Below are 55,564 nucleotides of genomic sequence, written 5' to 3'. Positions count from 1 at the left end.
TTCGGCGGTGGCGGGCCAGTAGGTGGAGCCGCCCTCGTCGACCAGGTCCTGGTTCAGCCGCACGAATTCCCGCGTGTCGCGTTCGTAGGCGTCGAACGCACTGGTGTGGTCGGGGTTGGTGGCGAGCGCGCCGGCCAGCATGTAGGCGCCGACGAGGGCAATGCTCGTGCCCTGCCCGGAGATGAACGACGGGGCGTAGGCCGCGTCGCCGACGAGGGCGACCCGGCCGACCGACCACCGGGGCAGGTGGATCTGGCTGACCACGTCGAAGAACAGGTCGTCGGCCGTGCGCATGGCGGCGACCAGGCGCGGGACTTCCCACTGGTCGTCGGGGAACATCGAGGCGACCAGGTCGCGCTGCGCGGCGGGATCGCGGAAGGCGTCAAACGGCGGCTCCGGGCGGGTGAAGTTCAGGAAGCCGTGCACCCGATCGTTGTCCCCGACGCCGTAGAGGACGGCGGCCCGGCCCGGGGCGTTCCAGATGAGCCCCTCGTGGGAGATGCCGAGGTCGTTGGGCACGCTGAAGCCGGCGAAGCAGTAGCCGAGGTAGCGGTGAAACTGCTCTTCTGGGCCGAGGACGAGGTGACGGACCCCGGAGTGCAGGCCGTCGGCGCCGAGGACGAGGTCGAAGGTGCGGCGAGTCCCGCTGTGGAAGGTGACGTCGACACGGTCCTCGTGCTGGTCAAGGGCGGCGATGGAGTCGTTGAAGACGAACTCGACGTCGTCGCGGACGGTGTCGTAGATGGCCGCGGTGAGGTCGCCGCGGCGAATCTCCAGGTCGCGGCCGTTCACGCCGTGCACAACGGCCTCGGGCCGCAGCGAGGCGATCCGGCTGCCGTCGGTGTCGAGGAAGGTGAACGCGCGGGTGTCGACGTGGGCGGCCTGGAGCTCGGGCAGGATGCCCATGCGCTCGACCACGCCGAGCGCCGTGCCCCGGATGTCGATGGGGTAGCCGCCGCTACGGACCGCGTCGGCCTTCTCCACCACCGTGACCTCGAAGCCGTGGCGGTGCAGCCAGTAGGCCAGCGCCGGGCCGGCGACGCTGGCCCCGGAGATCAGGATCTTGCCCCTCATGACCACTCCTAGATAGCTAAGTTAGGTACACTTTTCGCACGTAGCGGCGACCTCTCGCCGCGGCGTGCCCTACCGCAACTATATACCTAACTTAGGTATCTAACGAGGGTGTGATGGACGACACTGCCGATGGCTGCCCGCTCGACCTGGCGGCGCTGCTGCCCCGCCTGACCCAGCTCGGCGCCCTCGCCAACCGCAGCCACATGATGGAACGCATCATGGAGCAGGCCGGGATCGCCCTCGACCGGCCGGCCATGACCGTCCTGATCACCGTCGAGACCGCCGGTCATCCCCTGCGCGTCGGCGAGATCGCCAAACGCATGCAGGTCGTCGGCCCCCACGTCACCCGCGTCCTGCACGACCTCGAACGCCGCGACCTCGCCCGCCGCGTCCCCGACCCCGACGACCGCCGGGCCCAGCTCATCGAGCTCACCCCCACCGGCTCCGCCACCGCCCGCCGCTACCTGCACACCGTCCTCGGCTGGATCACCGAGGCCATGGCCGACTGGCCCGCCCCGGACCGCCAGACCTTCAGCCGCCTCCTCACCCGCTTCCTCGACGACCTCGCGGCCCGCCTGTCCGCCATCGAGTGACCCCATGCCGAAGGGGCGCCGGCGGAATCCCGCCGACGCCCCTTCACACGAATCCTCAGCTGCCGCCTTCGATCCAATAGCTCTGCAGCCTGGCTACGGCCTCGGTCTTGCTCATCGCGGCCACTTCAGACTCGCCGAGCCCGACCTTTGAGATCAGCAAGTACACAAGGTCCGCCGGCAAGGCCACCTTCGACGGCGCGGGGGCACCACGATCGGGTTTGATGCCGTCGTGGACGCACGACCAGAACGTGGGCTCGTCGACGTCCAACTGATCCCGGAGAACGTGCTTCCAGATGCTTGGCCCGTAGTCGGTGCGGTCCACCGGATGTGAGATGCGGGTACGAAGAATTCTGCCGTCGAGCAGGTCGAGCTCATAGGTGGCGTGGTGCGTTCCAGTTCGCCCTCGGGCGTCCCGCACTCGTCGCCACTCCTCCACCACACAGAACGTCTCGTGATCCTTGCGGGTCGCCGGCGGCCAGGACGTCACCGGGCGGCGCCGACGAGCCAGTCGCGCAACTGCTGGTCATCGCTGAAGCTGATCAACTGCACCAGTCCCCAGTTGTCACGGTGGTTCGGCGCGTCGAGCAGGCGCTCCTGCCAGTCCTCGGCGTACTCCCTCAGCGCGTCGACCATCTCCATGATCGCCTCGTCGAACGACGATCCGTCGACGGCGACCGGCAATCCCGGGATGAACACCGACCACCCTCCGGCCTCGGACACAACCTCGGCCCTCGACGGAATGATCGACGCAAGGAAGTGGCGCATCCGGTCGACGTCGACAAGAGCCGCCGTCGCCGAGTCCCTCCGGATCGTGGCGACCCGTCCCCGCTCCGCGGCGTCCAGCAGGTCCTTCAGATGCGCACGCGCCTCGGTATAGCTGTCGTAGTGAGCAGCGGACATGTCAGCCTCCCCGGTCCCCACCAGCATCTCTCGCCAGCAGGAAGTACGTCAAGTACGTCACGTACTTAGGGATGCCGCCAGCGGCTCCCTCGGCCCGCGACGGACCGAGGGAGCCGTGCCGATCGATCAGCTGCAGCCGGAGGTGCTGCCGCAGCCCTCGCAGACGTAGCAGGAGCCGGCAGGACGCATCTTGGTGCCGCAGGTCATGCAGAGCGGGGCGTCGGCGGCCTTGCCGAGGGTGAGCTCGATCAGCTCGGTGGAGCTGTGGGCCTCACCGGCGGGCTTGGCCGACTTCTCCACGGACTTCTCGGCCGAGGGGGCCTCGACGCCGACCTGCAGGGCCTCCAGGTCGACCTGGCCGTAGTCGGCGGCGACCTGGGCGGTGCGCTCGTCGGCGGTGAAGATGCCCAGCTCGGACCGCTTCTCGTACGGGAGGTAGTCCAGGGCGAGGCGGCGGAACAGGTAGTCGACGACGCTGGTGGCGATGCGCACGTCGGGGTCGTCGGTCATGCCGTTGGGCTCGAAGCGCTGGTTCTGGAACTTGGAGACGTAGAACTCCAGCGGGATGCCGTACTGCAGGCCCACCGAGATGGACATGGAGAAGGCGTCCATCACGCCGGCCAGGGTGGAGCCCTGCTTGCCGAGCTTGATGAAGATCTCGCCCAGGCCGTCGTCGGGGTAGGAGCCGGCGTGCAGGTAGCCCTCGGCCCCGCCGACGGTGAACGACACGGTCTGCGACGGGCGCTTCTTGGGCAGGCGCTTGCGCACCGGCCGGTACTCGACGATGGTCTCCGCGGTCTTGGCCTCGGCCGTCGAGGTGTTGCCCTTGCCGGCGGACAGCGGCTGGCCGACCTTGCAGTTGTCGCGGTAGATGGCCAGCGCCTTGAGACCCAGCTTCCAGCCCTGGAAGTAGATCTCCTGCACGTCCTCGACGGTCGCCGACTCCGGCATGTTGACGGTCTTGGAGATGGCGCCGGAGATGAACGGCTGCACGGCGGCCATCATCCGGACGTGGCCCATGGGCGCGATGGAACGCTCGCCCATGGCGCAGTCGAACACCTCGTAGTGCTCGGGCCGCAGGCCGGGAGCGTCGATGACGTGGCCGTGCTCGGAGATGAACTCGACGGTGGCCTCGATCTGCTCCTGCTGGTAGCCCAGGGCCTTCAAGGCACGCGGCACAGTCTGGTTGACGATCTGCATGGAGCCGCCGCCGACCAGCTTCTTGAACTTGACCAGGGCCAGGTCGGGCTCGATACCGGTGGTGTCGCAGTCCATCATCAGGCCGATGGTGCCGGTGGGCGCGAGCACGCTGGCCTGCGCGTTGCGCCAGCCGTTGCGGGCGCCGACCTCAAGGCCCTTCTGCCACTCGGTGGTGGCCAGCTTCTGCACGGCCGCGTCGTTCGAGTGGTACGTGCGGATGAGGTCGTTGGCGGCGGCGTGCTTGCGCATGACCCGCTGGTGGGCCTCGGCGTTCTGCTTGTAGCCCTCGTACGCGCCGACGACGCCGGCCAGCTCGGCGGAGCGCCGGTAGGCGGTGCCGGTCATCAGCGAGGTGATGGCCGCGGCCAGCGCCCGACCGCCGTCGGAGTCGTAGGCGTGGCCGGTGGCCATCAGCAGCGCGCCCAGGTTGGCGTAGCCGATGCCCAGCTGGCGGAACTTGCGCGTGGTGTCGGCGATCGGCTCGGTCGGGAAGTCCGCGAAGCAGATGGAGATGTCCATCGCGGTGATGACCAGCTCGACGGCCTGGGCGAAGCGCGGCGCGTCGAAGGTGCCGTCCTCGCGCAGGAACTTCATCAGGTTCAGCGACGCCAGGTTGCAGCTGGAGTTGTCCAGGTGCATGTACTCGCTGCACGGGTTGGACGCGGTGATGCGGCCCGACTCGGGGCAGGTGTGCCAGTCGTTGATGGTGCCGTCGTACTGGATGCCCGGGTCGGCGCAGGCCCACGCGGCCTGGGAGAGCTTGCCCCACAACGACTTCGCGTCGATGGTCTCGATGACCTCGCCGGTCTGCCGGGCTCGCAGCCCGAACTGGCCGCCGGCCTCGACGGCGTGCATGAACTCGTCGGAGACGCGCACCGAGTTGTTGGCGTTCTGGTACTGCACGGACACGATGTCCTTGCCGCCCAGGTCCATGTCGAACCCGGCGTCACGCAGCGCGCGGACCTTGTCCTCCTCGCGCATCTTGGTCTCGATGAACTCCTCGACGTCCGGGTGGTCGACGTCGAGCACGACCATCTTGGCCGCCCGGCGGGTGGCGCCGCCGGACTTGATGGTGCCGGCCGACGCGTCGGCGCCGCGCATGAACGAGACCGGGCCGGAGGCGGTGCCGCCGGAGGACAGCAGCTCCTTGGAGGACCGGATGCGGGACAGGTTCAGGCCGGCGCCGGAGCCGCCCTTGAAGATCAGGCCCTCTTCCCGGTACCAGTTGAGGATCGACTCCATGGTGTCGTCCACGGCCAGGATGAAGCAGGCGCTGACCTGCTGCGGCGAGGCGGTGCCGACGTTGAACCACACCGGCGAGTTGAAGCTGAACACCTGGTGCAGCAGCATCCAGGTCAGCTCGTGCTCGAAGATCTCGGCGGCCTTGTCGTCGGCGAAGTAGCGGTGCTCGACGCCGGCCTTGACGTAGGTCTGCACGACCCGGTCGATCAGCGTGCGCAGGCTGCGCTCCCGGACGTCGGTGCCGACCGCGCCGCGGAAGTACTTGCTGGTCACGATGTTGGTCGCGTTGACCGACCAGAAGTCGGGGAACTCAACGCCGCGCTGCTCGAAGTTGACCGAGCCGTCGCGCCAGTTCGTCATGACGACGTCGCGGTGCTCCCAGGTCACCTCGTCGTAGGGATGGACGCCCTCGGTCGTGTAGACCCGCTGCACGTTCAACCCTGTCCTGCCGACGGCCTTCGTCATGACCGTGCCCTCTCGTTCCGTTTTCTTGCGCGTCAACATGGCCGCCCCGAGCACGGGACGGCGAAACCTGCGTCTGGTCATCTATTCGGCGGCTGGCTCCTGACCAGCTGGCATCTGCCCAGTTGGTATCTGCTCCGCGCGTTTCAGCTCAGCGATCTCCTTCTCGAAGTCCTCGACCGAGGAGAACGAGCGGTAGACGCTGGCGAAGCGCAGGTAGGCGACTCCGTCCAGGTCACGCAGCGGGCCCAGGATGGCCAGCCCGACCTCGTGACTGGGGATCTCGGCGCAGCCGGTGGAGCGGATCGACTCCTCGACCCGCTGCGCGAGTTGCTGCAGGGCGTCCTCGTCGACGGGTCGCCCCTGGCAGGCGCGTCGGACGCCGGTGACGACCTTGTCCCGGCTGAACGGCTCGGTGACCCCGGACCGCTTGACCACGGCCAGCACCGCCTCCTCGACGGTGGTGAACCGACGGCTGCACTGGGAGCACGAGCGGCGCCGGCGGATCGCCTGGCCCTCCTCGACCTCCCGCGAGTCCACCACCCGGGAGTCCGGATGCCGACAGAACGGGCATCGCACGGCGCCAACCCCCTCCCCGACGTGCAGCGGTCGCAGTAGTCCACAGGTTGAGGGCGGTTACCCACAACTTGTGGACGGCTACGGCGCTGCTACCCACTAGATGTAGGGGTAGAAGGTATGCCTCGCGAGGCTAGGAAGCAAACCGCGACACGCCGTCCGACCGGGTCATGAGAGAGATAGTGCGCCGAATGTCACTCAGGCACTCGGGTGAAACAACGATCGGGTGATGTGCTAGGCGGGGACCTGGAGCGGCTGGCCCGCGTGCAGGGTGCGGTCGGCCAGGCGGTTGAGCGTGACGATGCGGTCCACGACGTCGTCGACCGGGCTGTTCGGGGCGATCCGGTGGGCCAACTCGGGCAGCGTCTCGCCGGTCTGGGCCTGCACGGTCGCCACCCCCGAGGGCACCGGCTGGGAGCCGACCGAGGACAGGCCGTTCACCGCGGCCAGGCCGAGGCAGGCCACGAAGGTGAGCACGCCGACCAGGGCGAGCTGGAGGCCGCCGGACAGACGCTCGGGAGCACAGGCGGCGGAGGCCGCGACACCGGGAGCGGTGACCGGACGGGGGCGGCCGGGAGGGCGGCGAAAGTCGCCCGCGCCGGTGCGCAGCACCCGGGTGCGGCGGGTGCCGGGCCTGATCAGGAGCTCCTGGGTCGCCATTTCGCCTCCCATGATCGAACAGGCGTTCTATCGAACGTCCGTGCGAAGATGTACCACACCGAGCCCACCGGGTCGAGACTTGGACGGCGTGTCCTTCGAACAGGTGTTTGATCGAATCGGCCCGGCGGGCTACCGTTGGAAACTGAAGATCACTGGGCATGGGGCGCCGCCAGGGAGGTCGGCGTCGAGGAGGAGGGCAGCGTGATGGCACGCAAGGGCGCCGAGAGCGACGTAGGAGGTCCCGTGGCCGAGGTCGAGGTGATCGACGAGGCGGAGGACTCGCCGTCACAGGACCCGCGGCTGACCCCGCGTCAGCGCAAGGTGTTGCGCGTCATCCAGGAGTCGGTGGAGCGGCGCGGCTACCCGCCGAGCATCCGCGAGATCGGCGACGCCGTCGGCCTGACCTCGACCTCGTCGGTGTCGCACCAGCTGAAGATGCTCCAGCGCAAGGGCTACCTGCACCGCGACGCCAACCGGCCGCGTGCGGTCGGCATGCTCACCGGCGAGGGGGCCGCCGTCACCGGCGCCGCCGCCGCGCCCGGGGTGCAGCCGGTCTACGTGCCGCTGGTCGGCCGGATCGCCGCCGGTGGGCCGATCCTGGCCGAGCAGTCGTTCGAGGACGTGTTCCCGCTGCCGAAGGAGATCGTCGGCGAGGGCTCGCTGTTCCTGCTCAAGGTGGTCGGCGACTCGATGGTCGACGCCGCCATCACCGACGGCGACTTCGTGGCGGTGCGCCAGCAGCCGACCGCGGAGAACGGCGACGTGGTGGCCGCGATGATCGACGGCGAGGCCACCGTGAAGACGTTCAAGCGGCGCGAGGACCACGTCTGGCTGATGCCGCACAACGAGGCGTACCAGCCGATCCTCGGTGACGAGGCCGAGATCCTGGGCAAGGTGGTCGCGGTGCTCCGGCGCCTCTGATCTCCGCCGACATGTGGAAGGGGCCCTTCCTGACGTTCAACGTCAGGAAGGGCCCCTTCATGTCACACGCGCCTCAGCTCGTGGTCGGCTGCTGCGCGGGAGTCGTGACGGCGGGCTGCGCCACCGGGGCGGCCGGGAGCGGCTCGGCGAACTGCGCCGTCGACGCCGGCTGCGCGGGCGCGGGGGTCTCGGCCGGCTTCGGCTCGCCGTCGATGCCCGCCTTCATCTCGGCCTTGAAGATGCGCAGCGACTGTCCGATGCCGCGAGCCGCGTCAGGCAGCTTCCGCGCGCCGAACAGCAGCACGAACACCAGCGCCACGATCGCAATATGCCAGGGGCCGAACTCGCCCAAGCCCATAGCCTTTCCTCCTCACCGCATGAACCTCGTCCCCCTACAGTAACCGCCACGGAACCCCGGTGGAACTCAGGCGGGCGAGCCGTTCACGGCGAACGCCTCGAGAGCGCCCGCCAGGTCGGCGCGGACCCGGGCCTTGAGCACCGTGCCCTCCGGGGTGTGGTCCTCGGCGAGCACCTCGCCCTGCGCGTGCACCCGGGCCACCAGCTCGCCCCGCGTGTACGGCACGAGCACCTCCACCACCATGTTCGGGGCCGGGATCCGGCCGGCGATCTCGTCCCGCAGCGCGTCCACCCCGTCGCCGGTGTGGGCCGAGGCGAAGACCGCCCCCGGCAGCAGGTTGCGCAGCCGGGCCAGGGCCACCTCGTCGGCGGCGTCGGTCTTGTTCACCACGACCAGCTCGGCCGGCATCGACCGGTTGAGCTTGCCGCCGATCTCGCCGAGCACCTCGCGCACGGCGTTGACCTGCCACTCCGGCCGCGGGTCGGAGCCGTCGACCACGTGCAGCAGCAGGTCGGCGTCGGCGGCCTCCTCCAGGGTGGAGCGGAACGCCTCGACGATCTGGTGCGGCAGGTGCCGGACGAAGCCGACGGTGTCGGTCAGCGTGTAGGACAGGCCGTCCGGGGTCTGCGAGCGCCGGGTGGTCGGGTCCAGGGTGGCGAACAGGGCGTCCTCCACCAGCACGCCGGCCTGGGTGATGGCGTTGAGCAGGCTGGACTTGCCGGCGTTGGTGTAGCCGACGATCGCCACGTTGGGCACGTCGTTGGCCACCCGCCGGCCACGCTTGGTCTCCCGCACCACGCTCATCGCGGCGATCTCCTTGCGGAGCTTGGAGATCCGCTTGTGGATGCGGCGGCGGTCGGTCTCCAGCTTGGTCTCACCGGGACCGCGCAGACCCACACCGCCGGTCGCGCCACCGGCGCGGCCGCCGGCCTGCCGGGACATGGCCGAGCCCCAGCCGCGCAGCCGCGGCAGCAGGTACTGCAGCTGGGCCAGCTCGACCTGGGCCTTGCCCTCCTTGGACTGGGCGTGCTGGGCGAAGATGTCCAGGATCAGGGCGGTCCGGTCGACCACCTTGACCTTGAGCTTCTCCTCCAGGTTGCGCAGCTGGCCCGAGGACAGCTCACCGTCGCAGATGACCGTGTCGGCGCCGGTGGCGACGACCACGTCCCGCACCTCGCGCACCTTGCCCGAGCCGACGTAGGTGGCCGGGTCCGGGCGGTCGCGCCGCTGGATCAGGCCCTCCAGCACCTGGGAGCCCGCTGTCTCGGCGAGCCGGGCCAGTTCGGCCAGCGAGGCCTCGGAGTCTGCGGCGCTGCCCTCGGTCCACACCCCGACGAGCACCACCCGCTCCAGCCGGAGCCGTCGGTACTCGACCTCGGTGATGTCCTCGAGTTCGGTGGACAGCCCCACGATGCGGCGCAGCGCCGCGCGGTCGGCAAGTTCAAGGTCGCCTGTCGACAGCAGCTCGTCGTCGGCCGCGTCGTCAGGATCGAATGCGTAGGTATCCGTCATCTTGACATCTATTGTCCCACGTGCTGTCCACTCCGTTACCGATCAGGCGCTGCGGTAGCTGGCCAGGAAGATCGCGGTGCGCTCGGCGGCCGGGTCGTACGGCAGGTCCACGTAGTCGACGAGCACCGCGTGCAGCCGGGACAGCAGCTCCCTGGTCTGCTCGGCCGGCAGCTGGACCACGACGCGGGTCAGGTCGGCGGCGCCCACCCCGAGGTCGGCGATCTCCCCCAGGAACGCGCCCAGCGCCGCTTCGCTGACCGCCGCCCGCTCCTCGGTCTCCTCGAAGTTCAGGCCGAAGGACAGCTGCGTGCCCAGGTACGGCTTCTCCCGCGAACCGCGGGTGCCGCGCCGGGGCGGCTGCTCGACCAGGAAGCCCGTGTCCACGAGTTTGCGCACGTGGTGCAGCGTCGTGGCCGGATCCTTGCCCAGCGCCGCGGCGAGTTCCTTGTTGGTCATCGCGCGGCCCTGGGTGAGCCGGATGATGCGCAGGCGCACGTCCGAGGCCAGCGCGGCGGCCTCGGCCCTGGTCGCGGGGCGTTTCTTGACGGCGAGCGGCACCCGTCCAGAATAACTGATTGACAGTTTCCAATCAGTGCGGCCAGGCTGTGCGCATGTCCCTGCTGCGGCACCGCGACTTCGTTCGGTTGTGGACGGGCGACACCCTGAGCCAGTTCGGCGCGGCCATCGGCCAGTTCGCCATTCCCGCGCTGGCCGTCACCCAGCTCGCCGCCACCCCGTTCGAGGTCGGCGCCCTGTCCGCCGCCGAGACCGCCCCGTTCCTGCTGGTCGGGCTGCCCGCCGGCGTCCTGGTCGACCGGCTGCGCCGGCGGCCCCTGATGCTGCGGGCCGACCTCTGCCGGTTCGTGCTGCTGCTGACCATTCCCGTCGCGTGGTGGCTGCACGTGCTGACCATCGGCCAGCTGATCGTCGTCGCCCTGCTGGTCGGGCTGCTCACCGTGTTCTTCGACGTGGCCTACCAGTCCTACCTGCCGTCGCTGGTCGGGCGGGAGCACATCGTCGAGGGCAACGCCAAGCTCCAGGTCAGCCAGTCCGCCGCCCAGGTCTCCGGGCCCGCCCTGTCCGGCCTGCTCGTGCAGGTCGTCGGCGCCGCCACCGCCGTGCTCGCCACCGCCTTCGGCTTCCTCGCCTCCGCCCTGTTTCTGCTGCGGATCCGCACCGTCGAGCCCGCGCCGATGCGGGGTGAACGCCGGGGCATGCGCGCCGAGATCGCCGAGGGGCTGCGGTTCGTGCTGCACCAGCCGACGCTGCGGGCCATCACCTTCTGCACCGGGACGTCCAACCTCTTCTTCAGCATCTCCGCCGCCGCCATGCTGCTGTTTCTCATCCGCCAGCTCGGACTCTCCACCGGCGTCGCCGGCCTGCTGATGAGCGCCTCCGGCATCGGCGCCGTGCTCGGCGGCCTCACCGCCACCCGGTTGGCCCGGGTCTTCGGGCAGGCCCGCATCGTCTGGCTGTCCCAGCTCGTCGCCGGGCCGTTCGCCGTCCTGATGCCGCTCGCCCAGCCCGGCTGGTCCCTCTCCCTGTTCGCCGTCTCCGGCCTCGCCTGGGGCTTCGGCGCCATCGTCTACAACGTCGCCCAGGTCAGCTACCGGCAGGCCATCTGCCCCGATCACCTGCTCGGCCGGATGAACGCCTCCGTGCGCTTCCTGGTCTGGGGCACCCTGCCCATCGGCGGCCTGCTCGGCGGCGCACTCGCCACCTGGCTCACCCCTCGCGGCGCCCTCTGGGTCGGCGCCGTCGGCGGCATCCTGGCCGTCGGCTGGCTGCTCGCCTCCCCGTTGCGCACCATGCGCGACCTCCCGACCACGCAGGCCGTCTGACCTGTGTGGGCGCCCGTGCGGGCGGCGCTGGACTAGCACCTGGCGCCGCCCGCACGAGGCCCGTTCAGTCCTGGAACGCCAGCGTGGCCCGCAGCAGGGATTCCACCCGGTCGAGGGAGGCGTCGGGATCGATGAGGCGGCGGATGGCGAAGCCGATGAGCAGGTCGATGACGGCGTCGGCGATGGCGTCCAGGGGCAGGACGGCGACCAGGTCAGCGGGCAGGCGCTCGCGGATGATCTCGGCGACCAGGCCCGCGCCGTAGCGCTGGCGCTCGACGAAGGCCTCGACGATGCGGGGATCCGAGCGGGTGTCGAGGGCGAACTCCAGCTCGAAGCGGGGCCAGCCGGAGGCGAACGCCTGCTCGGCCCAGTCCCGCAGGCCCCGGGCCAGCTCCTGCGGCGTTCGCGCGTGGTCGAGGGTGGCGCGCAGCGACTCGGTGTGCTCGGCCTGGATTCCTTGCACCACAAGCAATGCCAGCTCGGGCTTGCCGCTGAAGTTGGAGTACACGACCCCGGTGGAGAAGCCTGCGGCGTCGGCGACGGCGGCCAGCGACGTGGCCCGGTAGCCGTCCCGCAGGAACAGCTCTCGCGCGGCCTTGAGCACCTGTTCGCGGTTGCGGGTCTGGGTCTCGGCCCGGGTCAGTCGCGGCACGGCGGCGATCCTACCTGTTGACGCCATCGAGATAGCATGCTTATTTAGATATCGACGTTATCTCGATTGCCGGGAGGGTTGATGGAGCGGGGTCTGGTGCTCGGCTGCGGCGGCACGGTCGGCGGCGCGTGGCAGGTGGGCGCGCTGGCGGCGATCGCCCGGGCTTGGGACTGGGATCCGCGAACGGCGTCGGTGATCGTGGGTACCTCGTGCGGCGCGAGCCTGGCGGCGATGCTCGGCGCGGGCGTCGGCGTGGACGAACTGCTGGCCGCCCACCACGACGACCCGGCCGCCCGCCCGTCGGCACGCCGGTTCTGCGCTCAGCCTCCGGCGCCGCGACCAGCGCTTCCGTTTGGCCGACCGTCGTGGCGACTGGCGACGCGTCGTCGGGGAAGCCTGATGACGCTGGCGGGTTTGGCGCCAGCCGGCCGTACCGACCCGGCCTTCCTCGACGACCTCGTGGACGACCTGATCCCGAATCCGGCAGTGCGACTGATCGCCGTGGACGCCGACACTGGCGAGCGAGTGGCATTCAAGGCGCCCGAAGTGCCCCTGCGGGACGCGGTGCGCGCGTCCTGGGCCGTCCCCGGCTGGTATCCGCCGGTCACGATCGACGGCCGGCGCTACCTGGACGGCGGCGTCACCTCGACCGCTTCCGCCGACCTGGCGGCCGGCCTCGGCCTGGACGAAGTGGTGGTGATCGCACCAATGGCGTCCACCGACGGGGCCCGGGTCGGCGGGCTCGGCGGCCGGCTGGAGTCGTTGCTGCGCAAGCCGATGAGCCGTGGCCTGGTCCGTGAGACCGCGCTGCTGGCCTCGACCGGCGTGCGGGTCACGCTGCTGTGTCCATCGGCAGCCGAACTGGCCGTGATGGGCCCGAACTTCATGGATCCGCGACGACGGCTGCTCGCCCTGCGCGCGGCACTGGCCCGACAAGGAGCACTGCGATGACAACAGGTGAGTACGAGGTCGTGGTGATCGGGGCCGGGGCGTCCGGGATCGGCGCGGCGGTGCGGCTGCTCGATCAGGGCGTGCGCGACTTCGTGGTGCTGGAGAAGGGAAACGCTGTCGGCGGCACGTGGCGGGACAACACCTATCCGGGCTGCGGCTGTGACGTGCCGTCCCGGCTGTACTCCTACACGTTCGCGCCCAACCCGGAGTGGAGCCGGGTTTTCGCCAAGCAGCCGGAGATCCTGGCCTACCTGGGCGACACGGCAACCCGGTTCGGCGTCACCTCGCATTTGCGACTTGGCGTCGAGGTGCATGAGGCCCGTTGGGACGCGGCGGCGCTGCGCTGGCGACTGTCCACAAGCGACGGCGAGATCACGGCCCGGGCGATCATCGCCGCCGCCGGGCCGTGGCACACGCCCAACCTGCCGGACATCCCTGGCCTGCAAGACTTTGACGGGCCGGTGTTCCACTCCTCGCGCTGGGACCACGACGTCGACCTGACCGGCAAACGCGTCGCGGTGGTCGGCAGCGGGGCGTCGGCAGTGCAGTTCGTGCCGGCCATCGCGCCGGCCGTGCGGCAGCTGCATCTGTTCCAGCGCACCCCGCAGTGGGTGCTACCCAAGCCCGATCACCACATTCCCCAGGTCGAACGGCGCTTGCTGCGCTGGCATCGTGCGCGGGCCGCGTTGCGCGGCCTGGAATACCGGACGCTGGAAGGCCTCGGCTTCGCCTTCCGCCACCTGCGGACGCAGCCCGTGCTGCGGGCGATCGCCAAAGCGCACATCAGGCGGGCCATCAGCGATCCCTCGTTGCGGCGCAAGGTAACCCCGGACTACCCGGTCGGTTGCACCCGTCCGCTGGTCTCCAACGACTACTACCCCGCGCTGACCCGCCCCAACGTCCAGGTGCACGCCACCGGTGTCGCGGAGATCCGCGGCAACACCGTGATCGCCGCCGACGGGACCACCGCCGAGGTCGACGCGATCATCCTCGGCACCGGGTTCCGCATCCTCGACCTGCCCATCGCCGAGCGGGTCTTCGACGCCGACGGGGCCAGCCTGGCCGACCACTGGCAGGGCAGCCCGCAGGCGTATCTCGGCACCACCGTCGCCGGCTTCCCCAACCTGTTCCTGGTGCTCGGCCCGAGCGTGGGCGTCATCAACTCGGCGTTCGTGCTCATCGAGGCCCAGCTGACGTACATCATGAACGCGCTGCGGCACCTGCGGACCACCCTTGAGGTGCGCCGGCCGGTGCAGGACGCCTTCAACGCCCGGGTGCAGGCCGCGCTGCCCGGCACCGCCTACCACGCCGGCGGCTGCCGCAGCTATTACATCGATGCCAACGGCCGCAACAGTTTCTCCTGGCCGTGGTCCACCGATCGCGTGATCGAGCTGCTCGGGCGGTTCGATCCCGCCGACTACCGCGTCGGCGAGCACCTCCGGGAAGGGGCCAAGGCATGAGGTATCCGAAGATCGACCTCGACGGCGCCGTCGTCCTGATCACCGGCGGCGCCCGGGGCATCGGCCGCGCCACCGCCGAGTTGTTCGCCCGGCGCGGCGCCACCGTGTGCGTGGCCGATCTCGACGGCGCCACCGATGCCGCCCGAGAGCTCGGCGGCCATCCGTACACAGTGGACGTTTCCGCGCGCAGTTCCTACGCCGACTGCGTTTCCGCCGTGTTGGACGGCTTCGGCCGGATCGACGTGCTCGTCAACAACGCCGGCGTCATGCCCCTGGGTGGCTTCCTCGACGAGCCCGAGGCCACCTCCCGCACCACCTTTGACGTCAACCTCTGGGGCCTGGTCAACGGCATGCGCCTTGTGCTGCCCCACATGATCGCCCGCCGCCGCGGTCACGTCGTCAACATCGCCTCCATGGCCGGCAAGATCCCCATCCCCGGCATGGCCGTCTACAACGCCAGCAAGTTCGCCGCCGTCGGCCTCACCGCCGCCGTTCGGGCCGAGTACGCGCACACCGGCGTCAGCCTCAGCGCCGTCCTCCCCTCCGCCGTCCGCACCCGCCTCGCCTCCGGCGTTCCCCTCGGCCGCGGCCTCCCCACCGTCGACCCTTCCACCGTCGCCCACGCCGTCCTCGGCAGCGTCAAGACCCGCCGCGCAGAGATCCCCGTGCCCGGCTACCTCGCCGCGTGGGACCTCATCCACGCCGTCGCGCCGGAACCCTTGCTGCGCCTCGGCCGCCGCCTCATCGGCGACCGCCGCGCCCTGACCTCCGTCGACCCGTCGGCCCGTGCCGCGTACGAGCGGACCATCATCGACCAGGCGTCAGATCGGCAGCCTTCCGGCTCGGCGTAGCGTCGACACGGCCTGCCCTGTGGCGTAGCCGCGCCATTCCAGGCCGGCGGCCGGGGAGAAGCTGGCGAAGTCGACGGTCCAGCCGCCGTCGTCCTGCTGTCGTTCGGCGAGGCGGTCCAGTTCGGCTTCGATCACGCCGGGGCGCAGCAGCGTGCTCGCCGGGCTTCCCGGCACCGGGGCAAAGTCGAGCGCACGCAGGGTCTCCCCCTCGATGCCGCCCTCGACCGGGGCGAAGCCGCTGTCCGGCACGAACTTTCCGAGCCGGGTCAGCAGGTCCGCGGCCTCCGGATGACTGCCGTGAATGGTGTCCAGAAACCGCACGGCGAAGGCCAGGGCAATGGCGTGCGGCTGCGTCCGCAGTCCGGCGATGGCGTCCAGGCAGTACCTCGTCGCCCGCGCCAGCCAGGGATGTCCGGCAACCGCGGGATCATGCGCCGCAACCCGGTGCGCCGCCCCGGCGGCGAATGCCGTGCTCTGCAACGTCGACACAGTCGGGTCAGCCTGTGCCCAGAACGGCGCGCAGGCCGTCGCGTCCGCGACCGGCAACGCGAACGGCAGGCCGCCGTCCGGCAACGTCACCGAGTCCAGCCAGTCACACAACTCCGCCGCCCGCGGCGTCGACACCGGCGCCACTTCCGCGAACACCTCAAACGCGTGCAGCGCCCCACCCGGCTGGCTTTCCGCCGCCCGCAGATCCGGCTCCAGCCCCCACCCATAACCCCCGTCCGCATTGCGATAACCGTCCACCGCGGCCAACACCGCACCGCTGTCCGCCCGGCCCACCATCAATTCGAACCGCCGCCGGTCAAGCACCCGCCCATGCCCCGCCAAAAACGCTGCCGCACGCGAGAGGTCAATGGTCATGACCCCAGCATGCCGGGTCCATGACCCCCTGTCTTGAACAGAACGGACACACGTTGGCACACATGGCCCCAACATCACGGTCTGGCCACGCAGCCACATGCAGAGGTAACTGTCGCCAACTGCCTGACGATGCGCTTTGCGTCAAGTACCCCCGCAGGCTGGATTGCCACTAGCTGCGGAACCACCAGGGAGGTAGCCATTTCTACGCCAAGTCCCGAACAGGCCGCCTTTGAACCAGCAGCCCCGACGACAGTAGAATCCGGGCCTTCCTGGACTTCCTCCCTAGTCACAGCGTCGCTCAAGCGCGTTTCCTCGGCCGGCACCGTGGAGTTGGCCAACGCGCAGGCCATCACCGAGACGCTCGTCGTCCTGCACTCCATTCGACGCATTCTCATATGGACTGCGGTGATCGTCCCTCTCATTCTCGCGGCAGCGGGAGTCACGGTCGCGATCACGACGGCCAACGCGAGGTCGACGAGCTGCGTGTACTCCGTCTACTCCAGCCGGTGCTGAGGCACGATGCCCTGCGTGACCGGCACCCAGGACACCAAGCTGCTGGATAGCCGCATCGCGCCGCCGGAATCAGTCCTTGCGCAGGAGGAGGAACACGCTCGGGCCGAAGAAGGTTCGGGCCAGAACACGCTGGGAGGCGACCTCCGCGGCGACGTGGACCCGGTGCGACAGCACCTTTTTCAGGGCGCCGCTGCGCAGGTTGGACACCGAGAGAATGCTTTCGGTCCGCAGGCCGGCGCGGGCCAGCTGCTCGATGACGGTGTGCGGATTGTGGTTGACGAAGGCGATCTCCTCGTCGTGGCGGTTCTCCGGGGACCGGATGTCGACCGGCAGGTGCGGGATCCGCCGTCCCTTCAGCAGGTAGCGCACGCGGTTGCGGGCGTGGGCCAGGTTGGCCACCTCGATCACGGCGGCGGCGCCGGGCCGCAGCACCCGGGTGATCTCGGCGAACTCGGCGGTGGGTTCGGGCAGATGGTGCATCACGCGGATCATCGTGAGCAGGTCCAGCGAACCGTCCTCGAACGCCAGCGCGTCGGCCTGCATCTGGCGGTGCTCAATTCGAGGATGGTCGGCCAGAAAAGTCGCGGCGATGTCCAACTGCCGACTGCTGGGCTCGGCCAGGGTGACGCGGTCGGCGAATTCCTGGAGCAGCACGCACAGCCGGCCATAGCCACCACCGACATCGGCGGCGTGCCCGAAACGCCGGCCGTGCAGCAGTCGCCGGATCGCCGCCTGCTCGGCCGCGTTCTCGTAGTCACGGCCGTCCCAATAACGCAGATAGTCGTGCGCCGGCGCGTCGTAGAAATCGGCTTGCTTGGTCACGTTATTCCCCCTCACCCTGTGTGCCCCCTAAGACGTGCACCCCTTCGACATGGATGTCCGCCTTGACCCAACCGTTATCAATGGCAATTTGGTGAGCGGTGTCCGAAGAGCCGTCAGCCGAGGTGGACGACCGTGATCCGGTCGCCGTCGGTGACCGCGAAATGCCCGGCGGCCTGGTCGACCGCGCCCCGGACCGGCCCCGAGAAGGTCTTCTCCCCCACGATCGAGCTGGGGGCGACTCGCTCAGTTCCTCAAGCGAGACAAGCCGTCAGTGCGAGGACCACCAGGCGTCGCTGAGTTCGCCGCGGGCGACGAGGACGGCGGGGCCGGTGAGGGTGCTCTCGGCGTCGCCGATGGTGACGGTGACGAGGCCGCCGGGGATGGAGACGGTGGCCCGGCCGGTGGCGTGGCCGGCGAGGTGGAGGTGGGCGGCGACGGTGGCGACGGTGCCGGTGCCGCAGGAGCGGGTCTCGCCGACGCCGCGTTCGTGGACGCGCATGGCCAGGGCGTCGTCGGAGAGGCGGTTGACGAACTCGACGTTGACGCCGTGGGGGAAGAAGGACTGGTCCCGGCCGGGGGCGACGGTCAGGTCGAGGGAAGCGACGGGAACCTCGGTGAGGCAGACGAGGTGGGGGTTGCCGACGTCGATGGCGACGCCGGGGAAGGAGACGCCGCCGAGGGTGGCGGTGGAGCGTCCGGTGACGCGGGCGGGGCCCATCTGGACGGTGACGGAGCCGTCGGGGTGCACGACGACGGGACGGTCGCCGGCGCGGGTGCCGACGGTGAACTCGCCGGGGACGGCGAGACCGGCGTCGACGAGGTAGGCGGCGAAGACCCGGACGCCGTTGCCGCACATCTCGGCGATGGAGCCGTCGGCGTTGCGGTAGTCCATGAACCAGCCCTCGCCGGAGCCGGCGAAGACCTTGTTGGGCACGACCCGGAGCACGCCGTCGGCCCCGAGCCCGCGGCGGCGGTCGCACAGCGCCTGGACGCGGCTCTCGGTCAGCTCCAGCGTGCCGTCGGGATCAGGCAGCAGCACGAAGTCGTTCTCGGTGCCATGTCCCTTGACGAACTCGATACCCACCCGTTCAGAGTATCGCGCCGACGGCTTCGGCCAGGTCGGGGCGAGCGCCGTCGAACCAGGTGATGCGCTGATCACGCCGGAACCAGGACCGCTGCCGCCGCACGAAGCGACGGGTGGCGCGGGCGGTCTCGGCGGCGGCGGTCTCGACGTCATGGACGCCGTCGAGGTGGGCGAGCACCTGCTGGTAGCCGAGGGCCCGAGAGGCCGTGAGGCCGTCCCGGAGGCCGAGAGCCTCCAGTGCGCGGACCTCGTCGACCAGCCCGGCCTCGAACATCAGCTGCACGCGGAGGTCGACACGGGCGTCCAGGTCGGCGACGTCACGGTCGACGCCGATCTGCACGGTCCCGTACCGAGCCTCCCCCCGTTTGGGCATGGTGGCGGAGAACGGCCGGCCGGTGAGCTCGATGACTTCCAGGGCTCGCACCACGCGCCGGCCGTTCGACGGCAGGATCGCTGTCGCCGCTATGGGGTCTAGCGTTGCTAGGCGGGCGTGGAGCGGTTCGGGACCTAGCGCCGCCAGCTCCTCCTCCAGCCGGGACCGGATCACCGGATCGGTGCCGGGGAACTCCAGCTCGTCGAGCACGGCCTGCACGTACAGCCCGGAGCCGCCGACGAGCACGGGCACCACGCCAGCGGCGATGAGCCGCTCCATCAGCTCCCGGGTCTGCCGCTGGTAGGCGGCGACCGACGCGGTCTCGGTGACGTCGAGCACGTCCAACTGGTGATGCGGCACGCCCCGCCGCTCCGGCACGGACAGCTTGGCGGTGCCGATGTCCATCCCCCGGTACAGCTGCATGGCGTCGGCGTTGATCACCTCGCCGCCGAACCGCCGGGCCAGCTCCACACCCAGGTCCGACTTGCCGGCGGCGGTCGGCCCGACCACCGCGATGGCGCGCACGCTCACGCCGGCTCCCAGCAGGCCACGTGGTAGCCGACGCCGAACGGGGCCTCCGAGTACAGCAGCTCGGCCCGCCACGACTGCCCGAGGGCGGCCCCGGCCAACGCCTGCCACGCGGCCCGGCCGGACACGTCCAGCTCGGCCCCCAACTCGACGTCCAGACCGAGCAGGGCGTCCACGTCAGCGGTCGCCAGCGCGTCGCGGACGCCGGCGTCGTAGGCCACGGACCGGGAATCGGGGTGCCCGGACGGCCCGGGGTGCCGGCTCGACCCGTCGCCCAGCACGAGCAGGCCGACCGGGCGGTCCTGCCGGGCCAGCCGTTCACCCACTCGTCGACTGTCGTTCACCGAACCCACAGGATCGATCGTCTGCACGACGACCTCGCCCGCGCCGGCCTGCTCCCGCAGCCACCCGGCCACCAACACGGGCAGCGGCAACCCGGGATCGACGTCGTCCGACGCCCCGTCCTCAGCCAGGGAAACGATCTTGTCGACGCCGTAGCCGCGGAACGTGCCGACGGCATCGGCGCTGGTCAAGCCGTGGAAACCGGGATCACCGGCGATCGCCAGCCACTGCCGGCTCAGGGCCGAAAGCCGCTTGCCCGCGGCCAGACAGGCGCGTCTGACCGCCTCCGTCTCGGCCACCGCGCCGGCCACCAGTTCGGGTACCAGCAGGGGCGGATGGGGCACCACGGCGACGCCTACGATCACGATACGGCACGCTACCTGCCGACTCGGAGTACACAGCCGGGCCCTGACCTGTTTGAATGCCCGGCGAAGGTATTCGGACCACGCGTTCGGAGTACCGGCCGTTTGGGCCCCGCCTGTGCGGGGCGCTCGCGCCCCGGCGCGGGCTCATGGTGGCAGGCGAGGAGGAAGCCGGCGATGACGGACCAGGAGACGGCCCCGGTGGACGGGGCAGTGCATGTGACCGCGGGCAAGGCGACTGCGGAGCAGGCGAACCCGGCGACGCAGGCCGAGGCGGGCCAGTCCGATTCGGGAGGGGCCGACACGGTGGGGACCTCGCCGCCTGTGGTGCCCGTCGCCTCGGACGATCCGACCCGGTGGGGCCGGGTGGACGACGCCGGCAAGGTGTACGTCAAGGTCGAGGACGGCGAGCGCGAGGTCGGCTCGTGGCAGGCCGGCGAGCCGGCCGAGGGGCTGGCCCACTTCGCCCGTCGCTTCGACGACATGCGCACCGAGGTTGAGCTGCTGGAGGCCCGGCTGAAGTCCGGCGCCGGCGACCCGAAGCAGGCGCTGACCAGCGCCAAGCACGTCCGCGACGGCCTGGCCGACGCCGCCGTGGTCGGCGACCTGGCGGCGCTGCGGGCGCGGGTGGACTTCGTGATCGCCAGCGCCGGGCAGGCCGTGGACAAGGCGAAGGTGGCCCGCGACGCGGCCCGCGCCGAGATGGCGGCCCGCAAGCAGACGCTGGTCGAGGAGGCCGAGCAGCTGGCCAACGAGTCGACCCAGTGGAAGTCCGCCGGCGACCGGCTGCGGGCCATCCTGGACGAGTGGAAGACGATCCGCGGCGTCGACCGGAAGACCGACGAGCAGCTGTGGCGCCGGTTCTCCAAGGCGCGGGACGCCTTCAACCGCCGCCGGGGCGCGCACTTCGCGGACCTGGACCGGCAGCGGGCGACGGCCAAGACGCGCAAGCAGGAGCTGGTGGCCGAGGCCGAGGAGCTGTCCTCGTCGGACGACTGGGGCGTCACCGCGGGCCGCTACAAGGACCTGATGGTCGAGTGGAAGGCCGCCGGCCGCGCGCCCAAGGAGTCCGACGACGCGCTGTGGCAGGCCTTCCGGGCCGCGCAGGACAAGTTCTTCGCGCGCCGCTCGTCGGCGTTCGACGAGCGAGACGCCGAGTTCGGCCACAACGCCAAGCTCAAGGAGGAGCTGCTGGCCGAGGCCGAGGGCATCGACCCGGCCTCGGGCCTGGAGGCGGCCCGCAACGCGCTCTACAAGCTGCAGGAGCGCTGGGACCACGTCGGCAAGGTGCCGCGCGAGCGGGTGCGTGAGCTGGAGGGCCGGCTGCGGGCGGTCGAGGAGAAGGTCCGCGGCGCGGTGGACGCCCAGTGGCGCCGCACCGACCCGGAGGCCGAGGCCCGGGTGGCGCAGTTCCGTGAGCGCGTCAACCAGTTCGAGGCCCAGGCGGCCAAGGCCCGGTCGGCCGGCGACAAGCGCCGCGCCGAGCAGGCCGAGGCGCAGGCGGCGCAGTGGCGCGAGTGGCTGGCCGCCGCCGAGCAGGCCGTAGCCACCCGCTGAGGCAGCACACACCTGGGCCCCGCCGGAACATCCGGCGGGGCCCAGGTCGTGTTCGGGGTTTGGGTGTCTCCAAGACCCCACTACCCGGGGTTTGCAGGTCTTGGAGACACCCAAACCTCAGTCGCGGGTGAAGGTCAGCTTGATCCACTGGTAGGTCAGCACGACCAGGGTCACCAGGCCGAGGATGATGCCGGGGCCCGGCCCGGGGCCCGGCTCGTGGCTGGAGGTGGCCTGCTGCGACCACACGGCCAGCAGCGCGGTCAGGGTGCTGAAGCCGCAGCCGGCGGCACCGGCGAAGGCCAGCGCCCAGAGACGGGTCACCAGGGCCGCGCCGGAGACCAGCACGCCGAAGACCATGGCGCAGACGGCGAACAGCTCCGGCACCAGGCCGATCACGATTCCCTTGGGCGCGAGGCCGAACAGCACCTGCCAGCCGGTGGCGCCCTCGACCCAGGGCAGCAGCGCGGCCACCAGCAGCAGCATCACGCACACGGCGACGACCAGGGCGCGCACGCCCGGGTCGATCTGCCGGAACCGGCGGCGGGGCGTCGCGGGCGCCTCGACCTGGAGGTCGGACAAGTCGTCAGTCACTGGATCGCACATCCTCCCGCCGGCGCGAGCGGGGCCGGCGTGCCGAACGAGGGCAGCCCCAGACTGACCCCCGTGGTCTTGGGCCGCAAACCGGCCTCGGTGTTGTCCCCCGCCCTGGTCGGCCGGTGGCTGAGGAGCGCGCCGTCGGCGACCAGGTAGTGCGGCGCGGCGTAGGTCACGACGGTGCGCACCACGTCGCCGGCGCGCACCCCCGGCATGGCCGCGAAGTGCACGAGCCGGCCGTCGCGGGCCCGGCCGCTCATCCGCTGCGTCTCGCCGTCCCGCCGGCCCTCCCCGCTGGCCACCAGCACCTCGACCTCACGGCCGACCTGCTCGCGGTTGCCGGCCAGGGAGTTCTCCTCCTGCACGGCGATCAGCCGGTCGAAGCGCTCCTGCACGACCTGCTTGGGCAGCTGCCCGTCCATCACGGCGGCCGGCGTGCCGGGGCGCTTGGAGTACTGGAAGGTGAAGGCGCTGGCGAACCGGGCCTGCCGCACCACGTCCAGGGTGCCCTGGAAGTCCTCCTCGGTCTCGCCGGGGAAGCCGACGATGATGTCGGTGGTGATCGCCGCGTCGGGCATGGCGGCCCGCACCTTGTCCAGGATGCCCAGGTACTTCTCGGTCCGGTAGGACCGGCGCATCTCCTTCAGCAGCCGGTCCGAGCCGGACTGCAGCGGCATGTGCAGCTGGGGGCAGACCGCCGGTGTCTCGGCCATCGCCGCGATCACGTCGTCGGTGAAGTCCTTGGGGTGCGGCGAGGTGAACCGGATCCGCTCCAGGCCGTCGATCTGGCCGGCCGAGCGCAGCAGCTTGCCGAAGGCCAGCCGGTCGCCGAACTCGACGCCGTAGGAGTTGACGTTCTGCCCGAGCAGGGTCACCTCCAGCACGCCCTCGTCGACCAGGGCCTGAACCTCGGCCAGCACGTCGCCGGGGCGGCGGTCCTTCTCCTTGCCGCGCAGCGAGGGCACGATGCAGAAGGTGCAGGTGTTGTTGCAGCCCACGGAGATCGACACCCAGCCCGAGTAGGCGGAGTCGCGGCGGGCCGGCAGCGTGGACGGGAAGGTCTCCAGCGACTCCAGGATCTCGACCTGGGCCTCGTTGTTGTGCCGGGCCCGCTCCAGCAGCGTGGGCAGCGAGCCGATGTTGTGGGTGCCGAACACGACGTCCACCCACGGGGCCCGCTCGACGATGGCGCCGCGGTCCTTCTGGGCCAGGCAGCCGCCCACCGCGACCTGCATGTCCGGGTTGGCGGTCTTGAGCGGCCGCATGTGGCCGAGCGTGCCGTACAGCTTGTTGTCGGCGTTCTCGCGGACCGCGCACGTGTTGAACACGACCAGGTCGGGCGCGTCGCCCTCGGGCACGGGCGCGTAGCCGGCGTCCTCGAGCATGCCGGCCAGCCGCTCGGAGTCGTGCACGTTCATCTGGCAACCGAACGTGCGAATCTCGTAACTCCGTGTCACTGCTTCTACCTCTTCCCGACGACCGCTGGCCCCCAGGGTAGAACCCCCTCCTGGCAGGATGGACGGGTGGCACTGACACGACGGGCCCTGATCGTGCTAGGGGCCACTGCGACGCTGGCCGGGCCGTCGCTGGCGGCCTGCGGATCCAGCCTGTCCGGCGTCCAGCTGCGGGTGGCCACCGGCGGCACCGGCGGCGTGTACTTCACGCTGGGCGGCAAGCTGGCCGACGCCTGGCGCGACCGGCTCGGCGTGGCCGAGAAGGTGCTGACGACCAGCGGCTCGGTGGAGAACCTCGGCAAGCTGCACAACAACACCGCGGACGTCGCGTTCGTCGCCGCCGACGCGGCGGCCAAGGACGGCGCGAAGGGGCTGCGGGCGCTGGCCCGCATCTATGACGACTACATCCAGGTGCTGGTGCGCAACGAGTCGCCGATCAAGACGCTCGCCGACCTGCGCGGCCGTCCGGTGTCCATCGGCAGCGAGAACTCCGGGGTCAAGGTCGTGGCCCAGAACCTGCTGGCGGCCGCCGGCCTGCCCGACTCCGGCCCGACGTACTTCACGGACAGCCTGCACCAGTCGCTGGGCTACCTGGTCGCCGGCCAGCGCGACGCGCTGTTCTGGTCCGGCGGCCTGCCCACGCCGGACATCACCGCGACCATGAAGTCCCACCCCGACGTGACGCTGCGGATGCTGGACCTGACCAAGGACAACAGCGTGAGCCTGCGCTACTACAACGTGGAGACGGTGCCGCAGACCTCGTACCCGCTGCTGGCCCAGACCGGCAAGCCGGTGAGCACGCTGGCCGTGCACAACCTGCTGATGGTGCGCGAGAACATGCCCGACGACGAGGCCGAGGCGCTGGTGCGCACCCTGTTCGACGTCCAGCCCGACCTGGCCAACGACTCGGACCAGGTGGTGTCGCTGGCGGCGCAGCTGATCGACCCCCGGTCGGCCATCGAGTCCGCGCCGATCGCCCTGCACGACGGCGCGCTGGCGTACTACCGCTCGGCGAAGGTCTGAACGTCAGGAAAGGAGCATTCCTGACGTTGAACGTCAGGAAACGCGCCTTGATCTTGGTCTAGATCGCCGGCAGGTCAAAGGCGACCCGCAGGCCGCCGCCCTCGGGCAGGTCCAGCTCGACGGTCCCGCCGACCCGTTCCACGACCAGCCGCACGATGGCCAGCCCCAGGCCGGAGCCGCGCACGTTCTGGTGGGCGGCGCTGCGCCAGAACCGGTCGGTGGCCCGTTCCAGCTCCTCCGGCTGCAGCCCCGGCCCGTGGTCGCGCACGGCCAGCCGCACCCGGCCGTCCCGACGGTGCACCTCGACCCGCACCAGTGAGTCGTCGCCGGTGAACTTCAAGGCGTTGTCCAGCAACGCGTCCAGCACGGTCTCCACGCCACGCGGCGGCGCGAGCGCGGTCCCGCCGGGCTCGCCGTCCAGCACGAGGGCCACCCCCTTGGCGGTGGCCACCGCCTGCCAGGCCCGCAGCCGGGCGGCCACGGCCTGGTCCACGTCGACCGGGACGGGGTCGACGCTGGAGGACTCGGCCCGGGCCATGGCCAGCAGCTCGTCCAGGATCCGGTTGAGCCGGTCGGCCTCCTCCAGCGCGGCGGCCTGCTGCTCCTGCACGTCCGGATCGACGTGACCCTCCAGATTGGACAGCCGGATTCGCAGCGCGGTCAACGGATTGCGCAGCTGGTGCGAGGCGTCGGCGACGAAGGCCCGCTGCGCGGCGAGCACGTCGCTGACGCTGACCGCCATCTGGTCGAAGGACCGGGTGAGCCGGCGCAGCTCGGGCGGCCCGATGTCGCTGCCGACCGGATCCACCTTGCGCCCGTTGACGATCGCCGGCAGCAGGGCGGCGGTGGCGTTGTCCAGCAACAGAACCGGGCGCAGCATCCAGCGCACCAGCGGCAGCGCCACCAGCACGGCCAGCCCGACCGCGAGCACGCCGCCGACCAGGATCGCCGCCCAGGACAGCCAGATCAGCGTCCGGGTGCGCTCGGTCGGCGAGGAGGTGACGACCACTCCGCGCACCTCGCCGTTGATCAGCACCGGCTCGGCGACCACCATCGGCGCGCCGTTCCAGGGCATCAGCAGCGTCTCCTGCTGGGTGCCACGGCCGGCGCGGGCGTTGACCAGGTCCTCGCGCACCATCGCGTCGGTCGGGTCGATCCGGGACCCGGAGGAGGCCAGCGCGCGGAACGAGCCGTTCGGATCCTGGTCGCCGCGGTCGAACACGGAGACCGAGACGTCGTACACGTCGTAGTAGCTGGTCAGCTGGTCCTGCAGGCCCAGATCCTTGCCGCCCTGCTCCAGCTGCCGCTGCGACAGCGAGGCGTACCGGCTGGTGTCGGCCGCCCGGTCCACGAACAGCGCGCTCTGCAGGTTCTGCGCGAAGGTCAGGGCCAGCGGAATGCCCAGGCCCAGCATCAGGATCGCGACGACGGTGACGAAGCTGCCGAGCAGCCGGGTGCGCACCTCAGCCGGCCCCGGCCCCGGCCTGACCGTCGGCGGTGAGCCGGTAGCCGACCCCGCGCACCGTCTCCACCAGCGCCGGCCGGCCCAGCTTGGTGCGCAGTGTGGCCACGTGCACGTCCAGCGTCCGGTTGGCGCCGGCCCAGCTGCGGCCCCACACCTCGGCGATGATCCGCTCCCGGGTGCACACCGCGCCGCCCGCGCCGACCACCAGCGCCAGCACCTGGAACTCCTTGCGGGACAGGGTGATCGGCTCGTCGGCCACGGTCACCTGGTGCCGCACCAGGTCGATGTGCACGTCCCCGACCTGCACCACGCCGGCGGTGCCGCCGCCGGCCCCGGGCACCGCGTCGCCGCGCCGGCGGCGCACCGCGTGCACGCGGGCCACCAACTCGCCCACGTCGTACGGCTTGACCAGGTAGTCGTCGGCCCCGGCGTGCAGCCCGAGGATCCGGTCGTCCACCTCGCCGCGGGCCGACACCACGATGATCGCCACGTCGCTGGCCGCCCGGACCTGGCGGCACAGCGTGATGCCGTCGATGTCGGGCAGGCCGAGGTCCAGCAGCACGACGTCGACGCCGGCCAGCCGGTCGAGCACGCCCCGCCCGGTGGCCAGCCGGTCCACCGTGAGCCCCCGCCTGGCCAGGGCCGGCAGCAGCGCGTCGGCGACCCGGTCGTCGTCCTCGACGAGCAGTACCCGCACCTGTGGCACCTCCCCGTGTCCGCCCCGACCGTGCGGCGGGGTAGGCCACAACTCTAGGTGGCTGGGGTCACACGTCCGGCGGGGGTCTCGAACGTCACTACTCCGAACGGGTGAACGCCATCGATTCGACAGTCAAGAGTTTGCCGAGTCTTTACACTCGCTCCATTGACCGGCCGGCGGGCCCGTTCCTCCACTATGGACACGCCGGGCGATGTCGAGCGTCCGTCACAGCCGGGTCGGACGGCCGCTAGGCTGCGTGACGGAGCTGCAACCCTAAGTCTTGGTCAAGCCGCCTGGACTGGTGTTGACGCCTGCCCCTAGGTTTCCGCCAACACCCGCCCCCTTTGCGTTGCTGGAGGATCGATGTCTGCTGCCGGCGCGACGCCGCCGATGATCAGGATGGCGGGCGTGGACAAGTTCTTCGGTCCGCTGCACGTGCTCAAGGCCATCGACCTCGAGGTGCCCAAGGGGCAGGTCGTCGTGGTGCTGGGCCCGTCCGGCTCCGGCAAGTCGACGCTGTGCCGCACGATCAACCGGCTGGAGCCGATCGACAGCGGCGCCATCGAGGTGGACGGCCAGCCGGTGCCGGCCGAGGGCAAGGCGCTGGCCCGGCTGCGGGCCGACGTGGGCATGGTGTTCCAGTCGTTCAACCTGTTCGCGCACAAGACGATCATCGAGAACGTGATGCTGGCGCCGGTCAAGGTGCGCGGCGTCGCCTCGGCCCAGGCCCGCCAGACCGGCATGGAACTGCTGGAGCGGGTCGGCATCGCCAACCAGGCCGACAAGTACCCCGCGCAGCTGTCCGGCGGGCAGCAGCAGCGGGCCGCGATCGCCCGGGCGCTGAACATGAAGCCCAAGGTGATGCTGTTCGACGAGCCCACCTCGGCGCTGGACCCCGAGGTCGTCAACGAGGTGCTGGACGTGATGACGTCGCTGGCCCGCGACGGCATGACGATGCTCGTGGTCACCCACGAGATGGGCTTCGCCCGCCGCGCGTCCGACCGCGTGGTGTTCATGGCCGACGGCGAGATCGTCGAGGACGCCGCCACCGAGGACTTCTTCACCGCGCCCAAGTCCGAGCGGGCGCGCGACTTCCTCGGCAAGATCCTCAGCCACTGATTTGCCCACTGCCCGAGAGGAACGAGACATCATGCGGTTGAGCCCGGTTCTGCGCGCAGGCGCACTGGTGGCCGCGCTGGCGCTGGCCGTGACCGCCTGCGGTGGGAAGAGCCAGCAGGCGGCCGCCGGCGGCGACTCCCTCGTCGACCGCGCCAAGGCGGCCAACAAGCTGACCATCGGCATCAAGTTCGACCAGCCCGGCATCGGCCTGAAGACCGGCGACAGCTACACCGGCTTCGACATCGACGTGGCCGACTACGTGGCCAAGAAGATGGGCGTCGACCCGAAGAACATCACCTTCAAGCAGGCGCCGTCGGCCCAGCGCGAGGACCTCATCGCCCAGGGCGACGTGGACCTGGTGATCGCCAGCTACACGATCAACGACAACCGCAAGCAGAAGGTCTCCTTCGCCGGCCCGTACTTCGTCGCCGGGCAGGACCTGCTGGTCAAGGCCGACAACACCGCCATCACCGGCCCGGACTCGCTCAACGGCAAGAAGCTGTGCTCGGTGTCCGGCTCGACGTCGGCGCAGACCGTGAAGACCAAGTGGGCCAACGACGTGTCGCTGCAGCAGTACGGCGGCTACTCCGAGTGCATCACCGGCCTGCTCAACGGCACCATCGACGCGATCACCACCGACAACATCATCCTGCAGGGCTACGCCTCCCAGCCGGCCAACGTCGGCAAGCTCAAGGTCGTGGGCAAGACCTTCACCTCGGAGCCGTACGGCATCGGCTTCAAGAAGGGCGACACCAAGACCCAGCAGGCGCTGGACAGCTACATCCAGAACATGGAGCAGGACGGCTCCTGGGCCGCCGCGCTGAAGAAGAACTTCGGCGCCGACTTCAAGGTCCCGGACCAGCCGGCCATCACCGAGAAGTGATCGCCTGACCGCGAGGCCGCGCCGGTGCCTGGACTGTCGCCGGATTTCGATCGCCGCACCCCGACGCAACCCACCACCTGCGCCGACGCGGCGATCGAAATCCGGCTAAGGAAGGCACCGGTCACGAGCGGCCTCGCCCCGCGCGGAACGCGCGGAGAAAACGGAGGCTTGCCAGGTGGACTTCCTGAGCCACTACGACCTGCTCGGCGCGTTCTGGACCACCGTGCAGCTCACGTTCTGGTCGGCGATCGGCGCCCTGGTCTGGGGCATCGTGCTGGCCGGCATGCGGGTCAGCCCGGTGTGGCTGATGCGGGCCTTCGCCACCGCCTACGTCAACATCGTCCGCAACACCCCGCTGACGCTGCTGGTGGTCGGCGCCTCGCTGGGCCTGTACCAGGCGCTGGGGATCTCGCTGACCACCGACACCACCACGTCGGCGCTGGACATCACCAACTTCCGGCTCTCGGTGCTGGCGTTCGTGCTCTACACCGGCACGTTCGTGTCCGAGGCGGTGCGCTCGGGCATCAACACGGTGCCGGTCGGCCAGGCTGAGGCGGCCCGCGCGCTGGGCCTGGGCTTCATGCAGACGCTGACCATCGTGGTGCTGCCGCAGGCGCTGCGCTCGGTGGTGGCGCCGCTGGCCAGCGTGCTGATCGCGCTGACCAAGAACACCACCATCGCCAGCGCGATCGGCGTGGCCGAGGCCTCCCTGCTGATGAAGGAGATGCTGGAGAACGAGGGCCAGGCCGGCCTGCTCGTGTTCAGCGTCTTCGCGCTCGGCTTCGTGATCCTGACCCTCCCTATCGGCCTGCTGCTGGGCTGGCTGTCCAAGAAGGTGGCGGTGAAGCGATGAGCGAGCTTGCGAGCGAATCATTCAACGCAGAGCGCGCGCGAACGCGCACACCGAGCGCTAGCGAGGTGTGGAAGTGAGCGACGCGCCCTCCGTCCTCTACGACGCGCCCGGCCCGAAGGCCAAGGTCCGCAACGCGGTCTACACCGTGGTGTTCCTGGTCGTGCTGGCCGCGGTGGCCTGGCTGGTGTTCTCGGCCCTCAACGACAAGGGCCAGTTCACGGCGAAGATGTGGAGCCCGTTCCTGTCCGGCGACACCTGGACCGAGTACCTGCTGCCGGGTCTGGGCACCACGCTGCTGGCCGCGCTGCTGGCGATCGTCATCGCGCTGCCGCTGGGCGCGGTCTTCGGCATCGCCCGGCTGTCCGAGCACGCCTGGATCCGGGTGCCGGCCGGCGTGGTCGTCGAGCTCTGCCGGGCCATCCCGGTGCTGATGCTGATGCTGTTCGCCAACTTCTTCTACGTCTGGTACACCGACATCGACTCCGACATCCGGCCGCTGTTCGCCGTGGTGACGGGTCTGGTGCTGTACAACGGCTCGGTGCTGGCCGAGGTGTTCCGGGCCGGCATCTCCTCGCTGCCGCGAGGCCAGTCCGAGGCGGCGTACGCGCTGGGGCTGCGCAAGACCCAGACCATGCTGACGATCCTGCTGCCGCAGGCCGTCACCGTGATGCTGCCGGCCATCGTCAGCCAGCTGGTGGTGGTCGTGAAGGACACCGCGCTGGGCAGCACGATCCTGTCGTTCTCGGACCTGCTGAGCAACTATCGGATCCTGCCGGCCAACTTCGGCAACACCATCCCCACGCTGATCGTCATCGGCCTGATCTACGTGGTGGTGAACTGGATCGTCACCCGCCTGGCCGCCCTCCTGGAGCAACGCCTCTCCCGCCGCGGCCGCAGCTCCGCCCGCCCGGTCGGCGCGGCCAGCACCACCGCCGTCCCCGCCGCCGACCTCCCAGTCGCCGACGCGCTGTAAAACGCGAGTCCCGCTCTCGGGCACATGAAATGCCGGTTCCGTCAGAACTCTCCGGAACCTGTGTTTCAGTTGCCTGAGAGCGGGACTCGCGGGGGTTCAGCTGGGGATTGAGGGCGGGGCGGGTTTCGGGCCGACCGCTCCCAGGTTCTGGTCGTAGTCGCGCTGCCAGGTGCCGTCGGTGACTGCCGTGCGGATGATCCGGGTCAGCCGCTCCTTCAACCCCGTGTCCCCACCAGGCAACGCGATGACGTAGTCCACCGGCTTGGGAGCCGCCAACGCCGTGGCAGCCAGGTTGGCGGGATCGGCGGCCGCATACCCCGTCACCACGGGCAGGAAGTCGGCGACGGCGTCCACGCCGCCGGAGCCCAGTTCGTCGACGCAGTCCCCGACCGAGGTGCTGGTCACCAGCTTCTCCGGGTCGGTGAGTTTGGCGTCGCGGGCCAGGGTCTGCTCGGGCGAGTTGGACACGGTGCAGACCTTGCGGCCGGCGGCGGTGGCCGCGTCGGTGACGCTGGGACCGGACTTCCGGTACAGCAGGCCGAGGCCGGCGGTGAGGTAGGGCCCGGCGGTGAGCAGCCCGGCTTGCTTGGCCCGGTCGGCGGTGGCCCCGCCGAGGAAGATGTCGACCGTGCCGGCGGCGACCGAGGGCAGCGCGGTGTCGGCGGTCAGCTGCGTGAACGTCACCTGCTTGGCTGACAGCCCCAGCCCGGTGGCGATCAACTGCCCCAGGGCCACTTCGAAACCGCTGTATTCGCCGGAAGCGGGATTGCGGTGGGCCAGCCCGGGAGTATCGGCCCGCAGGCCGATAATGATCTTGCCACGGTCGGTCATTCGTTTCAGGGTCGCGGACTCGGCCGGCCGCGAGGACGTGGTCGGAGCCGGCTCATCGGGGCCGCCGCACGCGACGACCAGCACCGACGCCGCCGCCACCAGCGCGGCGAGGCCGGTGACTCGCTGGTTCACACACCCCATCGTGCCCAGGGTTGCCGAACCTGTCGACCCGAAACGGGTGGGAGGAACCCCACCCGTTTCGGGAGCAACCTAATTCCAACCTATTTCTTGGAACGCTTGAAGATCCGCAGGATCGGGTCGTAGTAGTGGTCGGCGACCCGTTCCTTCATGGGGATCAGCGCGTTGTCGGTGATCTTGATGTGCTCGGGGCACACCTCGGTGCAGCACTTGGTGATGTTGCAGAAGCCCAGGCCGTGGTCGGTCTTGGCCTCCTGCGCCCGGTTCTCGTGCGCGTCCAGCGGGTGCATGTCCAGCTCGGCCACCCGCATCAGGAAGCGCGGCCCGGAGAAGTTGACCTTGTTGTCCTCGTGGTCGCGGACCACGTGGCAGGTGTTCTGGCACAGGAAGCACTCGATGCACTTGCGGAACTCCTGCGAGCGTTCCACGTCGATCTGCTGCATCCGGTACTCGCCCGGGGCCACGCCCTCCGGCGGCGCGAAGGCCGGCACCTCGCGGGCCTTCTCGTAGTTGTAGCTGACGTCGGTGACCAGGTCCCGGATCACCGGGAAGGTCCGCATCGGCGTCACCGTGACGGTCTCGTCCTCACTGAACACCGACATCCGGGTCATGCACATCAGCCGCGGCCGGCCGTTGATCTCGGCCGAGCAGGAGCCGCACTTGCCGGCCTTGCAGTTCCAGCGCACCGCCATGTCCGGCGCCTGGGTGGCCTGCAGCCGGTGGATCACGTCCAGCACGACCTCGCCCTCGTTCACCTCGACGGTGAAGTCCTGCAGGTCACCGCCGTCGGCGTCGCCGCGCCACACCTTGAACTTCGCCTTGTACCCCATGTCAGCTCTCCTTCGCGGGGATGTCGGCGAGTTCGCCGGAGGTGAAGTACTTGGCCAGCTCCGAGTACTCGAACAGGCCCAGCAGGTCGGGCCGCAGCGGGATCTGGTCCTTGGGCGTCACGTCCACGCCGTCACCGCCGGCGTTGAGGGCGCAGACCAGCAGCTGCTTGCGCCAGTCGGCGTCCATCCCCGGGTGGTCCTCGCGGGTGTGCCCGCCGCGGCTCTCGGTGCGCAGCAGCGCCGCCTTGGCCACGCACTCGCTGACCAGCAGCATGTTGCGCAGGTCGAGGGCGAGGTGCCAGCCCGGGTTGAACTGCCGGTGCCCCTCGACCACGATGTTGCGGGCCCGCTGCTTGAGCTCCTCCAGCTGCACCAGGGCCTGCTCGACCTCGCCGCCGCGGCGGATGATGCCGACCAGGTCGTTCATGGTCTGCTGGAGCTGGGTGTGCACCGTGTACGGGTTCTCCTGGGCGCCGGTCCCGGAGCCCTCGAACTCGGCCACCGCCCGCCGGGACGCGGCGTCCACATCGGACTCCGCGATGACCGGCTTCTTGTCGCCCAGCTCATCCACGTACGCGGACGCGCCGGTGCCGGCCCGGCGGCCGAACACCAGCAGGTCGGACAGCGAGTTGCCGCCCAGCCGGTTGGAGCCGTGCATGCCGCCGGCCACCTCGCCGGCCGCGAACAGGCCGGCCACGCTGGAGGCCGCGGTGTCCGGTTCGACCTCGACGCCGCCCATCACGTAGTGGCAGGTCGGGCCGACCTCCATCGGCTCCTTGGTGATGTCGACGTCGGCCAGCTCCTTGAACTGGTGGTGCATCGACGGCAGCCGCCGGATGATCTCCTCGGCCGGCAGCCGGGAGGAGACGTCCAGGAACACGCCACCGTGGGGTGATCCCCGGCCGGCCTTGACCTCGGAGTTGATCGCCCGGGCCACCTCGTCGCGGGGCAGCAGCTCCGGCGGGCGCCGGTTGTTGCCCTGGTCGGTGTACCAGCGGTCGGCCTCGGCCTCGTTGTCCGCGTACTTGTCCTTGAACACGTCCGGGATGTACTCGAACATGAAGCGCTTGCCGTCGCTGTTGCGCAGCACGCCGCCGTCGCCGCGGACCGACTCGGTGACCAGGATGCCCTTCACCGAGGGCGGCCAGACCATGCCGGTCGGGTGGAACTGGACGAACTCCATGTTGATCAGCGAGGCCCCGGCCCGCAGGGCCAGCGCGTGCCCGTCGCCGGTGTACTCCCAGGAGTTCGACGTCACCTTGAACGACTTGCCGATGCCGCCGGTGGCCAGCACCACCGCCGGCGCGGAGAACAGGATGAACCGGCCGCTCTCCCGCCAGTAGCCGAAGGCGCCGGCGACCCGGTCGCCGTCCAGCAGCAGCTCGGTGACGGTGCACTCGGCGAACACCTTGAGCCGGGACTCGTAGTCGCCGGTCTCGCGCTTGTCCTCCTGCTGCAGCGACACGATCTTCTGCTGGAGGCTGCGGATCAGCTCCAGGCCGGTGCGGTCGCCGACGTGGGCCAGCCGCGGGTACTCGTGCCCGCCGAAGTTGCGCTGGCTGATCTTGCCGTCCTTGGTGCGGTCGAACAGCGCGCCGTAGGTCTCCAGCTCCCAGACCCGGTCCGGGGCCTCCTTGGCGTGCAGCTCGGCCATCCGCCAGTTGTTCAGGAACTTGCCCCCGCGCATGGTGTCGCGGAAGTGCACCTGCCAGTTGTCGTCGCTGTTGACGTTGCCCATGGACGCGGCGATGCCGCCCTCGGCCATCACCGTGTGCGCCTTGCCGAACAACGACTTGCACACCACGGCGACGCGCTTGCCCTGCTGCCTGGCCTCGATGGCCGCCCGCAGGCCCGCGCCGCCCGCGCCGATGACCACGACGTCGTAGTCGTGGCGTTCCAACTCGGTCATGAACGCTCCACTATTCGGTTGTCGGGCTCAGAAGAACCGGATGTCGGTGATGGTTCCGCCGGCTACGAGCGCGACGTAGAGGTCGGCGAGCGCGACCCCGATCAGCGAGGCCCAGGCGAAGGCCATGTGCCGGGTGTTCAGCTTGGACACCAGCGTCCACAGCTTGTAGCGCACCGGGTGCTTGGAGAAGTGGGTGAGCCGCCCGCCCATCACGTGCCGACAGGAGTGGCACGACGCCGAGTACAGCCACAGCAGGGTGGCGTTGGCCAGCAGCACCAGGGTGCCCAGGCCCATGTGGCCCCACGCGCCGGTGGAGTCGCGGAAGGCGATCACCGCGTCGTAGGTCAGGATGACGTTGAAGATCAGCCCGATGTAGAAGAAGTACCGGTGGACGTTGTTGAGCACCAGCGGGAAGCGGCGCTCACCGGTGTACTTGCCGTGCGGCTCGGCGACCGCGCAGGCCGGCGGCGAGGACCAGAAGCCGCGGTAGTAGGCCTTGCGGTAGTAGTAGCAGGTCAGCCGGAAGCCCAGCGGGAAGATCAGGATGATCAGCGCCGGCGACAGCTTCCACCAGTCGCCGAAGATCGCCACCTCGCCGGAGCCCGGCACACAGCTGGTGGCCAGGCACGGCGAGTAGAACGGCGAGATGTACGGAGCCGAGTAGTAGTAGTCGTTGGCGAACGCGCGGATCGTCGCGTAGATGATGAACGCGACCAGGACAACGACCGTGACGGCGGGCTGGACCCACCACCGGTCGGTGCGCAACGTGCGCGCGGAAATCTGCGCCCGACCCGGGGCAGTGGTGCCAGCCGTCATGAAAGCCTCTTCGCTTCTTTGCGATGAAGTTGTGGGTCGAGCGCCTCGTCAGATCGACTCAGCCGCGCGCTGGTAGGTCTCAGCCGCGGTGGGCCTGGTAGCCGCCGACCCCCTCGTCGTCAGCACCATGCCACAAGGCCGGATCGTAAGGTGTGTCGGGGACCACAACGACCTCGAGGGGATCGGCGGCGCGCGGCGCCGGCGCCGGCCGCGAGTGGCCGAGGTCCTCCGCGTCGATGTTCAACCGCTCCAGGTCGTTGACCAGGCGCTTCACCACCGTCGCGTCGCCGTACTGGGCTTCCAACGCGGTGATGCACTGCCGAAGCTGTCCGATGGCGCGACGCAGGTTCGCGATCTCCGAAGTGGGCATTCCGGCACCTCCCAAGACGTGTCAAGGCGTCAACGTGTTCGGCGCCACATCGCGCCCCTCACCCTGCACTCTGCCTGAACCACCGGCCTGTGACAAGTGCCACACGCGATCTTGGCAAGCAGGTGTGCCCGCGAGTTCTCCCAGCATTGGCGCCACGTTCGCCACCTGGCCGGTCGACCAAGGCAAGACCAAGCAAATCCCTAGACCGTGGCGAAGATCACGGGTACTGGGCATTTCACTGAATCGGTTTTGATTCCCTCGGGGGACATCGATTAGTGTGGGACCCGTCACGTTGCCCGTGAATCGACGCCAGTGCCGTCGTCCAGCCGGGCCGCAGAGGCGGCCCGGGAACAGGACAGGAGTACGCGGCTATGGCGATTCACCCCGTGATCGACCAGGTCACCGCCCGGATCGCGGTGCGCAGCGAACGCACTCGCGGCGACTACTTACAACGAATGCGGGCCGCCGCCAGCGAGCGGCCCGCACGCGCCGGCATGGCGTGCAGCAACCTCGCCCACGGCTTCGCCGCCTGCGCCGGCGAGGACCGGCTGGCGGTCCGGGGCCTGACCAAGCCCGGCGTCGCGATCATCTCGTCGTACAACGACCTGCTGTCGGCCCACCAGCCGCTGCACGAGTACCCGGCCTGGCTCAAGGACTCCGTGCGCGAGGCCGGCGGCGTGGCCCAGTTCGCCGGCGGCGTGCCGGCCATGTGCGACGGCATCACCCAGGGCCAGCCCGGCATGGAGCTGTCGCTGTTCAGCCGCGAGGTCATCGCCATGGCCACCGGCATCGCCCTGTCGCACGAGATGTTCGACGCCGCGCTGCTGCTCGGCGTGTGCGACAAGATCGTGCCCGGCTTGCTGATCGGGGCGCTGGCCTTCGGCCACCTGCCGGCCGTGCTGGTGCCGGCCGGCCCGATGTCCTCGGGGCTGCCGAACAAGGAGAAGGCCCGGATCCGGCAGCTCTACGCCGAGGGCAGGGCCACCCGCGAGGAGCTGCTGGAGGCCGAGTCGGCGTCCTACCACGGGCCCGGCACCTGCACCTTCTACGGCACCGCCAACTCCAACCAGATGGTCGTCGAGGTGATGGGCCTGCACCTGCCCGGGGCCAGCTTCGTGCCGCCGAACACGCCGCTGCGCCGGGCCCTGACCGCGGAGGCCGGCCGCCGGGTCGTCGGGCTGGCCCGGTCCACGTCGCTGGCCGAGATCGTGGACGTGAAGGCGGTCGTGAACGGCGTCGTGGCCCTGCTGGCCACCGGCGGCTCCACCAACCTCACGCTGCACCTGCCGGCCATCGCCGCGGCCGCCGGCATCCAGCTGACCTGGGACGACTTCGCCGACCTGTCGGCGGTCGTGCCGCTGATGGCCCGCGTCTACCCGAACGGCAGCGCCGACATCAACCACTTCCAGGCCGCCGGCGGCGTGCCGTACCTCGTCGGCCAGCTGCTCGACGCCGGGCTGCTGCACCCCGACGTGAACACCGTCGCCGGGCCGGGTCTGGACCGCTACCGGCAGGAGCCGTTCCTGTCCGACGGCGGGCTGGTGTGGCGGGACGGGCCCACCGAGAGCCTGGATCTGGCAGTGCTGCGGCCGGCCACCGACCCGTTCTCGGCCGACGGCGGGATGCGCATGCTGTCCGGCAACCTCGGGCGGGCGGTGATGAAGGTGTCGGCGGTCGCCGCCGAGCACCGGGTCGTGCAGGCCCCGGCGCGGGTGTTCACCACGCAGGAGGCGTTCGCCGCGGCGTTCAAGGCCGGCGAGCTGGACCGGGACGTGGTGGTGGTCGTGCGCAACCAGGGGCCCCAGGCCAACGGCATGCCCGAGCTGCACAAGCTCACCGCGCCGCTGGGCGTGCTGATGGACCGTGGACACCGGGTCGCGCTCGTCACCGACGGCCGGATGTCCGGCGCCTCCGGCAAGATCCCGGCGGCGATCCAGCTGACCCCGGAGGCCGCGACCGGGGGACCGCTGGCGCGCGTCCGGGACGGGGACATTGTCCGGCTCGACGCCAACCGTGGCAGCATCGAGGTGTTCGTCGACGTCGCCGAACTGATGGGGCGGCGGCTGGTGGACGGGCCGCCGCACGAGCCGATGGGCACCGGGCGCGAGCTGTTCGGCGCGCTGCGCCGGGCCGTCGGCCCCGCCGACGAGGGCGCCAGCGTGTTCGGCAGCACGCTGACCCCGGAGAAGTTCGCCGTCCCCGTGAACGCCTGGAAGTGAGGACTGTGATGACTCCCCCTGGGACCACGCCGGCCGAGTTGCTGGAACTGTCCCCCGTCATGCCCGTCGTCGTGCTGGACGACGTCGCGCAGGCCGTGCCGGTGGCGCAGGCGCTGCTGCGCGGCGGCATCCGGGTGATCGAGGTGACGCTGCGGACCCCGGCCGCGCTGGCCTCCATCGAGCGGATCGCCGCCGAGGTGCCGGATCTGGTTGTCGGCGCCGGCACCGTGACCGCCCCCGAGCACGCCAAGCAGGCCGCGGACGCCGGCGCGCGGTTCATCGTCACGCCCGGGGCCACGGACGGGTTGCTGGACGCCGTCGCCGCCACCGGGCTGCCTTTTCTCCCTGGTGTGAGCACCGTGTCCGAGGCGATGCGGGCGGCCGAGCGGGGCTGCACCGTGCTGAAGTTCTTCCCGGCCGAGGCCGCGGGCGGGGCGGCGTACCTCAAGTCGATTCACGGTCCGTTGCCCGGTCTGCGGTTCTGCCCCACCGGCGGGATCACCGTGGAGTCGGCCCCGAAGTACTTGGCGCTGCCCAATGTCGGCTGCGTCGGCGGCTCGTGGCTGACCCCCAAGGACGCCCTGGCCGCCGGCGACTGGGGCCACGTCGAAGCCCAGGCCGCCGCCGCCTCCCGCCTCCGCTAACCCCCGCGAGTCACGCTCTCCGGCACACCGAATGTAGGTTTCGGACACATCCGCGGTTCTGCTCGAAACCTACATTCGGTGTGTCTGTGGGCGTGACTCGCCGATTGTGTGATCGGCTTTGTCGCTCATGAGGGTCACTCGCCGTGTCGACGGTTGACCCGACTGCCACTTTATGAAAACGTTTGTGACCCGCCGCCGCGATACCGAACCAGTGGGAGGTATCCGTGGCACCACGCACACGGCGGTCGCTGGCCGTGGCCGGCGCCCTGCTCGCCGGCGCACTCGCCGCCGGGCTCACCCTGACGACCGTGCCGGCGCTTGCCGCGAGCCAGAGCGTCGCGGCGGTCCCGACACCGCCGAAGAACCTCAAGGCCGCCAACATCACCGAGACCACGGTCGACCTGTCGTGGAGCGCGTCGACCAGCAGCGTCGGCCTCGCGGCGTACGACATCTACCACGACGGCCAGCTGACCAAGTCGGTCGACGGCAAGACTCTCAAGGCCACCGTCACCGGCCTGACCCAGAACACCACCTACGGCTTCTACATCAACGCCCGCGACACCAAGGGCGGCGTCTCCCAGGCCAGCAACACGGTCCAGGTGACCACCAAGAAGTCCAGCGACAACACGCCGCCCAGCGCGCCGACCGGACTGAAGGTCTCCGGCACCACGGCCAACTCCATCTCCCTGACGTGGACGAAGTCGACTGACAACGTCGGTGTCACCGGCTACACCGTTGTTGAGGGTTCCTCACAGGTGGGCCTGTCCACCACGACCTCGTTCACCGTGCAGGGCCTGGCCCCGAACTCCTCGCACACCTACACCGTCACCGCGCGCGACGCGGCCGGCAACGTGTCCAAGGCCAGTTCCCCGGTCACCGGCAAGACTTCCGGCGGTGGCGGCGGCAGCGGCACCACGCCCGGCCAGGTCACCAAGATCGCCGACGACAAGGACGTGCCGTGGGGTCTGGTGACCCTGCCCGACGGCTCGATCCTGTTCAACGAGCGGGACACGCACAACCTGGTGCACCTGGACCCCAAGACCGGCACCAAGACCACCGCCGGCACGGTTCCCGGCGTGTCCGGCACCAACGGCGAGGGCGGCCTGCTCGGTCTGGAGATCTCGCCGACCTTCTCGTCCGACAACTGGATCTACATCTACTTCACCACGTCCTCGGACAACCGCATCGCCCGTTTCAAGTACACGAACGGAAAGCTCGACACCAGCAGCCAGCAGGTGCTGCTGAAGGGCATCCTGCGCAACCAGTTCCACAACGGCGGCCGGCTGCGCTTCGGGCCGGACGGCAAGCTGTACGCCGGCGTCGGTGACGGCGAGGGTCCGAACAACGCCCAGGACCTCAACTCCCTCAACGGAAAGATCCTGCGGCTCAACCCGGACGGCAGCGTGCCGTCGGACAACCCCTTCCCCGGCAAGTACGTCTGGAGCTACGGCCACCGCAACGTCGAAGGCCTGGCCTTCGACTCGCAGGGCCGGCTCTGGGAGGCCGAGCTCGGCAACTCCGTCATGGACGAGCTGAACCTGATCCAGAAGGGCGGCAACTACGGCTGGCCGTCCTGTGAGGGCACCTCGGGCAGCGGCTGCGGCAACTCCAAGTTCATCAAGCCGGTGCAGACCTGGCCGGTGGCCAACGCCTCGCCCAGTGGCCTGGCGATCGTGCACGACGTGCTGTTCATGGCGGCGCTGCGCGGCGAGCGGCTGTACCGGATGCAGATCACCGGCGACACCACCACCAAGCCGGTGGCCTACTTCAACGGCACCTACGGCCGGCTGCGCACCGTCGAGCCGGCGCCGGACGGCGGCCTGTGGCTGACCAACTCCAGCGGTGACAAGGACAGCACTCCCAACAACAGCAACGACGCGATCTTCCACGTGCAGCTGAACTAGCGGCGCGCGGATGACGGAAACGGGGGCCTCCCGGGCGGGTGAGGCCCTCGTTTCTCGTATTCGAGGGCACTTCCCGGGTGATACCGAGCACTGCACCCGTTTGCTAGGGGAATCCCTTTTGTCTCCCGTGGTAGTTTCCTTCGCCGTTCGCACGAGACCTGGGGAGCAAGAAGTGGATGCACCGGCGCTGATCGACGCCCAGCTGACCATGACCGCCTTCACACAATTAGCCGGCCGACTGGGCGGCTATCCGTTCGTGAAGGTGGTGGTCGACCGGCCCGGCGGGCACATCCACTTCGTCAATGACGCGCGGTATCCGTTCCACGCCGAGTACATCGCGGCCGAGATCCTCGGCATCTCCAAGGCCGAACTCGAGGCCACGATCGATGATTTCAATCACAGCGTCTACCAGGCCGAAGATCGCCGGTTCTATCTCGGCATCCTGGCCCTGCACACCACCGACGACCGGCGCATGCTCTCGCTGGAGACGGTCGAGGTGGACACCATGTCCGGCCCGATGCTGGCCTACTTCTACCGGGCCGTGCGGGACGCGGTCGACCCGGCGCTGCCGATTCTGGTGAAACCGGCCAACCACAGCCAGGAAGAGCTGCTGGCCGAGATCCCCGCCGCCGAGGTGCCGCGGATCCAGGCGCACGAGCTGTTCTCGTCGGCCCGCTTCGTGCCGCTCAATCCCGGCTCCGCGCACGGGCGGCTGCGGGCCTTCCGCACCGAGGCCGACTACCGCGCCGCGGCGGATTCCCTTGAGTGGTACGACATCATCGTCATGCACCGGGTGCCCGACGACGTGCCGCGGCTGGCCGGCATCGTCAACGCCCACCACACCACTCCGCTGTCCCACACCAATGTGCTGGCCTCGGGCTGGCAGGTGCCCAACGCCGTGCAGCTCGGCGTCTTCGACCGCATCGACGCCGAACAGCTCAACGGGCGCTGGGTGCGCTACTCGGTCGACCCCGCCGCCGACGAGATCGCCCTGACACCGACCGAGGACGCCGTCGACATCGGCCGCAAGCCGGCCTGGTACGCGCAGCGGATCGTGTTGGAGGAGCCCGAATCCCACACCTCGCCGATCACCAGCCTGGACCGGCTGCGGCTGCACGACCGGCACCGCTACGGCACCAAGGCGGCCAATCTCGGTGAGCTGCACCATGTTCTCGCCAACGGCTCCGGCCGGCTGCTCGGCTTCTACCAGGTGCGCCGGCCACCGCGCGAGAACCTGTTGCCGTACCTGGCCAAGCTCCTGGACGTGCCGGTCGACGCCGACCTGAACGACGCCGCCATCCGCCTGCTGCGCGAGAACATCGCCGTGCCCAGGGGAATCGCCCTGCCGTTCTCCGTGCAGCGGCGGTTCCTGGAGTCGTCGCCGCGTGTGCAGCAAGCCATCGGCAAGCTGAAGATGGCTCTGGAGCTGGATGTTCCCGACGTCGACCGGCTCTGCCTCGAACTGCAGCGGCTCATCCGCCTGACCCGCATCCCCGACGACCTCCGGGAAGCCGTCGACGCCGCCCTGGTGTCCGAGCTCGGCGGCGTGCGCACCTTCGTCGTGCGCAGTTCCTCCAACGCCGAGGACCTGGCCGGCTTCTCCGCCGCCGGCATCTACGAGTCGATCAACCACGTGACCACCGCCGACCGGATCTTCTCGTCCATCAAGGAGGTCTGGTCCTCCCTGGTGTCGCCGCGCAGCGTCCGACTCCGCCAGCAGGCCGGCATCTCCCTCGACGACAGCTACATGGGCGTGATCGTCCAGGAGCAGGTCGACGGCGTCCGCGGCGGTGTCATGGTGACGACCAACCCGTTGAACCGCAAGGACTTCCGCAACGTCTACGTGAACGTCTCGGTCAACTCCGTGATCGACGTGGTGTCCGGGGCGACGCTGCCCATCCAGTACCTGTACAGCACCGTCGAGGGCGACGGCCGCACCGTCTCCCTCGGCGACGCCCCTGAGGACCTGGATGTCGGCGCCCGCCAACAACTCCAGCGCCTGGCCATCGCCGGGCGGCTGCTGCAGGCCCACTTCTCCCCCGACTACACGTTCGACTCCCCCGTCGACGTCGAGTGGATCGCCGACGACTCGCGCATCACCGTCGTCCAGCTCCGCCCCTACAGCGCATGAGCGCCGTTCGCCGTGCGGTGTGGCTGAGCTACACCTTCCAGTTCTTCTTCGGCCTCTTGCTCTGGCTGCCCGTGTTCTACGAGTACCAGCGCCAGATCGGCCTGTCCGACGGGCAGATCTTCGGCATCCAGAGCATCTACTACATCGCCTTCTGCCTGCTCGAGATCCCCACCGGCATGGTCGCCGACCGCTTCGACTACCGGCACTGCCTGGTCGCCGGCGGCGTTGTGCTCATCGCCGCCAACATGACGCCCGTCCTCCTCTCCGACTACACCGGCTTCCTCGTCCACTTCCTGCTCATCGCCCTGGCCCGCTCCCTCGTCTCCGGCGCCGCCAGCGCCTACCTGTACGAGTACATGCACGCCGCCGGCGCCGGCGCGGACTACCCCCAGGCCGAGGGCTACGGCCGCTCCTACAGTCTCATCGGCAAGGTCGTCTGCTGGCCCGTCGTCGGCCTGCTCATGCAGTGGAACATGCCCTCCCCGTACTGGCTCAGCGCCATCAACGCCGCCATCGCCGTACTGGCCGCTGTGCTCCTACCCGCCATCCCCGCCCGCCGCTCTCCGGCGTCCGCCACGGTCCTTTCCCCGCCATCGCCCTCGGCCACACCTTCCGCCGGCTCCGGCGGATCAGCCGCGGGCACCGACCAGGCCTCCCCGTCCGCGGCCGCCGAGGACTCAACCCCCACCTCCGGGCGGACTCCCCGCCCACCCATCTCCGTCGCCCTGCGCGGTTCCTTCGCCCAGATGCGGGCTTCTCGTCTGCTCGTCCTGCTCATGGTCCAGGGCGTCGCCATCTTCACCCTGGCCCGGATCTGCTCCGTCAACCTGTTCCAGCCCATCCTGGACAGCAAGCAGACTCCTGTTGTCCTCTACGGCGTCGTCATGGCTCTCATGACCGTCTTCGAGGCCCTCGGCGCCGCTCGGCCCAACTGGCTCCGCAAGCGGATCAGCGATGTTCGCTCGGTGTTCGTACTGACCATCGCCATGGCCGTCACGCTCGCCCTGGCCGGGCTGCTCGGCATCGTCGGCTCCGTGATCGCGCTGTGCCTGTTCTCCCTGGCGTGCGGGCTCTCCTTCCCCATCCAGCGGGCCCTGCTCAACGCCGCCATCACCGATTCCCGTTACCGGGCAACGCTGCTGTCCATCGAGTCCATCATCGACCGCGCCGTCTGCGCCCTGGTCGCGCTGGCCCTCGGCGACTACCTCCAGCACGGCCAGCTCACCGATTTCCTGGTGCAGACCGCGATCGTCACCTGCGTGCTGATGGTCGTCATCGCCGGCCTGATCACCATGACCCGCCACCGAACAGGAGCCGCCACCGCCGGCTGACTTTCTGGACGGCGCGGCGTCGGGCGAGGACCGCTACCGTGGGCTGATGTTCCGCTCGGTGCTGGCGGTGGGGGACTTCCGGTGGCTGTGGTCCGGTGAGGCGCTGTCCCAGGCCGGCGACCAGCTGGCCCGGGTCGCGCTGGCCGTGCTCGTGTTCCAGCGGACCTCCTCACCCGCACTCACCGCTCTGTCCTACGCCCTCACCTTCGTGCCGACCCTGGTCGGCGGCGCCCTCCTCGGCTGGGTCGCCGACCGGGTCGCCCGGCGGACCGTCATGGTCACGTGCGACCTCATCCGAGCCGTGCTCGTCGCCGCCATGGCCGTCCCCGGCATGCCCTTGCCCATGCTCTACCTCCTGCTCATCGCCGTCACCCTGCTGGGCGGTCCCTTCCGGGCCGCCCAGCAGGCGCTCCTGCCCGACGTCCTCGACGGCGAGCTCTACGTCTCCGGCCTAGCCATCCGGGGCATGACCATCCAGGCCGCCCAACTCGCCGGTTTCGCCTGCGGCGGTCTCCTCGTCGCCGCACTGACCCCGTACTGGGCCCTCGCCGTCGACGCCGCAACCTTCGTGGCCTCGGCCCTCCTGGTCGGATTCGGCGTCCGCCACCCAGCGGCAGTGTCACCGCCGCCACCAGTCACCCCACCAGCCACGCCGTCATCCGCTACGCCCACACCACCAGCCACACGCCGATCCGCCACACAATCCCCAGCCCCACCAACCTCGTCCCCGTCCCCGGCCCGACCGACCGCATCGGTGCTGGCGGGCTTTCGCGTAGTTCTCGGGGACCGGGCGGTGCGGGCGCTGGCGGTGTTGAGCTGGCTGGCCGGGTTCTACGTGGTCCCGGAGGGGCTGGCGGCGCCGTACGCGGCGGCGATCGGGACGGGCACGGTCGGCATTGGCCTGCTGATGGCAGCGGATCCGGCGGGGTCGGTGGTAGGGGCGTTCGTGCTGGCCCGGTGGATCCCGGAACGGCTCAGGACGCGGCTGCTCGGATTGTTAGCGGTGCTGGCGGGCCTGCCACTGCTCGTGTGTGCGCTGCAGCCGGGGCTGCTTGTTTCGCTAGCGGCGCTAGGAATTTCTGGCGCGTTGGCGCAGGCGTATCAGACACAGGACACGGCATCGCTGGCCCGGGCGGTGCCGAGTGCGGGGCGGGCGCAGGTGATGGGCATCGTCGTCAGCGGCCTGGTCACGGTGCAGGGCATCGGCGTCCTGGTCGCGGGGGTTCTCGCCGACGTGATCGGGACGCCGCTGACCATCGGGCTGGCCGGCCTCGGCGGCATGGCCGTCGGCGCGCCGGCCGCCCTGTCATGGCACCGCGCTACGCGTCGATCAGCGCCAGAGCTTCCGGAATCGAGTCGGTGACCGGCACTCCGGCCGCCTCCAGCCGCGATCGCGGCATCATGCCCGTGGTCACCAGCACGCACTGGGCGCCGACCTGCGCCGCGGCCGCAGCATCGTCCACGACATCGCCGATCAGGACGACATCGGCCGGATCCAGCTTCTGTGCCTTCAGGTGCTCGACCAGGTGCGCCGCCTTCGAGCCGCCCATGTTGTAGCCGCGTAGGCCGTCCACCCGGGCGAACAGGTCCGTCAGGCTCAGCTTGCCGACCAACGGCACCAGCTCGTCGTGGAACCACATCGACAGCAGCGACTGGGTGCGGCCGGCATCCCGCCACTCGTGCAGCAGGTCCGGCACCCCGGCCGCCAGGCCGCACGTGTCCAGCTCCAGCCGGTACGCGCTGTGATAGTGCCGGTCGATCACTTCCCAGTCGGCGTCCGTCAGCGGCTGGGCCAGCACCTTCTCGTAGCAGGCGAGGATCGGCCGGCTGAACACGGCGCGCCACTCGTCCAGCGTCACCGCCGCGCGGCCGTACTGCGCACACACGGAGTTCACCGCTGCTAGCACTGCGTGGTTGTCGTCCAGGAGTGTTCCGTTCCAATCCCAGACCACATGGCGTGCCCGCAGCTTTGTCACCGGATCAGCCTACGTAATACACCGCCACGATCGACGCCCACACCTCGACGAAGCCCGCTGCCCCGGCCGCCGTCGCGGCCAGCCGCCCCCGCCGTCGTCCGCGCCGGCCGATCAGCTCGTAACCGCCATAGCCCAGAAAACCAGCCAGTCCCGCCACCAGCACCACGGTCGCCGTCGGGCTGTGCCGCCATCCCCAGGACACCAGGGCGACAACAACCCCGAGCAGCCCCAGCGACACCACGGCCACCAGCACCTCGCCGACCACCTCCGCGACCAACTCCTTGAGGAAGTCCCACACTGCCCGCACCGCCGCTGCGATCGACGCGCCCACCCGCTTCGGCCACCGTCGCCATGGCTGTCGCGCGTCACGACGAATCAACTCGAGTTCGCGGCGCGCGGCCTCGCGCGGATCGGACATATGCCCAGTTTCTCTCATCCCAGCGAGTGAAGTCCGGGACTTTCCGCGAGCCGATCCGCGGTGGCGCTGAGCACATCCGGCCTCTGCCGCGTAGATGAACGGCATGAGCAGCGATGACCCCGACACCATCCGCTTCAACCGTTTCGTGCCGCCCGAGGAAGATGACGAGATCGAGGCCCAGGCCCGCTTCTTCGGTGTCACCGTGGACCAGATGATCCAGGACATCGAGCCTCGGACCATCCTGAGCGGCGGCGGCCGTCACCAGGCCATCCACGAGTTCCACTGGCAGCGCTGACCAGCCCCCACCCACTCTCCCGGCCGGCTTCGGCGTTCCGCCCCGGGCTCAGCCTCGGCGCCGACCCGCCGGTCGACGCGGTCCTCGCCCACTGCCGGCCTCGCCGTCCGCGCGGCCTCAGGCCGGGAGCTCCAACGGCGACAGACCCGACCGCATGCGAACACCCATGCGCGCCAGCCTCGATTGGCCGTGGCTACACAACGCCGGGCTTGCCTTGCCGCCCCCTACCTCGGCCATGTCCTGGGCACTACCGGACCGCCGGCATGGCAATGATCTGTCCAGGTGAGCCGGGCACAACCCGATCCTGATCGGCGTCGGTCAGAAGTCGTCGTCGGGGAGACCCGGTGTGCCGCTGCGGCTCAGTTCCTCGCGTACGACCCGGACCGCCATGCCTTCGGGGTAGCCCTTGCGGGCGAGCACGCCGACCAGGCGACGGAGCTTGGTGGTGTCGTCGAACCGGGCAACGGACGACAGCTTGCGCCGCACCAGCTCGCGGGCTCGCTCAAGCTCGCTGTCCTCGTCCACGGCGGCGACGGCCTCGGCGGCCACCGAGCCATCGACGCCCTTGCGGCGCAGCTCGTCCGCCAACGCCCGCTTGGACAGGCCCCGGTGGTTGTGCCGGGAAGCCACCCACTCGTGCGCAAACGCCTCGTCGTCGATCAGGCCGGCTCGGTCCAGGCGGCCGAGCACCAACTCGGCCACCTCCTCCTCGACCTCCTTGCGTGCCATGGCCTGCCGCAGCTCGGTACGGGACCGGGCCCGCACGCTGAGCAGTCGCACGCAGAGATCCTGCGCCCGGCGCACCTCCGGCGCGTCACGCACCGTCGGCTTCTCGCCGGACGCCTCCTCCCGCTCCATCACCGGCTCAGAAGTCGACCGGAGCCGGCGCATCCTCCGCGTCGACCTGGGCGCCGATGCCCAGCTTCTCCTTGATCTTCTTCTCGATGTCGTTGGCCACGTCCGGGTTCTCCAGCAGGAACTTGCGGGCGTTCTCCTTGCCCTGGCCCAACTGGTCGCCGTCGTAGGTGTACCAGGCGCCGGACTTGCGCAGGATGCCCTGCTCGACGCCCATGTCGATGAGCGAGCCCTCGCGGCTGATGCCGTGGCCGTACAGGATGTCGAACTCGGCCTGCTTGAACGGCGGGGCCACCTTGTTCTTGACGACCTTGACCCGGGTCCGGTTGCCGACCGCGTCGCCGCTGTCCTTGAGCGTCTCGATCCGGCGCACGTCCAGGCGCACCGAGGCGTAGAACTTCAGCGCCTTGCCACCGGTCGTGGTCTCCGGCGAGCCGAACATGACGCCGATCTTCTCGCGCAGCTGGTTGATGAAGATCGCGGTGGTGCCGGAGTTGTTCAGCGCGCTGGTCATCTTGCGCAGCGCCTGGCTCATCAGGCGGGCCTGGAGGCCGACGTGGTTGTCGCCCATCTCGCCCTCGATCTCGGCCCGGGGCACCAGCGCGGCCACCGAGTCGATCACCAGGATGTCCAGCGCGCCCGAGCGGACCAGCATGTCCGCGATCTCCAGCGCCTGCTCACCGGTGTCCGGCTGGGAGACCAGCAGGGCGTCGGTGTCCACGCCCAGGGCCTTCGCGTAGTCCGGGTCCAGCGCGTGCTCGGCGTCGATGAACGCGGCGATGCCGCCGTTGCGCTGGGCGTTGGCCACCGCGTGCAGCGCGACCGTGGTCTTACCGGAGGACTCCGGGCCGTAGATCTCGATGACCCGGCCGCGCGGGTAGCCGCCGATGCCCAGCGCCACGTCGAGCGTGATGGAGCCGGTCTGGATCACCTCGATGGGCGCCCGGGTCTCCTGGCCGAGGCGCATCACCGAGCCCTTGCCGAAGTTCTTGTCGATCTGGGCCAGGGCCAGTTCGAGCGCCTTGTCCTTGTCCGGTGCTGCTGGTGCCATGGGGTGTTCACCTCTGTCTGTCTGGCTGGCCCGCTTGCCCAGGCCCGCCGCCGGTTGTCGTCACCGAGGACGCTACGGGGAGGGTCTGACAATTTCGGCGACCCGCGGATCCTCAGGCTAGCCGAACACCTGTTCGAGGGAAAACCGACACGCCGTCCGCACTCCTCAGCGCCGCTCGACCGGGACGTCGAACGCCTCGCACACCGCCCGCCAGATCGTCCTCGTCGGCACCCCGGCCTCCAGCGCCTGGTCGACGGTCATCCCGTCCAGGTCGGAGAACACGTGGTCGCGGGCGATCATCTCGGACCGGACCCGCCCGAACTCCTCGGCCATCAGGGCCCGAAAGGCAGTGATACGCATCGTGGTCAAGCCTACGCTGACAGCAAATTGCAGAAAGTGGGGACCGAGGGCTTCCCTGCTCCGGGAAACACGCTATCCTTGGTGAGGGCCCGTGATCCCCCCGACCTCAGCAGTTGGAAACTCACGGCGAGGCGCCGCAGTCGACCCCCAGGGCTGCGGCGCTTCTTTATGTCCGCGGTCCGGCCCGCCGCGCTCAGGGTCGCCCTGGACGCGGTTGTGCCAGCTCAGGACGCCCGCACTCGCCACCAGAGGGGCGAAGAGTTGAGGCCACCCGGTCGAGCCGGGCCGTGATCGATCGCAATGCGGGACGACCCCCGTGGCCGATAGCGCCACGAAGGCGGACCTGATGGCAAAACCGGGCGGGCACGACCGCATGAGCCGGCGACCGGCAGCCCGAAGTCGGACGGTGACAAAGAGTGACCCTTTCGACGCGGCCGCCGACCAAGCGGCCCACGCCACCCGAAGCCGATCCGCGGGTGGGCAGGAATCGAGGGCGGCTTTTGCGGCGGACGGGGCTACAAAAGCGGACTTCGTGGCGGGCCGGCCGGACAAGGCCGAGAGAACCGGCGAACGCGGTCGGGGCCGACGGGCGGCTGGGTGGGTAAGGGCAAGGCCGGTCTTTGCAGTGGATGGGGCTACGGAGGCGGACTTGGCGACGGGCGACGGGCGAGCTTGGTGGCTGTTGGCGCGAGGTGGATGGGCTGCGAAGGCGGACACAGGGGCGAGGTGAGCCGCGAAGGCGGGCTTGGTGGCTGGGGAATGCGCGGGCAGTGCAGGCAGGGCCCGGCGGCAAAGCGGGTGTCTGCGGGGGCAGGTGTTCGGGGCCGGGGAAACGGGAGCGGTGGGCCGGAAGTGGGAACTCGGCCGTCGGGGAGGGACTTCGGCAGCGCGGGACGGTCGGTGCCGCTTTCGGGGGTGGGCAGCGGTTCTAGGCTTGATCCCATGCAGGAGCAGACGATCGGGGACTGGCTCGGCGAGCTGGCGTCGGCGGAGCCGGCGCCGGGAGGCGGGGCGGTGGCGGCGATGCACGCGGCGATGGCGGCGGGGCTGGTGTCGATGGTGTGCGAGCTGACAGTGGGCCGGCCGAAGTACGCGGAGCACGAGCAGACGATGCGAGCGGTGCTCAAGGAGGCGGGCGAGCGGCGGCAGGAAGCCATCGAGCTCGCGGCGGCGGACGCGAAGGCGTTCAAGGGGGTGACGGACGCCTACAAGCTCCCGAAGGCCAGCGACGAGGAGAAGGCGAGAAGGAGCGAGGCGATCCAGGGGGCGCTGGCGGAGGCGGCGGAGGTGCCGCTGCGGACGGCGGAGCTGGCGAGGGAGATCCTGGGGCTGGCCAAGAGGATCCGGCCCGGGGCGAACGTGAACGTGCTGTCGGACGTGGCGGTGGCGGCGGTGTCGGCCCGAGCGGCCATGCAGGCGGCGGCGGTGAACGTGGCGGTGAACCGGGCGTCGATGACCGACGTAGTCGCCCGAGCCCGACTGGAAGCGGAACTGGCCCGCATCGGCGACGAGGTCGCCGCGGCCGAGAAGTTCATCGAGGAGCTGGCATGACCCTGATCGACGGCCGCGCGGTGGCCGCCACCATCCGTGCCCAGGTCGCGGCGGACGCGGCCGGGCTGCGGGCCGCCGGCACCACGCCGACGCTGGCGATCGTGGTCCCGACCGACGACGAGGCGACGGCGTGGTACGTCCGCTCCCTCGTGCGCACGGCCGAGAAGGTCGGCGTCGCGGTGCGGGTCGTCGACGAGCGTGAGCTGGTGGGCCCCTGCCTGGCGGAGCTGTCCGCGGACCCGACGGTGCACGGCGTGATGTGCCAGACGCCGCTGCCGCCGGGCCTCACCCTCGACGAGGTGGCGGTGCACATCGACCCGGCCAAGGATGTGGACGGCGCGAGCCCGACCAGCCTCGGCCGGCTGGCGGCGGGCCTGCCGGCCTTCGCCCCGGCGACGGCGCAGGCGGTGGTGGAGCTGCTGCGCGCGCACGGCACGACGCTGGCCGGCGCGGACGTCGTGGTGGTGGGCCGCAGCACGGTGGTCGGCAAACCGGCGGCGCTGCTGCTGCTCGCGGAGAACGCGACAGTGACGGTGTGCCACTCCAAGACCAAGGACCTGGCGGTGCAGACGAGCCGCGCGGACATCGTGGTGGCCTGCGCCGGCAGCGCGCACGTGCTGGGAGCGGCGCACATCCGGCCGGGCGCGGTGGTGATCGACGTCGGCACGAACCCGACCACGGACGGTGGCCTCGTCGGCGACGTGGACACGGCGGCGGTGGAGCCGATCGCGGAGGCGGTCACGCCGGTGCCGGGAGGTGTCGGACCGGTGACGACCGCGCTGCTGTTGCGCAACGTCGTGACGGCTGCCTCACACTGATCTCATACGCCCTGCTCGGCGGATTGACGTGCGGCGATCGAGATCCGTAATGTGCCGCGCTGAGTGACGGTGTGCGTAAGCCGGTGGAATTCCGGCACGGTCGCGCCACTGTGAGCCCGGAGACGGGTGAGTCAGACACCACGTCGTCACTGCCCCACGAACGAACGGGACGCACGATCCCCGAAGGAGGCCCCGTGAGCACCATGCCCGCGACCACCGCGGTACCCACCCCCGTTGTCCTGCCGCTGCCGAAGGCCATGCTGTGGCTGGGCGGCACCCTGCTGTTCGCACTGGCGCTGTACTACTTCATCGGCATCGACCAGGGCGCCACCTCGGTGTTCGGCGACAACATGTACATCCACGAGTTCGTGCACGACGCGCGCCACTTCCTCGGCTTCCCCTGCCACTGATCGATCCGAGGCAGGACAACCGAACATGGAAAAGCGAATCATCCTGCGGGGCGTGCTGGTCGGCGCACTCGCCGGACTGCTGGCGTTCGTCTTCGCCCGGATCTTCGCGGAGCCGCAGATCCAGGCCGCGATCGACTACGAGAGCGGCCGCGACGAGGCCCAGGCCGCCCTGGACAAGGCGGCCGGCCTGCCGGTCGGCGACGCGGGCCCGGAGATCTTCAGCCGGGCCGTCCAGGCCAACCTGGGCATCGGCGCCGGCATGGTGCTGTTCGGCGTGGCGATGGGCGCCTTCTTCGCCGTGGCCTACGCGATCTGCCTGGGCCGAGTCGGCAACCTGCGGCCCCGCACGCTGTCGGTGCTGGTCGCCGGCGGTGGCTTCGTCGGCATCTACCTGGTGCCGTTCGTGAAGTACCCGGCCAACCCGCCGTCGATCGGCCACCCGGAGACGATCGGCGTCCGCGGCGCGCTGTACGTGCTGATGATGGTGTGCTCGGTGGCGTTCCTGATCGGCGCGGTGATCCTGGGCAAGCGGCTGGCCAAGCGGTTCGGCAACTGGAACGCCACGCTGCTGGCGGCGCTGGCTTTTGTGGTGGTGACCGGGGTTGTCATGGCGCTGCTGCCCTCGCTGGGCGAGCTCGCCGCCAATGTCCGCGACTACGGCCCGCAGGCGACCGAGACGCCGCTGCCGTTGCGCAACCCGGCCGGCCAGATCGTCTATCCGGGCTTCCCGGCCGACACCCTGTGGGACTTCCGCTTCTACTCGGTGGCCGCGCAGGCGATCCTGTGGGCGGTCCTCGGCCTGGTGTTCGCGCCGCTGGCCGAGCGGCTGCTGGCCCCCAAGGCCGAGCAGGTGGCCGCCTGAACCGGATCTTCCTGGTCTGCCACGGCGCCACCGACGCCGTGCGGCAGGCGCGTTTTCCCGCCGACGAGCCGTTGTCACGACGGCCGTCGGCGCTGGCCGGACCGGCCAGGATGGACGTTCTCGGCCGGGGGCCGGAGCTGCGCTGCGCGCAGACCGCCGACGCCCTCGGCTGGGACGCCACCGTCGACGAGGCCCTGGCCGATCTGGACCACGGCTCGTGGCGCGGCCGGTCCCTGGCCGAGGTCGAGCAGACCGAGCTGCTGGCCTGGATGACCGATCCGGACGCCGCCCCGCACGGCGGTGAGCCGGTCAGCGGCGTGCTCAAGCGGGTCGCCGACTGGCTGGACCGGCAGGGCGACGTCGGCCGGCTCGGCGTGGTCACGTCGCCGGCCGTGATCCGGGCCGCGATCCTAGCGGCGCTAGGGGCGCCGGCCTCGGCGTTCTGGCGGGTGGACATCTCGCCGTCGACGGTGACCCAACTGACCGGCGGACCCGGTCGGTGGACGGTGCGGGAGACCGGTCTCCCCCTCGAATGACGCTCCGGAGAGCTAGCCCCGAGGCCGTGCAGTCAAGGCGCGGTTGAGCGAACCGAGAGCGGCCAGTTTCAGGAGCTCACCGCCGCGCTCGTGCCGCGGCGGGCGCGGTGCGCGGCCATCCGGATCGGCGCATTCGCGACCCCGAAGCCGCGGTAGTCGCCGATGCGTTGTACGACTTCGAAGAACACCCGCGAACCCGCCAGCGCGGTGTAGAAGTGCAGGAACTCGCCGTGCTCGTCGCGGTCGTGGAGGACGGAGTTCGCGCGGAGCGCGTCGATCCCGCCGGCCGGATCAGCTACCCGCGCGGCCAGGTCGTCGTAGTAGTTGTCGGGGATGCCCAGCAGTTCGGCGCCCCGCGCACGCAGAATCCTGGCCGCCGCGACCGCGTCCGCGCAGGCGAACGCGACGTGCTGCGGCTCGGGGACCGCGGGCGCCCAGCCGCCCCGCCGCACCAGGGTGCCGTCCAGCGTCACCCGGACGCGCCCGGCCACGACGGCCCGGCTACGCACCAACCCGAACGGCGCGGCGAACTCCGCGACCGGCGCCGGGGTGAGTCCGAGCACCGTGCGGTAGAACGTCACGGCATCCTCGAAGTGGTCGAACGGCTGCGCGAGCGCCACGTGGTCGATGCCGATGATCCCGACCCCGTTGGCGGTCTCGCCGGTGGGCACGAAGTCACTGATCCAGTCGTCGTTCCCGCAGAAGAAGACCTCGGTGCCGTCCGGTGCGGCGACCGCGGCCAGATCCGCCTCGCGCGGGCCCCGCGTACGCGGCAGGACCGGTGCGGACAGTGTCTCGGCCCGGCGTGCCGACCGCGCGGGGTCGGCGCTGGTGAATCCCAGCGCGCCGAGCGCGCCGCTGGACGCGGCCCGGTTGACCAGTACGCGGGCGTCGCCTTGCTCCCACAGCTCCACCGGCTTGGACTGGTGGACGCCGGTCCGCGCGAAACCGAGCGATGCGAGCACGGGGCCGGTCTCGTCCTCCGGCCCCGCGGCCACCTCGGCGAATGCGTGCCCGGTCAGCTGCGGCGCAAGCGGCAGCTCAAGCGCACCGACCGACTCCGCGAGCGCGCGCAGCGACCGCAGCGCGTCCACGGCGGCCGGCCGGGGATCGGCCTGCCGGAACACATCGTTGAACACCTCCAGCGAGAGCGGCCCGCGGTAGCCCGCGGCGAGCACGTGGCCGGTGAAGGCGGTCAGGTCGAAGTCGCCCTGGCCGGGGAAGAGCCGGTGATGGCGGCTCCACGGCAGCACGTCCATCGGCAGTCGCGGGGCATCGGCCAGCTGGAGGAAGAAGATCTTCTCGCTCGGGATCGCCCGGATGGGTGCCGGGTCATGGCCCTTGGACAGGATGTGGAAGCTGTCCAGACAGACCCCGAGTGCGGGATGGGCGGCCCGCCGCACGATCCGCCACGCGCGCTGATACGAGCTCACGTGCCGGCCCCAGGCCAGCGCCTCGTAGGCAACGCGGAGGCCACGGGCGCCGGCCCGGTCGGCCAGTTCGCGCAGCTGCTCGGCCGCCAGTTCGTCGTCGTCGATCGCGTCCGGGGACACGGAGGAGCAGACCAGCACGGTATCCACGCCCAGCTCGGCCATCACGTCGAACTTGTGCTCGGCGCGGCGCAGATTGGCGGCCAGGACGTCCGGCGGCACGGCCTCGATGTCGCGCAACGGCTGGTAGAGATCGATCGAGAGGCCGAGATCGGCGCAGCGGCGGCGAACCTCGGCCGGCCGCAGCGGCGACGCCAACAGGTCGTTCTCGAACAGCTCGACGCCGTCGAAGCCCGCGGCGGCGGCCGCGCCGAGCTTGTCCTCCAGAGTGCCCGACAGACAAACGGTGGCGATCGCGAAACGTGGTTCAGGCGGCACGGGCGGCCTTCCCTTCGAGGGCGTCGAAGTGCCGCAGCATTCGTTCCGGGTCCGGGGACACGCCGGTGAACAGCCGGAACGACTCGGCGGCCTGCAGCACGACCATGCCGCCGCCGTGCAGGACGCGGCAGCCACGCGCACGGGCGGCGGCCAGCAGCTCGGTCTCCAGCGGCCGGTAGACGATGTCGGCGACCCACAGCTCGGGCCGCAGCAGCTCGGTCGGCAGCGGCAGGCCGGGGTGAGCGGCCATTCCAGTCGGGGTGGCGTGCACCAGGCCGTCGGCCTGGCGCACGGCGTCCACGCCGCCGACCTCCGCCCGGTCCGCGCCGAACCTCTGTCGCAGTGCGTCGACGAGTCTTGCGCTACGCACGCCGTCCACGTCGTGGATGGTGAGCCGTGCGGTGCCCAGCGAGAGCAGGGCGTGCGCAACCGCGGCGCCGGCGCCGCCCGCACCGAGCAGGACGACGTCCTTTGTGGACGCGTCGGGCAGGCCGCGGGTGAGGCTTTGGGCGAAGCCGACGGCGTCGGTGTTGTGACCGATCGCTCGGCCGTGCTGGAAGACCACTGTGTTGACCGCGCCGAGCGCGGCGGCTTCGGGCGAGAGCTCGTCCAGCTGGGGGAGCACCTCCTGCTTGGCCGGATAGGTCACGTTGAGCCCGTCGAAACCGGCGAGTCGGGCGGC

The 55,564-nt window shown here is 70.3% G+C and carries 55 protein-coding genes and 1 riboswitch (2 of these 56 running past the window's edge); of the genes, 24 read left to right on the top strand and 31 right to left on the bottom strand.

The features are described from left to right. Positions 1-1,074, bottom strand: the 5' portion of a protein-coding gene (locus JJ691_RS49630) for an FAD-dependent monooxygenase (RefSeq protein ID WP_211766308.1). 123 nt of this gene lie to the left of the window's left edge; the window shows 1,074 of its 1,197 coding nt (coding positions 1-1,074); its start codon is at positions 1,072-1,074; its stop codon lies off the left edge, out of view. Between the two features lie 113 nt (positions 1,075-1,187). Here JJ691_RS49630 and JJ691_RS49625 point away from each other — a divergent pair, with 113 nt between their 5' ends. Further along, positions 1,188-1,667, top strand: coding sequence for a MarR family winged helix-turn-helix transcriptional regulator (locus JJ691_RS49625; RefSeq protein ID WP_211766307.1), 480 nt, complete (start codon positions 1,188-1,190; stop codon positions 1,665-1,667). Between the two features lie 55 nt (positions 1,668-1,722). On the opposite strand, the gene JJ691_RS49620 is transcribed toward JJ691_RS49625, so the two are convergent. The 5 genes from JJ691_RS49620 to JJ691_RS49600 form a co-directional block, all read right to left on the bottom strand. Continuing rightward, positions 1,723-2,085 (bottom strand): cytotoxic translational repressor of toxin-antitoxin stability system, encoded by a 363-nt coding sequence (locus tag JJ691_RS49620; protein ID WP_249227540.1) that lies wholly within the window; start codon positions 2,083-2,085, stop codon positions 1,723-1,725. A 65-nt stretch (positions 2,086-2,150) separates the two neighbouring features. Further along, positions 2,151-2,594 carry a prevent-host-death protein gene (locus JJ691_RS49615; RefSeq protein ID WP_249227539.1) on the bottom strand — a complete coding sequence of 148 codons (444 nt, stop codon included), beginning with the start codon at positions 2,592-2,594 and terminating at the stop codon, positions 2,151-2,153. A 99-nt stretch (positions 2,595-2,693) separates the two neighbouring features. After that, complete coding sequence (locus tag JJ691_RS49610) at positions 2,694-5,474, bottom strand: vitamin B12-dependent ribonucleotide reductase (protein WP_249227538.1); 2,781 nt, start codon at positions 5,472-5,474, stop codon at positions 2,694-2,696. Between the two features lie 81 nt (positions 5,475-5,555). After that, positions 5,556-6,050, bottom strand: coding sequence for a transcriptional regulator NrdR (nrdR, locus tag JJ691_RS49605; protein ID WP_211766305.1), 495 nt, complete (start codon positions 6,048-6,050; stop codon positions 5,556-5,558). A 231-nt stretch (positions 6,051-6,281) separates the two neighbouring features. After that, positions 6,282-6,707 (bottom strand): hypothetical protein, encoded by a 426-nt coding sequence (locus JJ691_RS49600; protein WP_211766304.1) that lies wholly within the window; start codon positions 6,705-6,707, stop codon positions 6,282-6,284. Between the two features lie 204 nt (positions 6,708-6,911). Between JJ691_RS49600 and lexA the strand changes: the two genes are divergently transcribed. Continuing rightward, positions 6,912-7,628 carry a transcriptional repressor LexA gene (lexA, locus tag JJ691_RS49595; RefSeq protein ID WP_211772233.1) on the top strand — a complete coding sequence of 239 codons (717 nt, stop codon included), beginning with the start codon at positions 6,912-6,914 and terminating at the stop codon, positions 7,626-7,628. Positions 7,629-7,701: 73 nt separating this feature from the next. Here the strand turns inward: lexA and tatA are convergent, their stop codons facing one another. The 3 genes from tatA to JJ691_RS49580 form a co-directional block, all read right to left on the bottom strand. Continuing rightward, entirely contained in the window at positions 7,702-7,986 is a 285-nt protein-coding gene (gene tatA / locus JJ691_RS49590) for a Sec-independent protein translocase subunit TatA (RefSeq protein WP_211766303.1), read from the bottom strand. 66 nt (positions 7,987-8,052) lie between these two features. Then, positions 8,053-9,498 carry a GTPase HflX gene (hflX, locus tag JJ691_RS49585; RefSeq protein WP_211766302.1) on the bottom strand — a complete coding sequence of 482 codons (1,446 nt, stop codon included), beginning with the start codon at positions 9,496-9,498 and terminating at the stop codon, positions 8,053-8,055. A gap of 42 nt (positions 9,499-9,540) precedes the next feature. Beyond that, positions 9,541-10,056, bottom strand: a complete 516-nt coding sequence (locus JJ691_RS49580; protein ID WP_249227537.1) for an ArsR/SmtB family transcription factor — start codon at positions 10,054-10,056, stop codon at positions 9,541-9,543. 53 nt (positions 10,057-10,109) lie between these two features. Here JJ691_RS49580 and JJ691_RS49575 point away from each other — a divergent pair, with 53 nt between their 5' ends. Continuing rightward, positions 10,110-11,339, top strand: coding sequence for an MFS transporter (locus JJ691_RS49575; protein ID WP_211766301.1), 1,230 nt, complete (start codon positions 10,110-10,112; stop codon positions 11,337-11,339). 64 nt (positions 11,340-11,403) lie between these two features. On the opposite strand, the gene JJ691_RS49570 is transcribed toward JJ691_RS49575, so the two are convergent. Beyond that, positions 11,404-11,991: a TetR/AcrR family transcriptional regulator gene (locus tag JJ691_RS49570; RefSeq protein ID WP_211766300.1), complete on the bottom strand. Its 588-nt coding sequence runs from the start codon at positions 11,989-11,991 to the stop codon at positions 11,404-11,406. Positions 11,992-12,072: 81 nt separating this feature from the next. Between JJ691_RS49570 and JJ691_RS49565 the strand changes: the two genes are divergently transcribed. Genes JJ691_RS49565 through JJ691_RS49555 form a run of 3 tightly spaced genes read left to right on the top strand, consistent with a single transcriptional unit; the run spans position 12,073 to position 15,253 of the window. Then, the gene (locus JJ691_RS49565) at positions 12,073-12,942 is read left to right on the top strand and encodes a patatin-like phospholipase family protein (RefSeq protein WP_211766299.1); all 870 of its coding nucleotides are present in this window, start codon (positions 12,073-12,075) and stop codon (positions 12,940-12,942) included. Further along, a complete protein-coding gene (locus tag JJ691_RS49560; protein WP_211766298.1) occupies positions 12,939-14,402 on the top strand; it encodes a flavin-containing monooxygenase in 1,464 nt (487 codons plus the stop codon). The genes JJ691_RS49565 and JJ691_RS49560 overlap by 4 nt, the downstream gene beginning before the upstream one ends. After that, positions 14,399-15,253, top strand: coding sequence for an SDR family oxidoreductase (locus JJ691_RS49555; protein ID WP_211766297.1), 855 nt, complete (start codon positions 14,399-14,401; stop codon positions 15,251-15,253). Before JJ691_RS49560 ends, JJ691_RS49555 begins: the two co-directional genes overlap by 4 nt. On the opposite strand, the gene JJ691_RS49550 is transcribed toward JJ691_RS49555, so the two are convergent. From JJ691_RS49550 to JJ691_RS49530, 5 genes are all read right to left on the bottom strand, one after another. Beyond that, a complete protein-coding gene (locus JJ691_RS49550; protein ID WP_211766296.1) occupies positions 15,224-16,117 on the bottom strand; it encodes a hypothetical protein in 894 nt (297 codons plus the stop codon). The genes JJ691_RS49555 and JJ691_RS49550 overlap by 30 nt on opposite strands. Before the next feature lie 582 nt (positions 16,118-16,699). Then, positions 16,700-17,452, bottom strand: a complete 753-nt coding sequence (locus tag JJ691_RS49545; RefSeq protein WP_211766295.1) for a class I SAM-dependent methyltransferase — start codon at positions 17,450-17,452, stop codon at positions 16,700-16,702. 268 nt (positions 17,453-17,720) lie between these two features. After that, positions 17,721-18,536 carry a diaminopimelate epimerase gene (gene dapF / locus JJ691_RS49540; protein ID WP_211766294.1) on the bottom strand — a complete coding sequence of 272 codons (816 nt, stop codon included), beginning with the start codon at positions 18,534-18,536 and terminating at the stop codon, positions 17,721-17,723. Positions 18,537-18,540: 4 nt separating this feature from the next. Continuing rightward, complete coding sequence (gene miaA, locus JJ691_RS49535; protein ID WP_211772231.1) at positions 18,541-19,434, bottom strand: tRNA (adenosine(37)-N6)-dimethylallyltransferase MiaA; 894 nt, start codon at positions 19,432-19,434, stop codon at positions 18,541-18,543. A gap of 2 nt (positions 19,435-19,436) precedes the next feature. Next, positions 19,437-20,144, bottom strand: a complete 708-nt coding sequence (locus JJ691_RS49530) for a hypothetical protein (RefSeq protein ID WP_211766293.1) — start codon at positions 20,142-20,144, stop codon at positions 19,437-19,439. A 174-nt stretch (positions 20,145-20,318) separates the two neighbouring features. Here JJ691_RS49530 and JJ691_RS49525 point away from each other — a divergent pair, with 174 nt between their 5' ends. Next, positions 20,319-21,698 (top strand): DUF349 domain-containing protein, encoded by a 1,380-nt coding sequence (locus JJ691_RS49525; protein WP_211766292.1) that lies wholly within the window; start codon positions 20,319-20,321, stop codon positions 21,696-21,698. Positions 21,699-21,815: 117 nt separating this feature from the next. Here JJ691_RS49525 and JJ691_RS49520 read toward each other — a convergent pair whose 3' ends face one another. Together JJ691_RS49520 and miaB are read right to left on the bottom strand one after the other, a co-directional pair. Continuing rightward, the gene (locus JJ691_RS49520) at positions 21,816-22,289 is read right to left on the bottom strand and encodes an Rv2732c family membrane protein (RefSeq protein ID WP_211766291.1); all 474 of its coding nucleotides are present in this window, start codon (positions 22,287-22,289) and stop codon (positions 21,816-21,818) included. Beyond that, entirely contained in the window at positions 22,286-23,785 is a 1,500-nt protein-coding gene (gene miaB, locus JJ691_RS49515) for a tRNA (N6-isopentenyl adenosine(37)-C2)-methylthiotransferase MiaB (protein ID WP_442912812.1), read from the bottom strand. The genes JJ691_RS49520 and miaB overlap by 4 nt, the downstream gene beginning before the upstream one ends. 30 nt (positions 23,786-23,815) lie before the next feature. On the opposite strand from miaB, the gene JJ691_RS49510 reads away from it, so the two are divergent. Beyond that, complete coding sequence (locus tag JJ691_RS49510) at positions 23,816-24,769, top strand: TAXI family TRAP transporter solute-binding subunit (RefSeq protein ID WP_249227535.1); 954 nt, start codon at positions 23,816-23,818, stop codon at positions 24,767-24,769. Positions 24,770-24,827: 58 nt separating this feature from the next. Here JJ691_RS49510 and JJ691_RS49505 read toward each other — a convergent pair whose 3' ends face one another. After that, positions 24,828-26,231 carry a sensor histidine kinase gene (locus tag JJ691_RS49505; protein ID WP_211766288.1) on the bottom strand — a complete coding sequence of 468 codons (1,404 nt, stop codon included), beginning with the start codon at positions 26,229-26,231 and terminating at the stop codon, positions 24,828-24,830. Between the two features lies 1 nt (position 26,232). Continuing rightward, positions 26,233-26,931 (bottom strand): response regulator transcription factor, encoded by a 699-nt coding sequence (locus tag JJ691_RS49500; protein WP_211766287.1) that lies wholly within the window; start codon positions 26,929-26,931, stop codon positions 26,233-26,235. Between the two features lie 390 nt (positions 26,932-27,321). Between JJ691_RS49500 and JJ691_RS49495 the strand changes: the two genes are divergently transcribed. The 4 genes from JJ691_RS49495 to JJ691_RS49480 all read left to right on the top strand — a co-directional run bounded on the left by JJ691_RS49495 (position 27,322) and on the right by JJ691_RS49480 (position 30,759). Next, positions 27,322-28,050 carry an amino acid ABC transporter ATP-binding protein gene (locus JJ691_RS49495; RefSeq protein ID WP_211772229.1) on the top strand — a complete coding sequence of 243 codons (729 nt, stop codon included), beginning with the start codon at positions 27,322-27,324 and terminating at the stop codon, positions 28,048-28,050. A 31-nt stretch (positions 28,051-28,081) separates the two neighbouring features. After that, positions 28,082-28,933, top strand: a complete 852-nt coding sequence (locus JJ691_RS49490; protein ID WP_211766285.1) for a glutamate ABC transporter substrate-binding protein — start codon at positions 28,082-28,084, stop codon at positions 28,931-28,933. A 175-nt stretch (positions 28,934-29,108) separates the two neighbouring features. Then, positions 29,109-29,786, top strand: a complete 678-nt coding sequence (locus JJ691_RS49485) for an amino acid ABC transporter permease (RefSeq protein WP_211766284.1) — start codon at positions 29,109-29,111, stop codon at positions 29,784-29,786. A 73-nt stretch (positions 29,787-29,859) separates the two neighbouring features. After that, the gene (locus tag JJ691_RS49480; protein ID WP_211766283.1) at positions 29,860-30,759 is read left to right on the top strand and encodes an amino acid ABC transporter permease; all 900 of its coding nucleotides are present in this window, start codon (positions 29,860-29,862) and stop codon (positions 30,757-30,759) included. A gap of 96 nt (positions 30,760-30,855) precedes the next feature. Here the strand turns inward: JJ691_RS49480 and JJ691_RS49475 are convergent, their stop codons facing one another. The 5 genes from JJ691_RS49475 to JJ691_RS49455 form a co-directional block, all read right to left on the bottom strand. Continuing rightward, the gene (locus JJ691_RS49475; RefSeq protein ID WP_211766282.1) at positions 30,856-31,722 is read right to left on the bottom strand and encodes a transporter substrate-binding domain-containing protein; all 867 of its coding nucleotides are present in this window, start codon (positions 31,720-31,722) and stop codon (positions 30,856-30,858) included. 89 nt (positions 31,723-31,811) lie between these two features. Next, complete coding sequence (locus tag JJ691_RS49470) at positions 31,812-32,558, bottom strand: succinate dehydrogenase/fumarate reductase iron-sulfur subunit (RefSeq protein ID WP_211766281.1); 747 nt, start codon at positions 32,556-32,558, stop codon at positions 31,812-31,814. A 1-nt stretch (position 32,559) separates the two neighbouring features. Then, entirely contained in the window at positions 32,560-34,467 is a 1,908-nt protein-coding gene (locus tag JJ691_RS49465) for a fumarate reductase/succinate dehydrogenase flavoprotein subunit (protein WP_211766280.1), read from the bottom strand. Between the two features lie 27 nt (positions 34,468-34,494). Further along, the gene (locus JJ691_RS49460; RefSeq protein WP_211766279.1) at positions 34,495-35,283 is read right to left on the bottom strand and encodes a hypothetical protein; all 789 of its coding nucleotides are present in this window, start codon (positions 35,281-35,283) and stop codon (positions 34,495-34,497) included. A gap of 79 nt (positions 35,284-35,362) precedes the next feature. After that, positions 35,363-35,653 carry a hypothetical protein gene (locus JJ691_RS49455; RefSeq protein WP_211766278.1) on the bottom strand — a complete coding sequence of 97 codons (291 nt, stop codon included), beginning with the start codon at positions 35,651-35,653 and terminating at the stop codon, positions 35,363-35,365. 371 nt (positions 35,654-36,024) lie between these two features. Between JJ691_RS49455 and edd the strand changes: the two genes are divergently transcribed. The 6 genes from edd to JJ691_RS49425 all read left to right on the top strand — a co-directional run bounded on the left by edd (position 36,025) and on the right by JJ691_RS49425 (position 45,245). Further along, positions 36,025-37,872, top strand: a complete 1,848-nt coding sequence (gene edd, locus JJ691_RS49450; RefSeq protein ID WP_211766277.1) for a phosphogluconate dehydratase — start codon at positions 36,025-36,027, stop codon at positions 37,870-37,872. Positions 37,873-37,880: 8 nt separating this feature from the next. Further along, entirely contained in the window at positions 37,881-38,516 is a 636-nt protein-coding gene (locus JJ691_RS49445; protein ID WP_211766276.1) for a bifunctional 4-hydroxy-2-oxoglutarate aldolase/2-dehydro-3-deoxy-phosphogluconate aldolase, read from the top strand. Between the two features lie 224 nt (positions 38,517-38,740). Next, positions 38,741-40,420, top strand: coding sequence for a PQQ-dependent sugar dehydrogenase (locus JJ691_RS49440; protein WP_249227534.1), 1,680 nt, complete (start codon positions 38,741-38,743; stop codon positions 40,418-40,420). 172 nt (positions 40,421-40,592) lie between these two features. Continuing rightward, positions 40,593-42,551, top strand: coding sequence for a PEP/pyruvate-binding domain-containing protein (locus tag JJ691_RS49435; protein ID WP_249227533.1), 1,959 nt, complete (start codon positions 40,593-40,595; stop codon positions 42,549-42,551). Further along, entirely contained in the window at positions 42,548-43,882 is a 1,335-nt protein-coding gene (locus JJ691_RS49430; RefSeq protein WP_211766275.1) for an MFS transporter, read from the top strand. The genes JJ691_RS49435 and JJ691_RS49430 overlap by 4 nt, the downstream gene beginning before the upstream one ends. A 46-nt stretch (positions 43,883-43,928) precedes the next feature. Next, complete coding sequence (locus tag JJ691_RS49425) at positions 43,929-45,245, top strand: MFS transporter (RefSeq protein WP_211766274.1); 1,317 nt, start codon at positions 43,929-43,931, stop codon at positions 45,243-45,245. Here JJ691_RS49425 and JJ691_RS49420 read toward each other — a convergent pair. Together JJ691_RS49420 and JJ691_RS49415 are read right to left on the bottom strand one after the other, a co-directional pair. Further along, complete coding sequence (locus JJ691_RS49420; RefSeq protein WP_211766273.1) at positions 45,202-45,858, bottom strand: HAD family hydrolase; 657 nt, start codon at positions 45,856-45,858, stop codon at positions 45,202-45,204. The two genes, JJ691_RS49425 and JJ691_RS49420, sit on opposite strands and share 44 nt — an antisense overlap. Positions 45,859-45,862: 4 nt before the next feature. Continuing rightward, a complete protein-coding gene (locus JJ691_RS49415; protein WP_211766272.1) occupies positions 45,863-46,189 on the bottom strand; it encodes a hypothetical protein in 327 nt (108 codons plus the stop codon). 190 nt (positions 46,190-46,379) lie between these two features. Between JJ691_RS49415 and JJ691_RS49410 the strand changes: the two genes are divergently transcribed. Further along, positions 46,380-46,571: a hypothetical protein gene (locus JJ691_RS49410; protein WP_211766271.1), complete on the top strand. Its 192-nt coding sequence runs from the start codon at positions 46,380-46,382 to the stop codon at positions 46,569-46,571. A 318-nt stretch (positions 46,572-46,889) separates the two neighbouring features. On the opposite strand, the gene JJ691_RS49405 is transcribed toward JJ691_RS49410, so the two are convergent. The 3 genes from JJ691_RS49405 to JJ691_RS49395 form a co-directional block, all read right to left on the bottom strand. Beyond that, positions 46,890-47,429: a regulatory protein RecX gene (locus tag JJ691_RS49405; protein WP_211766270.1), complete on the bottom strand. Its 540-nt coding sequence runs from the start codon at positions 47,427-47,429 to the stop codon at positions 46,890-46,892. 7 nt (positions 47,430-47,436) lie between these two features. Beyond that, the gene (gene recA / locus JJ691_RS49400; protein WP_211766269.1) at positions 47,437-48,477 is read right to left on the bottom strand and encodes a recombinase RecA; all 1,041 of its coding nucleotides are present in this window, start codon (positions 48,475-48,477) and stop codon (positions 47,437-47,439) included. A gap of 165 nt (positions 48,478-48,642) precedes the next feature. Next, positions 48,643-48,837 (bottom strand): DUF3046 domain-containing protein, encoded by a 195-nt coding sequence (locus tag JJ691_RS49395; protein ID WP_211766268.1) that lies wholly within the window; start codon positions 48,835-48,837, stop codon positions 48,643-48,645. 942 nt (positions 48,838-49,779) lie between these two features. On the opposite strand from JJ691_RS49395, the gene JJ691_RS49390 reads away from it, so the two are divergent. From JJ691_RS49390 to JJ691_RS49370, 5 genes are all read left to right on the top strand, one after another. Beyond that, complete coding sequence (locus JJ691_RS49390; protein WP_211766267.1) at positions 49,780-50,388, top strand: cyclodeaminase/cyclohydrolase family protein; 609 nt, start codon at positions 49,780-49,782, stop codon at positions 50,386-50,388. Further along, positions 50,385-51,206 (top strand): bifunctional 5,10-methylenetetrahydrofolate dehydrogenase/5,10-methenyltetrahydrofolate cyclohydrolase, encoded by an 822-nt coding sequence (locus JJ691_RS49385; protein WP_211766266.1) that lies wholly within the window; start codon positions 50,385-50,387, stop codon positions 51,204-51,206. The genes JJ691_RS49390 and JJ691_RS49385 overlap by 4 nt, the downstream gene beginning before the upstream one ends. A 77-nt stretch (positions 51,207-51,283) precedes the next feature. Next, a riboswitch (cobalamin riboswitch) is annotated at positions 51,284-51,344 on the top strand. Between the two features lie 65 nt (positions 51,345-51,409). Further along, the gene (locus JJ691_RS49380) at positions 51,410-51,616 is read left to right on the top strand and encodes a CbtB domain-containing protein (protein WP_211772226.1); all 207 of its coding nucleotides are present in this window, start codon (positions 51,410-51,412) and stop codon (positions 51,614-51,616) included. Positions 51,617-51,641: 25 nt separating this feature from the next. Beyond that, positions 51,642-52,478, top strand: a complete 837-nt coding sequence (locus tag JJ691_RS49375; protein WP_211766265.1) for a CbtA family protein — start codon at positions 51,642-51,644, stop codon at positions 52,476-52,478. Continuing rightward, positions 52,475-53,014: a histidine phosphatase family protein gene (locus JJ691_RS49370; RefSeq protein WP_211772225.1), complete on the top strand. Its 540-nt coding sequence runs from the start codon at positions 52,475-52,477 to the stop codon at positions 53,012-53,014. Before JJ691_RS49375 ends, JJ691_RS49370 begins: the two co-directional genes overlap by 4 nt. A 68-nt stretch (positions 53,015-53,082) precedes the next feature. On the opposite strand, the gene JJ691_RS49365 is transcribed toward JJ691_RS49370, so the two are convergent. After that, positions 53,083-54,882, bottom strand: a complete 1,800-nt coding sequence (locus JJ691_RS49365) for a sugar phosphate isomerase/epimerase and 4-hydroxyphenylpyruvate domain-containing protein (protein WP_211766264.1) — start codon at positions 54,880-54,882, stop codon at positions 53,083-53,085. Next, on the bottom strand, positions 54,872-55,564 hold the 3' portion of the coding sequence (locus JJ691_RS49360) for a shikimate dehydrogenase (protein ID WP_211766263.1). It continues 156 nt past the right edge of the window; only the last 693 of its 849 coding nucleotides appear in the window; its start codon lies beyond the right edge, outside the window; its stop codon occupies positions 54,872-54,874. The genes JJ691_RS49365 and JJ691_RS49360 overlap by 11 nt, the downstream gene beginning before the upstream one ends.

The sequence above is a fragment of the Kutzneria sp. CA-103260 genome, from assembly GCF_018263855.1.
GTDB lineage: Bacteria > Actinomycetota > Actinomycetes > Mycobacteriales > Pseudonocardiaceae > Kutzneria.
This window is presented reverse-complemented; position numbering and strand designations above follow the sequence as displayed.

Excerpts from the sequence above, each read along its gene's own strand:
- edd (WP_211766277.1), top strand. The coding sequence starts at position 36,025 with ATGGCGATTCACCCCGTGATCGACCAGGTCACCGCCCGGATCGCGGTG.
- JJ691_RS49445 (WP_211766276.1), top strand. The coding sequence starts at position 37,881 with ATGACTCCCCCTGGGACCACGCCGGCCGAGTTGCTGGAACTGTCCCCC.
- JJ691_RS49405 (WP_211766270.1), bottom strand. The coding sequence starts at position 47,429 with ATGGAGCGGGAGGAGGCGTCCGGCGAGAAGCCGACGGTGCGTGACGCG.
- JJ691_RS49460 (WP_211766279.1), bottom strand. The coding sequence starts at position 35,283 with ATGACGGCTGGCACCACTGCCCCGGGTCGGGCGCAGATTTCCGCGCGC.
- JJ691_RS49560 (WP_211766298.1), top strand. The coding sequence starts at position 12,939 with ATGACAACAGGTGAGTACGAGGTCGTGGTGATCGGGGCCGGGGCGTCC.
- JJ691_RS49410 (WP_211766271.1), top strand. The coding sequence starts at position 46,380 with ATGAGCAGCGATGACCCCGACACCATCCGCTTCAACCGTTTCGTGCCG.
- JJ691_RS49555 (WP_211766297.1), top strand. The coding sequence starts at position 14,399 with ATGAGGTATCCGAAGATCGACCTCGACGGCGCCGTCGTCCTGATCACC.
- hflX (WP_211766302.1), bottom strand. The coding sequence starts at position 9,498 with ATGACGGATACCTACGCATTCGATCCTGACGACGCGGCCGACGACGAG.
- JJ691_RS49470 (WP_211766281.1), bottom strand. The coding sequence starts at position 32,558 with ATGGGGTACAAGGCGAAGTTCAAGGTGTGGCGCGGCGACGCCGACGGC.
- JJ691_RS49395 (WP_211766268.1), bottom strand. The coding sequence starts at position 48,837 with ATGCGTATCACTGCCTTTCGGGCCCTGATGGCCGAGGAGTTCGGGCGG.
- JJ691_RS49425 (WP_211766274.1), top strand. The coding sequence starts at position 43,929 with ATGTTCCGCTCGGTGCTGGCGGTGGGGGACTTCCGGTGGCTGTGGTCC.
- tatA (WP_211766303.1), bottom strand. The coding sequence starts at position 7,986 with ATGGGCTTGGGCGAGTTCGGCCCCTGGCATATTGCGATCGTGGCGCTG.
- JJ691_RS49615 (WP_249227539.1), bottom strand. The coding sequence starts at position 2,594 with ATGCTGGTGGGGACCGGGGAGGCTGACATGTCCGCTGCTCACTACGAC.
- JJ691_RS49550 (WP_211766296.1), bottom strand. The coding sequence starts at position 16,117 with ATGACCATTGACCTCTCGCGTGCGGCAGCGTTTTTGGCGGGGCATGGG.
- JJ691_RS49600 (WP_211766304.1), bottom strand. The coding sequence starts at position 6,707 with ATGGCGACCCAGGAGCTCCTGATCAGGCCCGGCACCCGCCGCACCCGG.
- JJ691_RS49490 (WP_211766285.1), top strand. The coding sequence starts at position 28,082 with ATGCGGTTGAGCCCGGTTCTGCGCGCAGGCGCACTGGTGGCCGCGCTG.
- JJ691_RS49455 (WP_211766278.1), bottom strand. The coding sequence starts at position 35,653 with ATGCCCACTTCGGAGATCGCGAACCTGCGTCGCGCCATCGGACAGCTT.
- lexA (WP_211772233.1), top strand. The coding sequence starts at position 6,912 with ATGGCACGCAAGGGCGCCGAGAGCGACGTAGGAGGTCCCGTGGCCGAG.
- JJ691_RS49495 (WP_211772229.1), top strand. The coding sequence starts at position 27,322 with ATGATCAGGATGGCGGGCGTGGACAAGTTCTTCGGTCCGCTGCACGTG.
- JJ691_RS49575 (WP_211766301.1), top strand. The coding sequence starts at position 10,110 with ATGTCCCTGCTGCGGCACCGCGACTTCGTTCGGTTGTGGACGGGCGAC.
- JJ691_RS49375 (WP_211766265.1), top strand. The coding sequence starts at position 51,642 with ATGGAAAAGCGAATCATCCTGCGGGGCGTGCTGGTCGGCGCACTCGCC.
- JJ691_RS49465 (WP_211766280.1), bottom strand. The coding sequence starts at position 34,467 with ATGACCGAGTTGGAACGCCACGACTACGACGTCGTGGTCATCGGCGCG.
- JJ691_RS49390 (WP_211766267.1), top strand. The coding sequence starts at position 49,780 with ATGCAGGAGCAGACGATCGGGGACTGGCTCGGCGAGCTGGCGTCGGCG.
- JJ691_RS49625 (WP_211766307.1), top strand. The coding sequence starts at position 1,188 with ATGGACGACACTGCCGATGGCTGCCCGCTCGACCTGGCGGCGCTGCTG.
- JJ691_RS49430 (WP_211766275.1), top strand. The coding sequence starts at position 42,548 with ATGAGCGCCGTTCGCCGTGCGGTGTGGCTGAGCTACACCTTCCAGTTC.
- JJ691_RS49385 (WP_211766266.1), top strand. The coding sequence starts at position 50,385 with ATGACCCTGATCGACGGCCGCGCGGTGGCCGCCACCATCCGTGCCCAG.
- JJ691_RS49525 (WP_211766292.1), top strand. The coding sequence starts at position 20,319 with ATGACGGACCAGGAGACGGCCCCGGTGGACGGGGCAGTGCATGTGACC.
- JJ691_RS49565 (WP_211766299.1), top strand. The coding sequence starts at position 12,073 with ATGGAGCGGGGTCTGGTGCTCGGCTGCGGCGGCACGGTCGGCGGCGCG.
- JJ691_RS49610 (WP_249227538.1), bottom strand. The coding sequence starts at position 5,474 with ATGACGAAGGCCGTCGGCAGGACAGGGTTGAACGTGCAGCGGGTCTAC.
- JJ691_RS49380 (WP_211772226.1), top strand. The coding sequence starts at position 51,410 with ATGCCCGCGACCACCGCGGTACCCACCCCCGTTGTCCTGCCGCTGCCG.
- recA (WP_211766269.1), bottom strand. The coding sequence starts at position 48,477 with ATGGCACCAGCAGCACCGGACAAGGACAAGGCGCTCGAACTGGCCCTG.